This window comes from Paraburkholderia sp. (genome assembly GCF_036488505.1).
In the GTDB taxonomy this organism is placed as follows: Bacteria; Pseudomonadota; Gammaproteobacteria; order Burkholderiales; family Burkholderiaceae; genus Paraburkholderia.
In genome coordinates, this window is sequence record NZ_DASXHN010000012.1 from 1 (window position 1) to 46,997 (window position 46,997).

Annotated in this window: 45 protein-coding genes and 1 pseudogene; 26 read left to right on the forward strand and 20 right to left on the reverse strand. The window is 64.4% G+C overall.

From position 1 onward, the window contains the following. Positions 1 to 744, forward strand: a 744-nt coding sequence (locus tag VGH68_RS00830; protein ID WP_331601609.1) for a J domain-containing protein, incomplete at its 5' end; no start/stop codon positions are given. Between the two features lie 283 nt (positions 745 to 1,027). Next, a complete protein-coding gene (locus tag VGH68_RS00835; protein WP_331601610.1) occupies positions 1,028 to 1,567 on the forward strand; it encodes a low molecular weight phosphatase family protein in 540 nt (179 codons plus the stop codon). Here the strand turns inward: VGH68_RS00835 and VGH68_RS00840 are convergent. After that, positions 1,557 to 1,883 (reverse strand): H-NS family nucleoid-associated regulatory protein, encoded by a 327-nt coding sequence (locus tag VGH68_RS00840; RefSeq protein ID WP_331601611.1) that lies wholly within the window; start codon positions 1,881 to 1,883, stop codon positions 1,557 to 1,559. The two genes, VGH68_RS00835 and VGH68_RS00840, sit on opposite strands and share 11 nt — an antisense overlap. Before the next feature lie 794 nt (positions 1,884 to 2,677). Between VGH68_RS00840 and VGH68_RS00845 the strand changes: the two genes are divergently transcribed. Further along, the gene (locus tag VGH68_RS00845; protein ID WP_331601612.1) at positions 2,678 to 2,983 is read left to right on the forward strand and encodes a hypothetical protein; all 306 of its coding nucleotides are present in this window, start codon (positions 2,678 to 2,680) and stop codon (positions 2,981 to 2,983) included. A gap of 131 nt (positions 2,984 to 3,114) precedes the next feature. On the opposite strand, the gene VGH68_RS00850 is transcribed toward VGH68_RS00845, so the two are convergent. Further along, a complete protein-coding gene (locus tag VGH68_RS00850) occupies positions 3,115 to 3,396 on the reverse strand; it encodes a hypothetical protein (protein ID WP_331601613.1) in 282 nt (93 codons plus the stop codon). Between the two features lie 337 nt (positions 3,397 to 3,733). Between VGH68_RS00850 and VGH68_RS00855 the strand changes: the two genes are divergently transcribed. The 6 genes from VGH68_RS00855 (at position 3,734) to VGH68_RS00880 (ending at position 8,877) form a co-directional block, all read left to right on the forward strand. Beyond that, the gene (locus VGH68_RS00855; RefSeq protein ID WP_331601614.1) at positions 3,734 to 4,258 is read left to right on the forward strand and encodes a low affinity iron permease family protein; all 525 of its coding nucleotides are present in this window, start codon (positions 3,734 to 3,736) and stop codon (positions 4,256 to 4,258) included. A gap of 601 nt (positions 4,259 to 4,859) precedes the next feature. Continuing rightward, the gene (locus VGH68_RS00860) at positions 4,860 to 5,474 is read left to right on the forward strand and encodes a hypothetical protein (RefSeq protein ID WP_331601615.1); all 615 of its coding nucleotides are present in this window, start codon (positions 4,860 to 4,862) and stop codon (positions 5,472 to 5,474) included. Between the two features lie 144 nt (positions 5,475 to 5,618). Then, a complete protein-coding gene (locus tag VGH68_RS00865; protein WP_331601616.1) occupies positions 5,619 to 5,852 on the forward strand; it encodes a DUF2964 family protein in 234 nt (77 codons plus the stop codon). Between the two features lie 164 nt (positions 5,853 to 6,016). Continuing rightward, a complete protein-coding gene (locus tag VGH68_RS00870; RefSeq protein ID WP_331601617.1) occupies positions 6,017 to 6,769 on the forward strand; it encodes an SDR family NAD(P)-dependent oxidoreductase in 753 nt (250 codons plus the stop codon). A gap of 80 nt (positions 6,770 to 6,849) precedes the next feature. Next, a complete protein-coding gene (gene rhmD, locus VGH68_RS00875) occupies positions 6,850 to 8,028 on the forward strand; it encodes an L-rhamnonate dehydratase (protein ID WP_331601618.1) in 1,179 nt (392 codons plus the stop codon). Positions 8,029 to 8,094: 66 nt separating this feature from the next. Continuing rightward, entirely contained in the window at positions 8,095 to 8,877 is a 783-nt protein-coding gene (locus VGH68_RS00880) for an SDR family NAD(P)-dependent oxidoreductase (protein WP_331601619.1), read from the forward strand. 19 nt (positions 8,878 to 8,896) lie between these two features. Here the strand turns inward: VGH68_RS00880 and VGH68_RS00885 are convergent, their stop codons facing one another. Next, positions 8,897 to 9,898, reverse strand: a complete 1,002-nt coding sequence (locus VGH68_RS00885; RefSeq protein WP_331601620.1) for a LysR family transcriptional regulator — start codon at positions 9,896 to 9,898, stop codon at positions 8,897 to 8,899. 140 nt (positions 9,899 to 10,038) lie between these two features. Between VGH68_RS00885 and rhaM the strand changes: the two genes are divergently transcribed. From rhaM to VGH68_RS00920, 7 genes are all read left to right on the forward strand, one after another. Next, on the forward strand, positions 10,039 to 10,365 hold the full coding sequence (rhaM, locus tag VGH68_RS00890) for an L-rhamnose mutarotase (RefSeq protein WP_331601621.1): 327 nt from the start codon (positions 10,039 to 10,041) through the stop codon (positions 10,363 to 10,365). A gap of 92 nt (positions 10,366 to 10,457) precedes the next feature. Further along, on the forward strand, positions 10,458 to 11,351 hold the full coding sequence (locus VGH68_RS00895; protein ID WP_331601622.1) for an amidohydrolase family protein: 894 nt from the start codon (positions 10,458 to 10,460) through the stop codon (positions 11,349 to 11,351). Positions 11,352 to 11,477: 126 nt separating this feature from the next. Further along, positions 11,478 to 13,007, forward strand: a complete 1,530-nt coding sequence (locus VGH68_RS00900) for a sugar ABC transporter ATP-binding protein (RefSeq protein WP_331601623.1) — start codon at positions 11,478 to 11,480, stop codon at positions 13,005 to 13,007. Continuing rightward, the gene (locus VGH68_RS00905) at positions 13,004 to 14,074 is read left to right on the forward strand and encodes an ABC transporter permease (protein ID WP_331601624.1); all 1,071 of its coding nucleotides are present in this window, start codon (positions 13,004 to 13,006) and stop codon (positions 14,072 to 14,074) included. The genes VGH68_RS00900 and VGH68_RS00905 overlap by 4 nt, the downstream gene beginning before the upstream one ends. Further along, the gene (locus tag VGH68_RS00910; RefSeq protein WP_331601625.1) at positions 14,067 to 15,092 is read left to right on the forward strand and encodes an ABC transporter permease; all 1,026 of its coding nucleotides are present in this window, start codon (positions 14,067 to 14,069) and stop codon (positions 15,090 to 15,092) included. The genes VGH68_RS00905 and VGH68_RS00910 overlap by 8 nt, the downstream gene beginning before the upstream one ends. A gap of 74 nt (positions 15,093 to 15,166) precedes the next feature. Next, on the forward strand, positions 15,167 to 16,177 hold the full coding sequence (rhaS, locus tag VGH68_RS00915) for a rhamnose ABC transporter substrate-binding protein (RefSeq protein ID WP_331601626.1): 1,011 nt from the start codon (positions 15,167 to 15,169) through the stop codon (positions 16,175 to 16,177). Between the two features lie 292 nt (positions 16,178 to 16,469). Beyond that, positions 16,470 to 18,359, forward strand: a complete 1,890-nt coding sequence (locus VGH68_RS00920) for a thiamine pyrophosphate-binding protein (protein ID WP_331601627.1) — start codon at positions 16,470 to 16,472, stop codon at positions 18,357 to 18,359. 66 nt (positions 18,360 to 18,425) lie between these two features. On the opposite strand, the gene VGH68_RS00925 is transcribed toward VGH68_RS00920, so the two are convergent. From VGH68_RS00925 to VGH68_RS00935, 3 genes are all read right to left on the reverse strand, one after another. After that, entirely contained in the window at positions 18,426 to 19,235 is an 810-nt protein-coding gene (locus tag VGH68_RS00925; RefSeq protein ID WP_331601628.1) for a DeoR/GlpR family DNA-binding transcription regulator, read from the reverse strand. A gap of 57 nt (positions 19,236 to 19,292) precedes the next feature. Further along, positions 19,293 to 20,642, reverse strand: a complete 1,350-nt coding sequence (locus VGH68_RS00930) for a gluconate:H+ symporter (protein WP_331601629.1) — start codon at positions 20,640 to 20,642, stop codon at positions 19,293 to 19,295. Positions 20,643 to 20,728: 86 nt separating this feature from the next. Beyond that, the gene (locus VGH68_RS00935; protein ID WP_331601630.1) at positions 20,729 to 22,111 is read right to left on the reverse strand and encodes a homoserine dehydrogenase; all 1,383 of its coding nucleotides are present in this window, start codon (positions 22,109 to 22,111) and stop codon (positions 20,729 to 20,731) included. A gap of 192 nt (positions 22,112 to 22,303) precedes the next feature. Here VGH68_RS00935 and otnK point away from each other — a divergent pair, with 192 nt between their 5' ends. Next, positions 22,304 to 23,620 carry a 3-oxo-tetronate kinase gene (otnK, locus tag VGH68_RS00940; protein WP_331601631.1) on the forward strand — a complete coding sequence of 439 codons (1,317 nt, stop codon included), beginning with the start codon at positions 22,304 to 22,306 and terminating at the stop codon, positions 23,618 to 23,620. Further along, positions 23,620 to 24,276: an aldolase gene (locus tag VGH68_RS00945; protein WP_331601632.1), complete on the forward strand. Its 657-nt coding sequence runs from the start codon at positions 23,620 to 23,622 to the stop codon at positions 24,274 to 24,276. Before otnK ends, VGH68_RS00945 begins: the two co-directional genes overlap by 1 nt. A 34-nt stretch (positions 24,277 to 24,310) precedes the next feature. Here VGH68_RS00945 and VGH68_RS00950 read toward each other — a convergent pair whose 3' ends face one another. From VGH68_RS00950 to VGH68_RS00965, 4 genes are all read right to left on the reverse strand, one after another. Beyond that, positions 24,311 to 25,486, reverse strand: coding sequence for a CmpA/NrtA family ABC transporter substrate-binding protein (locus tag VGH68_RS00950; RefSeq protein WP_331601633.1), 1,176 nt, complete (start codon positions 25,484 to 25,486; stop codon positions 24,311 to 24,313). Between the two features lie 7 nt (positions 25,487 to 25,493). Continuing rightward, positions 25,494 to 26,069: an ANTAR domain-containing response regulator gene (locus VGH68_RS00955; RefSeq protein ID WP_331601634.1), complete on the reverse strand. Its 576-nt coding sequence runs from the start codon at positions 26,067 to 26,069 to the stop codon at positions 25,494 to 25,496. Between the two features lie 1,253 nt (positions 26,070 to 27,322). After that, positions 27,323 to 27,601: a translation initiation factor IF-1 gene (infA, locus tag VGH68_RS00960; protein ID WP_331601635.1), complete on the reverse strand. Its 279-nt coding sequence runs from the start codon at positions 27,599 to 27,601 to the stop codon at positions 27,323 to 27,325. Positions 27,602 to 27,748: 147 nt separating this feature from the next. Further along, complete coding sequence (locus VGH68_RS00965) at positions 27,749 to 28,030, reverse strand: hypothetical protein (RefSeq protein WP_331601636.1); 282 nt, start codon at positions 28,028 to 28,030, stop codon at positions 27,749 to 27,751. 738 nt (positions 28,031 to 28,768) lie between these two features. Here VGH68_RS00965 and VGH68_RS00970 point away from each other — a divergent pair. The 3 genes from VGH68_RS00970 to VGH68_RS00980 all read left to right on the forward strand — a co-directional run bounded on the left by VGH68_RS00970 (position 28,769) and on the right by VGH68_RS00980 (position 29,957). Beyond that, entirely contained in the window at positions 28,769 to 29,413 is a 645-nt protein-coding gene (locus tag VGH68_RS00970) for a helix-turn-helix transcriptional regulator (protein ID WP_331601637.1), read from the forward strand. A 72-nt stretch (positions 29,414 to 29,485) separates the two neighbouring features. Continuing rightward, complete coding sequence (locus VGH68_RS00975; protein ID WP_331601638.1) at positions 29,486 to 29,680, forward strand: DUF1653 domain-containing protein; 195 nt, start codon at positions 29,486 to 29,488, stop codon at positions 29,678 to 29,680. An 82-nt stretch (positions 29,681 to 29,762) separates the two neighbouring features. Next, positions 29,763 to 29,957, forward strand: coding sequence for a YqaE/Pmp3 family membrane protein (locus tag VGH68_RS00980; protein ID WP_331601639.1), 195 nt, complete (start codon positions 29,763 to 29,765; stop codon positions 29,955 to 29,957). 146 nt (positions 29,958 to 30,103) lie between these two features. Here VGH68_RS00980 and VGH68_RS00985 read toward each other — a convergent pair whose 3' ends face one another. Beyond that, on the reverse strand, positions 30,104 to 30,412 hold the full coding sequence (locus VGH68_RS00985) for a 2Fe-2S iron-sulfur cluster-binding protein (RefSeq protein ID WP_331601640.1): 309 nt from the start codon (positions 30,410 to 30,412) through the stop codon (positions 30,104 to 30,106). Between the two features lie 307 nt (positions 30,413 to 30,719). On the opposite strand from VGH68_RS00985, the gene VGH68_RS00990 reads away from it, so the two are divergent. Further along, positions 30,720 to 31,010: a DUF1488 domain-containing protein gene (locus tag VGH68_RS00990; protein ID WP_331601641.1), complete on the forward strand. Its 291-nt coding sequence runs from the start codon at positions 30,720 to 30,722 to the stop codon at positions 31,008 to 31,010. Positions 31,011 to 31,103: 93 nt separating this feature from the next. Here VGH68_RS00990 and VGH68_RS00995 read toward each other — a convergent pair whose 3' ends face one another. From VGH68_RS00995 to VGH68_RS01020, 6 genes and pseudogenes are all read right to left on the reverse strand, one after another. After that, positions 31,104 to 32,405, reverse strand: a complete 1,302-nt coding sequence (locus tag VGH68_RS00995) for an NCS2 family permease (RefSeq protein WP_331601642.1) — start codon at positions 32,403 to 32,405, stop codon at positions 31,104 to 31,106. A 177-nt stretch (positions 32,406 to 32,582) separates the two neighbouring features. Next, positions 32,583 to 33,077: a YaiI/YqxD family protein gene (locus VGH68_RS01000; RefSeq protein ID WP_331601643.1), complete on the reverse strand. Its 495-nt coding sequence runs from the start codon at positions 33,075 to 33,077 to the stop codon at positions 32,583 to 32,585. 142 nt (positions 33,078 to 33,219) lie between these two features. Continuing rightward, positions 33,220 to 33,468 carry a DUF4148 domain-containing protein gene (locus VGH68_RS01005; protein WP_331601644.1) on the reverse strand — a complete coding sequence of 83 codons (249 nt, stop codon included), beginning with the start codon at positions 33,466 to 33,468 and terminating at the stop codon, positions 33,220 to 33,222. Positions 33,469 to 33,610: 142 nt separating this feature from the next. Beyond that, entirely contained in the window at positions 33,611 to 34,384 is a 774-nt protein-coding gene (locus tag VGH68_RS01010; protein ID WP_331601645.1) for a slipin family protein, read from the reverse strand. Continuing rightward, on the reverse strand, positions 34,381 to 36,051 hold the full coding sequence (locus tag VGH68_RS01015) for a nodulation protein NfeD (protein ID WP_331601646.1): 1,671 nt from the start codon (positions 36,049 to 36,051) through the stop codon (positions 34,381 to 34,383). Before VGH68_RS01015 ends, VGH68_RS01010 begins: the two co-directional genes overlap by 4 nt. 85 nt (positions 36,052 to 36,136) lie before the next feature. After that, positions 36,137 to 36,301: pseudogene (locus VGH68_RS01020) on the reverse strand (helix-turn-helix domain-containing protein); the annotation flags it as partial. A gap of 136 nt (positions 36,302 to 36,437) precedes the next feature. Here VGH68_RS01020 and VGH68_RS01025 point away from each other — a divergent pair. The 4 genes from VGH68_RS01025 (at position 36,438) to VGH68_RS01040 (ending at position 41,405) form a co-directional block, all read left to right on the forward strand. Then, entirely contained in the window at positions 36,438 to 38,129 is a 1,692-nt protein-coding gene (locus tag VGH68_RS01025) for an AMP-binding protein (protein WP_331601647.1), read from the forward strand. A 346-nt stretch (positions 38,130 to 38,475) separates the two neighbouring features. Then, positions 38,476 to 38,658 carry a CsbD family protein gene (locus VGH68_RS01030; RefSeq protein WP_331601648.1) on the forward strand — a complete coding sequence of 61 codons (183 nt, stop codon included), beginning with the start codon at positions 38,476 to 38,478 and terminating at the stop codon, positions 38,656 to 38,658. A 254-nt stretch (positions 38,659 to 38,912) separates the two neighbouring features. Continuing rightward, positions 38,913 to 40,007, forward strand: a complete 1,095-nt coding sequence (locus VGH68_RS01035) for an AI-2E family transporter (protein WP_331601649.1) — start codon at positions 38,913 to 38,915, stop codon at positions 40,005 to 40,007. Positions 40,008 to 40,286: 279 nt separating this feature from the next. Beyond that, positions 40,287 to 41,405, forward strand: a complete 1,119-nt coding sequence (locus VGH68_RS01040) for a hybrid sensor histidine kinase/response regulator (protein WP_331601650.1) — start codon at positions 40,287 to 40,289, stop codon at positions 41,403 to 41,405. 108 nt (positions 41,406 to 41,513) lie between these two features. On the opposite strand, the gene VGH68_RS01045 is transcribed toward VGH68_RS01040, so the two are convergent. From VGH68_RS01045 to VGH68_RS01055, 3 genes are all read right to left on the reverse strand, one after another. Beyond that, positions 41,514 to 44,105 (reverse strand): response regulator, encoded by a 2,592-nt coding sequence (locus tag VGH68_RS01045; RefSeq protein ID WP_331601651.1) that lies wholly within the window; start codon positions 44,103 to 44,105, stop codon positions 41,514 to 41,516. 16 nt (positions 44,106 to 44,121) lie between these two features. Further along, positions 44,122 to 45,360 carry a hypothetical protein gene (locus tag VGH68_RS01050; protein ID WP_331601652.1) on the reverse strand — a complete coding sequence of 413 codons (1,239 nt, stop codon included), beginning with the start codon at positions 45,358 to 45,360 and terminating at the stop codon, positions 44,122 to 44,124. Between the two features lie 324 nt (positions 45,361 to 45,684). Beyond that, on the reverse strand, positions 45,685 to 46,997 hold a 1,313-nt coding region (locus VGH68_RS01055; protein WP_331601653.1), incomplete at its 5' end, for a phospholipase A.

Here is a 46,997-nt window from a genome sequence, read left to right on the forward strand (position 1 = left end):
ACCGACGAAGAAATCAAGCGGGCCTATCGGAAAGCCGCGATGAAATGGCACCCGGACCGCAATCACGGCGCTGAAGACATCGCGCGCGCAAGGTTTCAGGACATCAAGGACGCGTACGCAATCCTGTCCGACGCCGCACAGCGCAAGGTTTACGACAACGTGTACGCGGAGCAGATGCGCGAGTGGGAAGCGCAGCACGCGCGCCGGCAGCGGACCCAGGCGAAGCGCGAAGCGGCCGCGCGCGCGGCCGACGAGGCAGCGTACGCGGAGATGGTGTCGATCGCGATCCGCTTCGCCGACGAAGGCCACAATCGCGACGTGTTGTTCGGCGTGCTGCTAGGGCGCCAATGCGAACCGCGCCGCGCGGCGCAGATTGCGGATAGCGTCGCGGCGTTGCAAGCGGCGCGTCGCGAGGAAGCCGAAGTCGCGCGAAACGCACAGGACGCGAATGCGGCGACGAGGAACGCGCGGAAAAGCGGCGGGAAGAGCACGAACGGCGCGAAGGCCGAGCCGGCCGCGAACGCAAATGCGACGACCGGCTTCGGCGCCAGTCCTGCCGGTTCAGCAGATGCGGCCGCGAAAACGGGCTCCGCTTCCGCCGACGCGCAGCAAGCCGCCAATCACGACGCGCCGCAGTCCAGACCAGGGAACCGCGCTGAACGTGATGAAACCGCGAGCGATGGACATCCGGCGAGTACGCTAGGTAATCTCTGGTTTCAGTTTTTGAACGGTCTGAAGTTCTGACGGACCCGTTGCTCAGCGGCGTGCTCACGTACGCCGTACGCGCGTACGTGGACAGCGCCCCGCGCTATGCCGTCGCGAATAGTGACAGGAGAATGTAAGGCGTCTTTTCCACTGGCAGGCTGCGCATCGTTTTTGTCGTGCGTTATGCTCTGTGCCCGGGAACCGAACTTCCTGTTGCGAACGCCGTGGCGCAAAAAGTGGTGACGCACTGTGTGATGGGGGCGCGAGACTGGACCGTCAAGATGCGGTTCAGAAACCAATAAAAAGAAGGAACGGGGAAAGCGTGACCAGAAAATATAAGGTGCTGTTTCTTTGCCGGGACAATGCGATCCGCAGCATCATGGCTGAAGCGTTGCTGCGCGAACTGGCGGGACACCGGTTCGACGCGTTCAGCGCAGGGCCGGAACCCTCTGCACGGATTCATCCGCTCGCCGCCGCGCAGTTGCAGCCCGGCATTTCGGATCGCGCGATGCTGAGCCCGAAAAGCTGGCTCGAATTCACCGGAGAATGGGCGCCGCGCATGGACGTCGTCATCGCGCTCGATCAGTCGGTGGGCGGACGCCACGCGCCGGTATTTCCCGGCGGACCGTTGTTTCTCGATTGGATGATTGCCGATCCGCTCGCGGGTAACGCGCGCGACGACGAGCAGGCGCGTCTATTCGACAAGACTTTCTGGCAGATCGTGCGGCAGGTCAGTGCGTTTATCGAGTTGCCGCAATATGCGGCGAACGGCGCAAGCGGCGCAAAGCCCGTGCGCGGCAGCGCGACTCATTTTGGCGTCAGCGTCGTATCGCCCGCAAGCGGGCTTGAGCTTAACGGCTAGTCTGGCGAGCGAGCGGCGTTCCGGCAAACGGGTCGTTTGACCAATCGATGCGCTTTTTCGGTTGGGGGGCGGGCGCGGGCTTTTCCGACAACTCGAAGTGCTCGATTGTCTGCCCCGCGCTGATGGCCTGCTTCAGCCATTGAGGCATTTCGCCTTTGCCGTCCCAACTGTCGCCGGTCGCACTGCGGTAGCGCTCAGCCTTTTTCGCCGTCGACTCGGACGCGAGCGCGGCGGCAAGGTCTTCTGGTTTGATACCAAACTCGTCCATACGATGGCGGAGATAGGCAATCATGCTATCTCGCTTCCTTTCGTCCATAAGATATTCGTCCTTCTAAAACGTCCGACGTTCTGTCAATTACAAGTTGCAAGGAGTGGCTGCGGAGCGTCGAGCCCAAACAGAATGGGGCCGGCCCGCGAGGGGGTGTCGATTGAAGGAAACGCCATGAGCCGCGTTAAAAACGTTGCTGCCAGAATTGCAATACGCTCAATGCCAAAGGGGCCTGCACCAAAGGCGGCCGCGTGAAAAATCGACCGTCGACTGCATGTCTCAATCAGCAAATATTTCAGCATGTCGCGGCACGGTCAACCAAGCCGGTCAGCCTGATGTCCGCGCGGAAATGTCCTTGTGTCAATGCATTGATTGCGAATAGCTGGAGTTACTCCCACGCCTTCCGTCTTTCATCGGACTTCGCCGAGGCGCGGCCGCCGATTTTCTGCTTTATAGCCACATCATAACGCAATGCGCGCACGAAGCGCGCTTTGTCTACACTGATTTCGTCGGCGAATGCGGTTTATCGAACGGTGTGGACATTTGGCCACACCCGCGGAACCCCCGGATTGAATTCCCAGCTTCGCGAACTATAAAAGAACTACCAAAAACTGCGCAACGCAGAGCGCCGGCTTGCAACGCCGTTTCGACGACGCGCGACAGCGCCTCGGTGACCGGCTGCAGGCGACGCAATTCTTCATCCTTTTTAGTTCGATGATCCGTCGCGGCAGTGGCGCCTTGGCATCGACCCGTCCTTCGCCCCGCTTGGGGCAGATTAGCTGTTCGTGGATCAATTCTTCTGGAGGACGAAAACTGCTGCGCCGGACTGCAGGAGTTCGGAAATGAAAGCACGTTTATTGATGATTGTAGCGAGCGCCGTTCTATTTCTTGCGCCGCGAACGGCTAGCGCCACGGAGCGGGTCGGTCAGACGGACGCCGGCATGCCGGGCCGCGCCGAAATGCAGCAGAACGCCAACGAATCGGCGCAGGCTACCACCGACATGTCTCTCGGGCATGGCTGGCAACCGCGCCAAGGCGTGAGCGAGGCGTCGTATGGCGGCATGGCCGCCGGGCAGTCGGAGGCCGGCGGCAAGCGGGCGCAGTCGTGTGCGGGGGGCTCGCATTGCAGCGTTTATTTTGGTCAATGAGCGCGCGATGACTGTTCGATGAGCACGCATGACCGGCTCGCGGGCGCAGGGCGCCGGCTGTGAAAAAGGGCACCGCAAGAACTGGCATGCCAAAAGCGACACGCCAGAACCTGCTGCGTCCCTCCCGGCTCTCATACAAGCGCCATATCCCACGTCGCCGCGGCGGGGCGTTCGACGAGGCGCGCGACGATGTCGTCGACGCCTCGCGCGGTGTCGCTCGTCGCCGCTGTTTCTTCGTGAAAACCGCGAAATTCGTCGAGCAATGCGCGCCACGATGCATGCCAGCGCGTTTCCTTGATGCAAGTGCCCGACGAATCGGCGATACGCAATACGCCGTTGTCCGGGTAGAAGGTGAGCGTGACGAGGCGGCCGTCGATCACACAGGCGGCAGTGCAGGGGCGGGTGGTGACCATAGTTGGTGTCCTTGAATAATGTCTGAGTTGTTCAGATGGCGACGCGTGCATCAGCAATCGCTATACCTGCGTCCGCGCGCGCTGAACCGGAGTGGCCTCCGTGGGCTTCCTTCATCTGCTTTACGTCATCGCGCCGGGGAATAAGCGGTAGTCGAAGTATTGCAGCGGTTAACTAGAGTTTTTTGTATCGGCCGTGCGCGGCGTTGCATTGCTCACTATCGTGTCGACCATTTACGGGTTTTTACTCACTGTTGCTCGCCGCCCGTCGCGCCCGCCCGCGCACGTCGGCACGCAATATGCTGGCAGCCGTGCAAAGCAAAGCCCAATGGAGGCAGCCATGCGCAACGACGCAGCCCCCGGATCATCTTCTGACAGCCTGGATACCGTGCCGGACACCTCGAGTCCAGCCTATGCGGTCAAGCATCCCGTCTCACGGGCATTCGATGCCTTCGCGAGCACCGTTACGCGGTTGGCCGGTTCGCCGGTCGCATTCGGCATAGCGGCGATTACGATAGTCGTTTGGGCGGTCACGGGGCCGCTCTTTCATTTCTCCGACGGCTGGCAACTGGTCATCAATACGGGAACGACGATCATCACGTTCCTGATGGTTTTTTTGATCCAGCAAAGTCAGAACAAGGATAGTGTCGCTATGCACCTGAAGCTCAATGAACTGCTCGCTTCGCATCGTCACGCGAACAATCAGTTGATCGGTATCGAGGACGCGTCCGAAGACGATCTGCGCCGGCTCGCAGCCGCCTATTTGCAACTCGCGACCAAAGCCTCGAGCTCGGGCAACGAGGAAGCGAGCGTCGATGTGGAGGCGTCAGTGGACAAAACGCCAAAGCCCGACAAGACCCACTGACGCATAGCGGCGGCTTTTGCTTCGTCGGTTTTCGATAGGAAGCGAGTGGCGAAGCCGTCTCAATGATCTGCGGCACGCGTTCAATAATTCGCGAATTACACTTCATTGTGGGCTGCCTTGCCATTCCTTTACGCGTTTGCTAGCATCCGTCACACAGTCCGAAATAGTCATAACGTCGTCAATCGGGGCCTGCATCAAGCGGGCCGTGCGGAAATCCGTATCGTTGCGAGGAAAATGTTATGGCTAGTCATCCACCAGTCCGCTGACGCGCGGGCGTAGGCGCTCAGAGCGGCGTGGGCGTTGCGCGTCATTACTCCCATAAGCCAGAAACCTGGCAAGTCCGTTCAGCCATCGCTGCGAACGGAACAGCATGCGCTTTCCACGATTTGTTTTATTGGCTATCCAATAGGTCGGGCAGGTATCCACTTCCTGGTCAAAAAGCGCGGCGGTTCGATAAAAACAATTAAGTGTCCGTTGCTTCGTTAATGGCGGCGCTTGCCATTTTTCGCATTACTGTTTTCGCCAGCGGGTTTTCCGGCGTCGGTGCGCGCACGCCCATGTACTCATTGCCCGTCCAAAGCGCAATCAAAGGGAGCATGTGATGGCTTGCGATACATCGGATTGGGGCCGCGCGGGAGTGATGGCCGTCACCACTGCGCTGGCGGTTCTGCTCGCGCCGGCGGGTCCTGCGCTCGCGCAGCAGAGTGCGGCGCCCGCCTCGGTACCGCAGGCGGTCGGCGCGGTGGCTTTACTGCACGTGCAGGCGCGCGTCGTCGCGATCGATCCGGCGACCAACAGCGTGACGCTGCGCGGTCCCCAGGGCGGCGAGGAAAGCTTCGACGTGAATCCGCAGGCCGCGGACGTGAGCAAGCTGCATATCGGCGATGTCGTGACGATCGCATACAAGAAGGCGATGCTGGTCGGCGTCGATAAGGTGGCGCCGAATGGCATCCGCCAACGCATCGACACTCAGGTCACGCAGCCGGCGGCCAACGGCGTCGTTGCGTCGGCGCGGCGCGTCGAGGTGGTGGCGACGGTGCGCAAGATCGACCGGAAAAATCGCACGATCACGCTGCGCGGTGTGTCGCGCACGGAAACGCTCGACGTGTCGCCGGACATCCCGTTGGAAAAGCTCAAGGTAGGCGATTCGGTGCGCGCCGTGTTTGTTGCCGCCGCGGCGGCATCCGTCGAGCGGGGTGGGGCCGAGCTCAAGTGAAGCGTATCGTGGAACCCGGTGCCATCCGGTCGCGCGGCGTTTGCTCGACCGACGGGCGAGCCGAAGTCTCTTGACCGCGTGCGCTGGCAGATCGTCTGTACAGTTTCCAGCGCGCTGAGCGCGTCGCGCGCGAAGGAGCAGCAAATGCAACCCAACGAATCGGAAGCCACTGCCCGATCGGCGCGCAGGAAACTCATTCGAAGCAAGATCCACGTCGGTCTGGCCGCGTTCGGCACGTTGTCCGCGGTGGCTGGGATCGGCGTCGTGATAAAGGGCGGACTGTACTTCGACCGCACCAAGGTGATGATCGGTGTCGGCATCATCGTCGTGTCGACCATTCTCTATATTTCAATGCTGTTCGTCGCGGCCGACGATTGACGCGGCGCGGCTCGACCGCCCGATCCACTTTTGCTATCGCCCCCTCCAATAGTCGAATTGTTGGCGCATCGCCGCGCCCGTATATTGACCGCACAGCCAGCACGGACAGCAGCGATACAACAACTCGACGGCGTGCCGCAGCGGCCGCCCACAGGAGCACGGCAATGAATCAGATCGATCTGGAGGGGCGCGCGGTCGTTATCACCGGCGGCGCGCGCGGCATCGGCTACGCGGTCGCGCAGCGGGCCTTGCGCTCGGGCGCGTCGGTGGCGCTGTGGGATCTCGATAGCGAACGCCTCGCGCGCAGCGAGCGCGAGCTGAGCGAACTCGGCAAGGTCAGCGCGATCACGGTCGAGCTGACCGACGAAGCCGCCGTTGCGGATGCAACCGCGCAAACCGTCGCCGCGCACGGCTCGATCGACGTGCTGATCAACTGCGCGGGCATTACCGGCGGCAATGGCACGACGTGGGAACTCGAGCCCGACGTGTGGCGCCGCGTGATCGACGTGAACCTGATCGGCCCTTATCTGACCTGCCGCGCGATCGTGCCGCAGATGCTGAAGCAGGGCTATGGCCGCATCGTCAATATCTCGTCGGTCGCGGGCAAGGAAGGCAATCCGAATGCGTCGCACTACAGCGCGTCGAAAGCCGGCTTGATCGGCCTGACCAAATCGCTCGGCAAGGAACTCGCGACGAAGAACATTCTCGTCAACGCGGTCACGCCGGCGGCGGCCAAAACCGAGATCTTCGATTCGATGTCGCAGCAGCATATCGACTACATGCTGGCAAAGATTCCGATGAATCGTTTCCTGCTGCCGGAAGAAGCGGCGTCGCTGATTCTGTGGCTGTCGTCGGAAGACTGCGCGTTCAGCACCGCCTCGGTGTTCGACCTGTCCGGCGGCCGCGCCACTTATTGAGCGTGGTTACAAGCGTGCCGCACGCGCGGCGATCGCACCTCGTCGAACTGCCTCGACGCATCCCTCACGGAGCCCCTTTCATGGCCATGCCTACCATCCGGCACGTGCGTGCCTTCATCGTCCGCGGCGGCGGCGCGGATTATCACGACCAGGCCGGCGGGCACTGGATCGACGATCACATCGCGACGCCGATGGCGCGTTATCCCGAGTATCGCCAGAGCCGTCAGTCGTTCGGTATCAACGTACTCGGCACGCTGGTCGTCGAAATCGAGGCGAGCGACGGCACCGTCGGCTTCGCAGTGACGACCGGCGGCGAGATCGGTGCGTTTATCGTCGAGAAGCATCTCGCGCGCTTTCTCGAAGGGCAACTCGTGACCGACATCGAGAAGATGTGGGATCAGATGTACTTCGCGACGATTTATTACGGGCGTAAGGGCGTCGTGCTCAATACGATTTCCGGTGTCGACCTCGCGCTATGGGATCTGCTCGCGAAAGTGCGCAAGGAACCCGTGTACCAGCTATTGGGCGGACCGGTACGCGACGAGCTGGAGTTCTATGCGACCGGCGCCCGGCCCGATCTCGCGAAGAAAATGGGCTTCATCGGCGGCAAGCTGCCGTTGCAACATGGTCCCGCCGAGGGCGACGCCGGTCTGCGGCAGAACCTCGACAGGCTCGCCGAGATGCGCAGCCGCGTCGGCGACGACTTCTGGCTGATGTACGACTGCTGGATGAGCCTCGACGTGCGCTACGCGACGCGGCTCGCGCAAGGCGCGCACGAGTACGGCCTCAAATGGCTCGAAGAGTGTTTGCCGCCTGACGATTACTGGGGTTACGCCGAACTGCGCCGCAACGTGCCACGCGGCATGATGGTGTCCACTGGCGAACACGAGGCGACGCGCTGGGGTTTCAGAATGCTGCTCGAGATGCAGTGCTGCGATCTGATTCAACCCGACGTCGGCTGGTGCGGCGGCATCACCGAATTGATCAAGATTTCCGCGCTCGCCGATGCGCACAATGTGATGGTGGTGCCGCATGGATCGTCGGTATACAGCTATCACTTCGTCGTCACGCGTCACAACTCGCCGTTCTCCGAGTTTCTGATGATGGCGCCGAATGCCGATCAGGTCGTGCCAATGTTCAATCCGTTGCTGCTGGACGAACCGGTCCCGGTGAACGGCCGGATGAAAGTACCGGATACGCCGGGCTTCGGTGTGCGGCTCAATCCGGAATGCACGCTGGCGCGGCCGTATCAGCATTGACCGCATTGAACACATTCGGCGCATTCGATCCGCGCCGCACCGCGAATCCCCGCACAGGAGAATGACGTGCTGCTCAAGGACAAGGTCGTGATCGTCACCGGCGGCTCGCGCGGCATCGGCCGCGCGATCGCGGTGGCTTGTGCGCGCGAAGGCGCGGACGTGGCGATCAACTACTGGGGCGATAACGACGCATCGTACGGACGCCGCTCGGCTGTCGCGGAAGTGGTCGGCGAAATCGAGGCGTTGGGGCGGCGCGTGATCGCGGTGGAGGGCAATGTCGCCGCGCGCGACACCGGTCAGGAGCTGGTGCGCCGCACGGTGGATGCTTTCGGCAAGCTCGACGTGCTGGCGAGCAACGCGGGCATCTGTCCGTTTCACGCGTTTCTCGACGTGCCGCCGGACGTGCTGGAAGCGACGGTCGCGGTGAATCTGAACGGCGCGTTCTACGTGACGCAGGCCGCCGCGCGGCAAATGAAGGAACAGGGCACCGGTGGTGCGATCGTCGCGACGAGTTCGATCAGTGCGCTGGTTGGCGGCGCGATGCAGACGCATTACACGCCGACGAAGGCTGGCGTGCACTCGCTGATGCAGTCATGCGCAATCGCGTTGGGGCCGTTCGGAATCCGCTGCAATTCGGTGATGCCGGGCACGATCGCGACAGATCTCAATGCCGACGATCTCGCCGACGAAACCAAGAAAGCCTACTTCGAAAAGCGTATCCCACTCGGCCGCCTGGGCCGGCCGGATGACGTGGCCGATTGCGTGGTATTTCTCGCGTCCGACCGCGCCCGGTATGTGACCGGCGCCGCGCTGCTGGTGGACGGCGGGCTGTTCGTGAACCTGCAATAGGCGCCGCGCGATGACGCCGTCAACTGACCGTCGCTGGCGAGGCAGGCGTATTCGGCGCACGCGCATCGATGAGAGCGTCGCGCGTGAGCGTGCGCGAGAAGCCGCGCAACAGTTCGATGAAACGCAGCGCCGGGTCGGCGAGCGGTTCTTCCTTGCGCGTCAGAATGCCGAAGCCGGCGAGGCTCTTGCCGATTTCCAGCGGCAACGCGACGAGCAGCCGACCACGCACATGATCGCGCACCACCGACTCCGGCAGCATCGCAATCGCGTCGTAATTCTCGAGCAGTTGCAGCGTCGCGAAGATCGACGCACATTCGGTGAGATTGACCGGCGTGGCGAGCCCCGCGCGGGCGAGTTCTTCTTCGAACAGCACGCGCGCCGGACTTGTCACGGGTTGCGCAACCCATGGCCAGTCGATCAGTTCCCGCAGCGTGACGCGCGTGTGCAGCGCCAGCGGATGCACCGAGCGAACCACGAGCAGCAGCGTTTCGCGCGCGAGCGGTTCGAAACTGAAATCGTTGTGCTGCAGAGGACTGGTCAGTCGCCCGAGCGCCAGATCCACCTCGCGGCGATGCAGCAATTGCACGACCTGATCGCTGGTCTCGCCGAGGATGCGCACGTTCAGCAGCGGGCTTTCGGTCTTCAGCGCGGCGACGGACATCGCCAGCAGATCGGGCGCGGCGCCCATGATCGCGCCGACGGTCAACTGACCATGGCCGCCGCGTCGTTTGACTTCGAGGTCGTCGGCAAAGCGCGTCAACTCGGCGAGCGCACGCCGCGCGTAGGCGAGCGTCACGACGCCAAGCGGCGTCGGCGTCATCCCGCGAGCATTGCGCTCGAACAGCAGGAAGCCAAACGCTTCCTCGATATCGCCGAGCATTCGGCTCGCGCTCGGCTGCGCGACGTTGACGGCCTCGGCGGCGTGGTGGAGATTGCGGGTGTCGTCGAGGGCGACGAGCAACGCGAGGTGCTTGAACTTGAGCCGGTTCACGAGTGCGACGGCGGCTGAATGTTGGCTCATGGTTCTCGTGCGATTCGGTTTGTGGATCGCCCAATCCCAACAACGGATTGAGTGGCTATCGATGCACGAATTATAGTCATCCCGGACGCTTCTCCGAGAAGGCGACGAATATCAGACTAATCAGCTGGAGACAGGCCGTAATGGAGACAATTGCTTTCCGGATGGCGCTCAACCCCGGTATGCGCGACGAGTACGAACGGCGCCATGCGCAGATCTGGCCCGAGCTCGTCGACGCGTTGCACAACGCCGGTGTGCGCGACTACCGAATTTTCTTCGATCCCGACACGAACCATCTTTTCGCGGTGCTCGCGCGCAGCAGCGATCACACGATGGAGCGGCTGCCGCAGCTCGATGTAATGCGCAAATGGTGGGATTACATGGCCGATATCATGCGCACCGCACCGGACCATACGCCGCTTCAGCAAGCGCTCGAACCGGTCTTTCATTTGAGTTCAGTTGACGGCTGACTGCCGGCTTGCAAAAGCTGCTCGACAGCGACCCTTTGAAACGCCGCAACGACGAATAGACCTTGAACGCTTTTCACCGACGAAGGTGCCGCATGCAGGTTGTCGATTCGCATATCCATCTGTGGGATCTGAAAACGCATCGCTACCCGTGGCTGGAAAACCCGGGCGTGTCGTTCGTCGGCGATGCGCGCGATCTGAAGCATGACTACCTGCTCGACGATCTGCTGCGCGACACAGGCGAGATCGACGTGCAAAAGCTCGTGCATGTCGAAGCGAACCACGACCCCGCCGACCCGGTCGAGGAAACCCGCTGGCTGCAAGCGATCGCGGATCGCGCCGGCTCGCGTGGGATGCCGAATGCGATCGTTGCCGCGGTCGACCTGTCCGCGCCGAACGCACCCGGGTTACTGGAAGCGCACGCGTCGTTTGCGAATACGCGCGGGATCCGGCAGATCCTCAATGTGCACGAGAACAAGCTGTTCGATTATGTCGGCCGTCATTTCATGCGTGAATCCGCCTGGCGCGAAAATTTTGCGTTGCTGCGCCGGCATGACCTTTCGTTCGACCTGCAACTGTATCCGTCGCAGATGGAAGAGGCCGCCGCGCTCGCGCGCGTGCATGCGGACACGCTTTTCATCGTCAACCATGCGGGCATGTTCGTGGACCGCAATAGCGTGGCCGGTTATCGCGCGTGGCGCGAGGGGATGCGTCTGCTTGCGGCCTGTCCGAACGTTGCGGTGAAGATCAGCGGTTTGGCGATGTTCGATCATCGCTGGAGCGTCGAAAGCTTGCGGCCCTATGTACTGGAGACGATCGATACGTTTGGCGTCGAGCGCGCGATGTTCGCATCGAACTTCCCGGTCGACCGGTTGTTCGGTTCATATACGGATCTGTGGCGCGCGTATGCGGCGATCGTCGACGATGCCAGTGATGCTGAGAAGGAAGCGTTGTTTCGCCGTAACGCGGAACGTTGTTACCGCATTTGAGGCAGCCGCGAAAGCGCAGGCAGTGATAACAGACACAGCAAGAACCTTGCATGCAACAGCAGCAGGCGCTTTGCATGGGACCAGTAGGCGACAAAGCGCCAACTCGGGATCGACAGGAGACACGCAGTGCAGCAATCCTCAACCGCGACGCCGCGGCTCCAGTTACGGCACGCGAGCAAATCATTCGGCCGCGTGCGCGCGCTGTCCGACGGCGACCTCGTGCTGTGGCCGGGCGAAGTGCATGCGCTGCTCGGCGAGAACGGCGCGGGCAAATCGACCGTCGTCAAAATTCTCGCTGGTGTGCATCAACCCGATACCGGCGAGCTGTTCGTCGACGGCACGCCGCGCCGCTTCGCGACGCCGGCCGAGGCGCGCGATGCCGGACTCGCGGTGATCTATCAGGAACCGACACTGTTCTTCGACCTGTCGATCGCGGAAAACATTTTTATGGGCAGGCAGCCGGTCGATCGTTTCGGCCGCATCCAGTACGACGCGATGCATCGCGAAGTGGACGGGCTGCTCGCGTCGCTCGGCGTTGAGTTAAGCGCGGATCAACTGGTGCGCGGCCTCTCGATTGCCGATCAACAGGTGATCGAGATCGCGAAGGCGCTGTCGCTGAATGCGAGTGTACTGATCATGGATGAGCCGACCGCCGCGCTATCGCTGCCTGAAGTCGAGCGGCTGTTCGCGATCGTGCGCAAGCTGCGCGAGCGCGACGTCGCGATCCTCTTTATCACCCACCGGCTCGACGAAGTGTTCGCGCTCACGCAACGCGTGACGATCATGCGCGACGGCGCCAAAGTATTCGACGCATTGACCGCCGATCTCACCACCGACGCGATCGTCGCAAAGATGGTCGGCCGCGATCTGCAGACGTTCTATCCGAAGGCCGACTGCGTACCGGGCGAGGTGCGCCTGTCGGTACGGGGCCTCACCCGCGTCGGCGTGTTCAAGGACGTGTCGTTCGAGGTGCGCGCGGGCGAGATCGTCGCGCTCGCGGGCCTCGTTGGCGCGGGGCGCAGCGAGGTCGCGCGGGCTATCTTCGGTATCGATCCGCTCGATGCCGGGCAAGTGTGGCTGGCCGGCCAGCGTCTCGCGACCGGCAAGCCCGCCGCGGCGGTGCGCGCGGGGCTCGCGCTGGTGCCGGAAGATCGCCGTCAGCAGGGGCTGGCGCTCGAGCTGAGCATCGCGCGCAATGCATCGATGACGGTGCTCGGCCGGCTGGTCAGGCACGGCCTGATTTCGACGCGCAGCGAAACGCAGCTTGCGAATCAATGGGGCACGCGCTTGCGTCTGAAAGCGGGCGACCCGAACGCGCCGGTCGGCACGCTGTCGGGTGGCAACCAGCAGAAAGTGGTGCTCGGCAAGTGGCTCGCGACCGGCCCGAAAGTGCTGATCATCGACGAGCCGACACGCGGAATCGACGTCGGCGCGAAAGCGGAGGTCTACAGCGCGCTCGCCGAACTCGTGCGCGACGGTATGGCGGTGCTGATGATCTCCAGCGAGTTGCCCGAGGTGCTCGGGATGGCCGACCGCGTGCTCGTGATGCATGAAGGCCGCATCAGCGCGGAGATCGCGCGTGCCGACGCGAACGAGGAGCGCATCATGGGCGCCGCGCTCGGTCAGCCGCTGCCATCATTGGGACGGGCAGCATGATGCGCGATTCTTCGACCCACCCGCCGACCCATCCCGCCGCGGTGCGAGAGTCGCTCGCGAAGCGCTCCGGCGGCACCTCGGGTGGCTTTATCTGGAGCATCGCGAAGAGCCGCGAAATCACGTTGTTCGTCGTCTTGATCCTGTTGATCGTCGGCACGGGTCTCGCAAGACCGCAGTTCCTGAATCTGCAGAATCTGCGCGATGTGCTGCTGAACGTATCGATCGTCAGCTTGCTGACGGCCGGCATGACGGTCGTAATCCTGATGCGGCATATCGATCTGTCGGTCGGCTCGACAGTCGGCATCAGCGCGTATGCGGTCGGCAGTCTGTACGTCGCGTTTCCGCATCTGCCGGTGCTGGTCGCGCTGGCGGCGGGGCTTGCGATCGGACTCGTCGCGGGCGGAATCAATGCGCTGCTGGTGGCGGTGGGGCGCGTGCCTTCGCTGGTCGCGACGCTCGCCACGCTGTATATCTTTCGCGGCGCCGATTACGCATGGGTGCATGGCGGCCAGATCAACGCGACCAGTCTGCCCGACGCGTATTCGCGGCTCGCCACCGGCACGCTGCTCGGTATTCCGACGCTCGCGCTGATTGCGCTCGTCGTACTGGCGGGGCTGTCGGTGTATCTGAAGCAGTTTCGCGCCGGCCGCGAACACTATGCGATCGGCTCGAACCCGGAGGCCGCGCGGCTGGCCGGCGTGAACGTCGAGCGGCGCGTGATGTCGGGCTTTTTGCTGTCCGGTGCAATTGCCGGTTTCGCGGGCGCATTGTGGCTCGCGCGCTTCGGCACCGTCGACGCGAGCACCGCGAAGGGCATCGAACTGCAGGTGGTCGCGGCGGCCGTGGTCGGCAGCGTCGCGATCACCGGTGGCGTCGGCACGATTCTCGGCGCGACGCTCGGCGCGCTCGTGCTCGGTGTGATCAGCATCGCGCTGGTCGTGCTGCACGTATCGCCGTTCTGGGAGCAGGCGATCCAGGGCGCGCTGATCGTCGCCGCGATCGCCGCCGACACGTTGCTTGCCCGCTCCGTCGCCAAACGCATGATGAGGAAACGCGATCATGGCTAAACCCGATTCCGCGTTGCTCACGCGCAAAAGAGAAACGCCGCTGCAATGGGAAGCGTTGCTCGTGCTCGTGCTGATCGCGTCGCTCGGGTTGGGGCGCTGGCTGTCGCCGGTGTTTCTGACCGGCGCGAACCTGACCAACGTACTCGCCGATCTGACCGAGATCGCGCTGATGGCGTTGCCGATGACACTGATCATCGTGGCCGCCGAGATCGATCTGTCGGTGGCGTCGGTGCTCGGCGCATCGAGCGCGTTGATGGGCGTGCTGTGGCACATGGGCCTGCCGATGCCGGTCGTGATCGTGCTGGTGCTGATCGCCGGGGCAGTGGCCGGCTTGCTGAACGGGCTCGTGATCGTGAAGCTCAACCTGCCTTCGCTTGCCGTGACGATCGGTACGCTCGCGCTGTTTCGCGGCCTCGCGTATGTGTTGCTCGGCGACCAGGCGGTCGCGGATTTTCCGGCTGGCTATACGGCGTTCGGCATGAATACGCTCGGCGCGAGCTTTATTCCGTTGCCGTTCGTGATCGTGATCGTCGCCGCGGTGCTGTTCACGGTGCTGCTGCAAGCCACCGCGTTCGGCCGCAGCCTCTACGCGATCGGCGCCAATCCGACCGCGGCCGCGTTCTCCGGTATCGAGGTCGCGAAGATCCGGCTGCGCCTGTTCGTGATGTCAGGCCTCGTCAGCGCGCTCGCGGGCATCGTTTATACGCTGCGCTTCACCAGCGCGCGCGGCGATAACGGCGAGGGCTTCGAGCTGTCGGTGATCGCGGCGGTGCTGTTCGGCGGGGTGAGTATTTTCGGCGGGCGCGGTTCGATGATCGGCGTGCTGCTGTCGCTGCTGATTATCGGCGTGCTGAAAAACGCGTTGACGCTCGACGACGTATCGAGCGAAACGCTGACCATCGTGACCGGCGTGCTGCTGCTCGCGTCGGTGCTGATACCGAACCTCGTCGCACGCTGGCGCGCGGCGCGTGACCGGCGCTTCATCGCGAAGTCCACCGCGGCTTCGTCGTCTTCATAACTTCTACTGTCTGACCCTTTCAACGACCGATAACCCGGCCACTCTCTGTCCAACAACAACGCAGGAGACACTCCATGTTCAAACCTCTACGTCACACCGGGACCGCCGCGCTATGCGCCGCGTTGCTTGCGATCAGCTGCGGCGGCGCGTTCGCCGCGGACCTCAAGAGCGGGCTGAAGATCGCGTTCGTGCCGAAGCAGATCAACAACCCGTACGAAGTGATCGCCGACGATGGCGGACTGGCCGCGATCAAGGAGTTCGGTGGCGTGGGCAAGGCGGTCGGACCGTCGGATGCCGGCGCATCGTCGCAGGTGTCGTACATCAACACGCTGATTACCCAGCACCAGGACGCGATCGTGATTGCGGCGAACGACGCGAATGCCGTCGTGCCGTATCTGAAGAAGGCGATGGGCCAGGGCATCAAGGTCGTGACGTTCGACTCGGATACCGCGCCGGATGGCCGCCAACTGTTCGTCAATCAGGCGAACGCCGAAGGCATCGGCCGTGGTCAGGTGCAGCTGGTGTCGAAGCTGATGGGCGGGGAGGGCGAGTTCGCGATCCTGTCGGCGACGCCGAATGCGACCAACCAGAACACCTGGATCAAGTGGATGCAGGAGGAACTGAAGAAGCCCGAGTACTCGAAGATCAAGCTCGTGAAGATCGCCTATGGCAACGACGATGACCAGAAGTCGTTCGTTGAAACGCAAGGTTTGTTGCAGGCGTATCCGAATCTGAAGGCGATCGTGGCGCCCACCACGGTCGGGATCGCGGCCGCCGCGCGCTACATCTCGTCGTCGTCGAGCAAGGGCAAGGTCGCGGTGACGGGGCTCGGCACGCCGAACCAGATGCGCGCGTTCGTGAAGAACGGCACCGTGCAGGCGTTCCAGTTGTGGGATCCGAACCAGCTCGGCTATCTGGCCGCCTATGCGGCGGCCGCGCTGGCGTCGGGGCAGATCACCGGTAAAGAAGGCGAAACGTTCAGCGCCGGCAAGCTCGGCAAGCGCACGATCGGCGCGCAAGGCGAAATCATTCTCGGACCGCCGACCACGTTCGACGCGAGCAATATCGACAAATTCAACTTCTGACCGGTTGATGAAAAGCCTGCATGCCCGCGCCGTTGTGATGAGGAACGTCGCGCCGGGTCAGCTCGCCGCTTTGAAGCATTTGTCGATATCGCGCCGCGCCCAGCTTGGCGCGCTGCGATCGACGAGCACGTCGCGGTAGCTGCTTTCCGGAGGTTGCCGCCTCCTTGTTGACGCGCTGCTTGCAGGTGCGGCATTTGCTCGTCGACACGGCCGACCCGTTTCCATGGTGCGCCGCGTGGCTTGTGCCGCGCGGCTCGTCGCACCGGGACGCCGCGGCGCAAAGGAGCACGCCATGTCCTCGATCCCACCAGCAGGTAACCGCACCAACGCCGCTCCAGCGCCGGACGCCCAGGCTTCGGACCCCGGCCCCGACGCGCCGCGCTCGGATCGCCGCCGCTCGTTGCTCAAAGCGGCCGCGGCCGGCGGCGCGGGACTCTTCTCCGCGCAGCTCGTATCCGCGCAGACCGGCGCGCCCGCCGCGCATGGCCAACCCGTGAACCGCGACACGCAGCCGCCGTTCGACGTTGCGCAAGATGCGACGACCGCCGACGTGATCGTCGATACGCTGCTCGCATGGGACGTCGATCATGTGTTCGGGATGGTGGGCGACGGCATCAATCCGCTGATCGAAGCCCTGCGCAAACGCCAGGACAAGATCCGCTTCATCGGCGTGCGTCATGAAGAAGCCGCCGCGTTCATGGCGAGCGGCTGGGCCAAAGCCACCGGGCGCCTCGGCGTGTGTCTGGCAACCACCGGTCCCGGCGCGGTCCATCTGACCAACGGCCTGTACGACGCGCATTTCGACGGCGCGCCGGTGCTCGCGATCACCGGGCTGACCTTCCACGACCTGCACGGCACCCGTTTTCAGCAAAGCGTGAACACGCCCGCGCTGATGCAGGACGTGGCGCTCTACAACCTCGCCGTCACCGGCCCGCGGCATGCGCTCGTGGTGACGGACCTTGCGTGCCGCAACGCGCTGGGGCAGCGCGGCGTCGCGCATCTGGCCGTGTCGAAGGACGTGCAGGCGCAACGGCTCGCGAACGACAAGGCATCGATGGAAAACCACGGCTTGCGGACCTCGACCGCGTGGAGCCGTCCCGCATCGACGCCATCGAACGCGGACTTGCAGGCCGCCGCCGCGCTGATCAACGCGGGCAACCGCGTCGCGATCCTCGCGGGGCAAGGGGCGCTCGGCGCGCGCGACGAACTGGAGCGCGTGGCCGCGCGGCTCAATGCGCCGGTTGCCAAGGCGTTGCTCGGCCGCACGGTATTGCCCGACGATTCGCCATTTTCGACGGGCGGCATCGGTCACCTCGGCACCGTGCCGTCAGAGGACGCGATGCATCGTTGCGATACCGTTCTGATCGTCGGCTCGACGATGCCCTGGGTCGATTCCTATCCAAAGCCGGGCGCGGCGCGCGGCGTCCAGATCGATGTGCGGCCGGAACGGATCGGCTTACGCTTTCCGGTTGAAGTCGGGCTCGTCGGCGATACGAAGGAAACGCTGCGCGCGCTGCTGCCGTTGCTGCGGCAGAAGGACGATGTATTTCTGCGCGACATCCAGACACGCGTCGCGCAATGGAACGCACTGCTAGACCGGGTCGCCGCGGACGAGCGCAGCCCGCTGCGGCCGCAAAGCGCGATCCGCGCGATCAGCGACGCGCTGGCGCCGGATGCGATCGTGTGTCTCGATTGCGGTGCGAACACCCATTTCGCGGCGCGCTTTCTGACGCTGCGCCGCCAGCAGCAACTGGTTGCAACTGGAATGCTGGCGACGATGGGACCGGGCCTGCCGTTCGCGATCGCGGCGCAGCTAGCCAACCCGGGCCGCCAGGTTGTCGCAATCGTCGGGGACGGCGGTTTCGCGATGCTGATGGCGGAGCTGTCGACGGCGGTCAAGAACCAGTTGCCGGTGAAAGTGGTCGTGATGCGCAACGATATGCTGGCTGAAGTGGTGTTCGAGCAGAAGGAACTCGGCAATCCACCGTATGGCTGTGAACTCGGCGCGATCGATTTCGCGCAGGTTGCGATGGCGTGCGGCGCTGACGGTTTCCGATGCAACGACGCGGCAACGTTGCGTACCGCGCTTGCCGCAACGCTTGCTTCGCCGCGCGCTGCGCTGCTCGAAGTGCGCGTTGATCCGGCCGAGCCGGTTACCACGCCAGAGCAACTGAAAGCCTGAGGTCACGGGTTCGCGCGGCGCGACGCTCACGGCGGTTGCCGCAGGCCCGACGGCGGTCGCCGGCCGCTAGCCAGCCGTTGCCACAGCCAGCTCGATGCCAGCCTGCCGGATCGCGGTGGCGGCGCCCGCCGCGAGTCCGTTGTCGGTGACGACGAGATCGAACGATTCGAGCGTCGCAACCTTGTACAGCCCGACCGTGCCGTATTTCGAGCTGCCCGACACGAGCACGTTGCGTGATGCCGCTTCCATGGCCGCGCGCTTCACGTCGACCTTCGGCGCCGAAGGCGTGGTGACGCCGCGCCGCAGATCCCAGGAGCTCGCCGAAATGAACGCGACATCGAGCACGACGTGCGACAGCGTGGCGGCCGCGAGAGCGCCGACGCTCGACAGATTCGCGTGATCGAGCTGGCCACCCGCATGCACGACGTTCACGTGGGTAGCGCCCGCCAGTTCGCGCACGATCTCGAAGTCGTTGGTGACCACCGTCATGCCACTCAACGCGACCACGTGCGGGACGATCGACAGCGTGGTCGTACCGGCATCGAGATAAATCGACATGCCCGCGTTCAGCTCCTGCGCCGCGCGCTGCGCAATGGCCTGCTTCTGCGGCTGCTCGACCTCGGCTTTGAACAGGTGACTCGGCTCACTGTTCTGATGGCTCGCGATCCGCACGCCACCCGGCACCGTATACACGAGCCCTGCCTCTTCGAGGACAGCGATGTCGCGCCGTACCGTCATGTGCGAGCAGCCGAACGACTCCATCAACTGATGCAATGAAAGCACCTTGTGGCGACGCAGTTGCCGCAACATGGCTTCGCGCCGCTGGTCGGGGATCAGCGGCGCACTCGATTGGGCAGGTTGGGTCTTGCTGGACATGGCGGTTCTCTGCGGCGTGGGATTTCGCGCGTCCCGTGGGACGGCGACGCCGCCATCTTAGCGGATCAACGTGGCCAGCAGCATCACGCCCGCGAGTCCGATCAGCGACTGCAGCGAGAGCATGAGCGTCCACGTGCGCAGCGTCTGCGCGACGCTCAGCTGGAAATACTCCTTGAACAGCCAGAAGCCGGAGTCGTTCACATGCGAAAGCATCACCGCGCCAGATGCGGTGGCCAGCGCCATCAATTCAGGTGATGCGGCCGGATGTGCGATCAGCAATGGCGCGACAATGCCGCTCGCCGCGACCGTGGCGACCGTCGCCGAACCCACGCAGATGCGCAGCAGTGCAGCGAGCGCCCAGGCCAGCAGCAGCGGGCTCACCGACCAGTGCGCTGCGTGTTCGACGATGATCGTATCGAGGTGAATCGACTTGAGCATTTCGCTGAAGCCGCCGCCCGCGCCGAGAATCAGCAGGATCACGCTGAGCGGCGCGATACCCTTGCTGACCATTTTCTGCAGATCCGCGAGCGGGTAGCCGCCGCGCACGCCGAGCGTGAAGTAAGCGAACACCACGGCGGCGAGCAGCGACAGGATCGGATCGTTCAGTGCCTGGTAGAACACGAACATCGCGCTGTCTTTTGCCGTGTGGCTCATGCCGACGGTGCCGGTCAGCATCAGACCTGGCGGGATCAGCAGCGATAGCACGGAAAGCGGCAGTGAAGCGGTCGATTCGCGCGCGTCGTCGATGCGCGTGCCACCGGGGCCTGCCGACAGATCAGGCGCGGGACCGAAGAAGCGTTTCGCCACATGCGTAAACAGCGGGCCGCAGATGATCGCGCTCGGAATCGCGATCATCAGGCCGTACAGCAGCGTGAGACCGGTATTCGCGTGATAGGCGGAGACCGCCTGCGTGGGCGCCGGGTGCGGCGGCAGCAGGCCGTGCGACACATACAGGCCTGCCGCGACCGGCAAGCCAATGTAGAGCAGGTGGCTGCCGGTGCGCCGCGCGATCGTGTACACGAGCGGCGCCAGCATGATGAAGCTCACGTCGAAAAGATGCGGCATGCCGACCAGCAGCGCCGCCGCGCAGATCGTCCAAGGCGCGAGCCACAGCGGTCGCTTGCCGACGAACGCGTTGGCGATGCGGTCCGCGCCGCCGGTGCCGATCAGGATGCCGCCGAGTACCGCACCGAGGCCCACGACCGGGCCGGTTCGAGCGAGCGCGCCGCCAAAGCCCTTTGTGAAACTCGCGATGCTGTGTTCCGGCGTGACGCCGGCGACCAGCCCCAGCCCGAGAGCGCACAACGTCAGCGCGACGAATGGGCTCAATCGCGCCCGCGTGATCAGGATGACGAGCACGACGATGGCCCCCACGGCCATCGCGATGGTCGCTATTTCTCCCCGCATGGTGTCTCCAATTTGTAGTTTGCAGCGTGTGTGATCGATCGTTTTTCAGTCCCGCGCCGCGCGTCGCCGCATCGTGATCGCGCGGTTCATGCTGCGCCCGCGCGCCACGCGCCGAGCAGCACTTCGTCCATGCCCTGCAGGTCGTCGAGCGTCAGCAGCTCACCGGCCGCGACGTCGCGTGCAAGCTTGGCGTGCGCGGCCAGGTAGAGCGGTGCGACATCCGCGGGCGCGCTGCCGCGTTCGAGCAGCACGGCCTGGACGCCGGTTACATCGTGGTGATGACCGCCCATCTGCAGCACCGTGCCGGCCTTCAGGTCGGCGCTCGCGCGGCCGCCCAGCACCACGCATTGCGTCGGCTGCGCCGCGCCGGTCGGGCGGCCGTGCAGCACCGCTTCGAACAGCGTTACCGGCGTCTCGACGCCCATGAAGTGATACGGCAGGTAGAGGCACGCATAGCGGCCGTTACGGCTCACCACGTGGCCTTTCTGCGCAAGCATGGCCCACGTGGGCGCGTCGTGCGTGCGCACGACCACGAACACGCCGCCGGCGAAGCTCGCTTCGTCCGGGCGGCGCAGCATGTTGAAGACGTCGATCACGCCGGCGCGCGACAGCACGCCACCGTCCTCGCGCAGCGCGTAGATATCGGCGAGTTCGGTGGTGCGCGCGACAGGGTAGTGAAGCAGCTCCACGTCGGAAACGAGGCCCGTATTGGTCGCGACGACGCTCATTTCGCAGTAGTCGGCGGTGGCCGAGGTCTTGCGGCCGCGCAACGCGTGGCGGCGCGCCGCGAGGGTGGCGGCCACGTCCTCGCCGAGCGTCATCAGGTTCGCGAGCTCCGGCGCGGCAAAGGTTTCGTCGAGTTGCGTGACCTGGCCCGTGGCTTCGTCGAAAACCAGGTCGTACTCGCTCGACTTGCCCGCTGCGACGATCTCGAGGCCCAGCGTGCGTGCCCACGTGACCCAGCCGATCAGATTGGACGGCTGATCGCCATCGGCCGTGGTGTACACGACGCCCTGGCGCGCGGCAAAGCGCGCGAGCGCGACGCCCGCGACCGCGTCGACCTCCTTGCTGACCATCGCCACGTGGCGCTTTGCCTGGAGCGCGGCTCGCGCGGCCCGATAGCCGACCGACGGGTTGCCGGTCGCTTCGACGAGAATGTCGAAGCGGTCCGGATCGAGGAGGCTGACGTCCGGCACCAGCGCGATCTGGCCGGGGGAGACTGCGCGAACGTCCGCGGCATCGGTGCAATCGACGAGTTGCGCGGCGTCGTAGCCGAGTTCGAGACACAGCGCGCGCAGGCCCCCGAGATTGAGGTCGCACAGTACCGCCGGCTGCAGACGCGCGATAACGCGAGTCTGTGCGAGCAGCGTGCGCGCAAAGCCGCCGTGCGCGCCGGTCAGCGCATAGCGGACGTTCTGCAGGCCTGCCGCCGAGAATGAGGAGGGAGAAAACAGCAGTTCGAAGTTCATCGTGGCATCCACGCGGGTTGACGAAGCAGGTGCGCGTCACACCCGCATGCGGCTATAGATTCGCAGGCAACGCAGGGGTGACAATGTGTTTGACCGCGACCTTAACGGCATTTATCACATGAGTCAAATTATTTACCATATCTTCACATAGCGTAACATCGGCCGCTACAATGGCGGCACAGGAGGTGTTTCATGGACAAGCAATCCCGACGCCCGCTTCTGGGCTGCATCGCCGACGACTTCACCGGCGCAACCGATCTCGCGAGCATGCTGGTGCGCGCCGGCATGCGCACGGTGCAAACCATCGGTGTGCCGGACGCTTGCGCGACGCTCGAAGCCGACGCAATCGTGGTCGCATTGAAGTCGCGCACCATCGAGGCCGGCGCCGCGATCGCGCAATCGCGCGCAGCGCTCGACTGGCTACGCGCGCAAGGCTGCCGCCAATTTTTCTTCAAGTACTGTTCGACGTTCGATTCGACCGACGCCGGCAATATCGGCCCCGTAGCCGACGCGCTGCTCGACGCGCTCGGCGCGGACTCGCCGCACGGCGCGGATTTCACGATCGCCTGCCCGGCGCTGCCGGAGAACCGGCGCACTGTCTATCACGGTTACCTGTTCGTGGGCGACGGACTGCTCAACGAGTCCGGCATGGAAACGCATCCCCTCACGCCGATGCGTGACCCGAACCTGGTGCGCGTGCTGCAGCGTCAAACGAAGTCCAAGGTCGGGCTGATTCCATACGAGGCGGTTGCCGGTGGCGAGCAAGCCGTGCGCGAGACGATCGCACGCTTGCGCAAGGACGGAGCGCGGCTCGCAATCGCGGACGCGCTTTCCGACGACGACCTGCGCGCGCTCGGCGCGGCGTGTGCCGATCTGCGTCTCGTGACTGGCGGTTCGGGCGTCGCCATCGGCCTGCCGGATAATTTCCGCCGCGCGGGCTTGCTGGCCACGACCACCGAACCGGCGTTGCTGCCCGAAGTGGACGGCCCGGCCGTCGTGTTGGCCGGGAGTGCGTCGAAGGCGACGAATGCCCAGGTGGCGCAGTGGCTCTCCAGCCGTCCCGGTATGCGCATCGATCCACGCGCGCTCGCCCGTGGCGAAGCGGTCGTCGAACAGGCGCTTGCATTCGTCGACGAACATCTAGCAGGCCGGCAGCCGCAGCCTGTGCTGATATATGCAACGGCCACGCCCGACGAAGTGAAGGCAGCGCAGAGCGAGCTTGGGGCCGCTGTCGGAGAACTGGTCGAACAGGCGCTGGCGTCGATCGCCCAGCAACTGAAGGCGCGCGGCGTACGCAAGTTCATCGTCGCGGGCGGCGAGACCTCCGGCGCCGTCGTGCAGGCGCTGGGCGTGCAGATGCTGCAAATCGGACCGGCGATCGATCCTGGCGTGCCGATCACGGTGAGCGTCGGCGAAAAGCCGCTCGTGCTCGCGCTGAAGTCCGGCAATTTCGGCTCGGTCGACTTCTTCGCAAAGGCGCTTCGCTACGCGAATGGGGAGCGTCCGTGATGCAAGCGGCGAATATTTCCAGTGAAGATGCAAAGCTCCGCGAGGAGATCTGCACGACGGGCGCGAGCCTCTATGCGCGCGGCTATACGGTCGGCACCGCGGGCAACATCAGCGCGCGCTGCAGCGACGGCTGGCTCATCACGCCGACCGACGCATGTCTCGGCAACCTCGATCCGGCGGACATCGCCAAGGTGGATGCGACCGGGCGGCACGTTTCCGGCGCGCGGCCTTCGAAGACGCTGGAGCTGCATCGCGCGATCTACGAGCGCAACGCGGACGCACGCGGCATCGTTCACACGCACTCGACATCGCTCGTAGCGTTGACGCTCGCGGGCGTGTGGAGCGAAGGCGACGTGTTGCCTCCGATCACGCCTTATTACGTGATGAAGGTCGGGCACGTTCCGCTCATCCGTTATCGCCGGCCTGGCGATCCGCAGGCAGCCGCGCAGATTGCCGCGCTCGCGGCCGACGTGCGGGCCGTCCTGCTCGAACGTCTGGGTCCGGTGGTATGGGAACGCAGCGTCAGGCACGCGTCGTATGCGCTGGAGGAACTGGAGGAAACAGCGCGTCTTTGGCTGATGAGCACGCCGCGCCCGGAGCCGCTCGATGATGCCGCTATCGAAGAACTGCGCGCGGTGTTCAACGCGCGCTGGTGAGGAGCCGAGTCGGGCAAAAGTGCGCGGAAAAGGACTATGTCCTGATCGAAAAGCGCCGCCCGTAGGCGGCGGATTGCGAGCCGCTGCCCCACACTTCACCGTCGATCAACTTCTGTTCGATGTCTTCGCGAGGCACCGCGACGTTCACGCGCGCGGCGGCCTCGCGATACAACTGCGTCTGATTGATGCGCGCGGCAATTTCGCCGTAGTCACCGCGTGCATCGATCATCCCCCATCGCTCGAACTGCGTGAGAAACCACGCGCCTTCGTGCGGATGCGGATAGTTGACCGCACCACCGTCGAAGAAACGCATTGGCAGGCGGCGCGGATTTGCCGCGTCGAGCTCGCCGCCAAGCCGCGCTGAAATCAGCTTTTCGTCGATACCGATATAGTCCGGCCGCGCGAGCCAGCGCGCGATCTCGCCGCGATGGCCCGCGTCATCCAGCCAGCGGCACGCTTCGAGCATGGTCTGCACGAGCGCGCGTGTCGCGCGCGGATGCGCGTCGACGAAATCGCGCCGGCACGCGAGCACCTTCTCGGGATGCTCGGGCCACACCTCGCTCGTATAAGCGACTGTTCTGCCGACGCGCTGGGCTTCGGCTGTCGTGTTCCACGGTTCGCCGACACACAAGCCGTCGAGCCGGTCCTCGGCGAGCGCGGCGACCATCTGCGGCGGCGGAATCGCGACGCTCTCGACGTCGCGCAACGGATCGACGCCGTGCGCGGCGAGCCAGTAGTACAACCACATTGCGTGTGTGCCGGTCGGGAAGGTCTGCGCGAACACGGGTTTGCGGCCCAGCGTCGCAAGGGCGGCGCGCAGTGCGTGACCCGCCGTGGCCTCCGATCTGCCGGCTTCGGCGAGCGCGTCGGCGAGACGGTTCGACAACGTGATCGCCTGACCGTTGCGGTTGAGCACCATCAGTACGGCCATATCGGTGCGCGGACCGCCGAGGCCGAGTTGCACACCATAGACGAGGCCATACAGCGTGTGCGCCGCGTCCAGATCGCCGGACAGCAGCTTGTCGCGCACGGCCGCCCACGACGGCTGACGGCACAGTTCGAGCGTGAGCCCGTGGGCGTGGCCGAATTCGAGCAATTTCGCGGCGACGAGCGGCGCCGCATCGGATAGCGCGACGAAGCCGAGCCGCAGATGAGTTTTTTCAGGCGGTTCGACGAAGGCGGGCGCGGCGACGGAAGTGGCTGGATTCATGAGCGCTTCATTTGAGCGAGCCGGTCGACGCGACGACCGCGCGCGCGACCTCGGCGAGTTTCAGGCCCTGGTTCATCGCGCGCTTGCGCAAGCTGGCATAGGCGGCGGATTCGGTGAGTTGCTGTTGATCCATCAGCAGACGTTTGGCGCGATCGATCAGCTTGCGTTCGGCGAGTTCGTTTTCGGCTTGAGCCAGGCGCTCGCGCAATTGCGACTCCTGCGCAAAGCGCGCAAGCGCGACTTCGAGAATCGGCGCGAGCCGTTCGCTTGCGAGGCCTTCGACCAGGTAGGCGGTAACGCCCGCGCTGACGGCGTCGCGGATCAACTGCTGGTTCGCGTCGTGGCTGAACATCAGCACGGGACGGGGCGAGCTCGCGTGCATCACCGCTAGTTGCTCGAGCGTGTCGCGCGACGGCGATTCTGTATCGATGATGATCACGTCGGGCCGTTCGTCCCGCACCGCGCGATGCAGCGCCTGCGGCGTGGCGGTGCCGGGGAGCATGTCGCAGCCTAGCCGGGCGAGCGCGTCGCGCAGATCGCCGATGGGTTTGTCGGTGTCGGTAACGAGGAGAACACGGAGCATGGGGGAACGGGGAGCGGCAACCGGCACCATTTAAGCAATGGCTATGCCAGCGGACGTACTACGTGATTCGGCCGTCACGCTTCGATGGTGTGGCGCCATGCCGGCGCGTACGGCGGTTGTCGGACAGGAGCGTGGGGGATGGTCGTGCAACCGCGTGGGCGACTCGCCGCCCGGTGTCTCGTAGCGCTGCACCGGTACGGGGCATGGCGGTATACCCATGCTCGATGCACCGAAGCGGCGCATCGAGCGGCAAGAGCGTGAAGCGCGCGACGACTGACTCGGGCCAAGCCGCGAAAAACCAGCGATAGGCGTTCATCGCAAGCTCGGGCAGACGACTGCATAACAGCCTCGCTCGTGATGAGCGGCATGCGCCGTTCGCGCGCGCTGCCGGCACATCATTGACCGCCTTTCATGGTCAGTCCGCGCGCTCGTGAAGGTGTGATAGAGTCCCGGCCGAAAGTGGCCGGCCCGCGCGGGTCGTATCAAAAACAGAATTGAGGTTAGGAACCATGTTTAAGCGTGTTACAGCGGTGCTGTTGCTGGTCGGGGGCCTTGTCATGTTGGCGGGCTGCAATACGGTTGCCGGTGCTGGTAAGGACATCTCCGACTCGGCGCACGCGGTCCAGCGCGCGTTGTAGTAGGGTGCGCCACGGTCGCGGTGGCGTAACCGTCGAAAAGCGAGAACATCGCACCGGCTCGGGTTACGTCGATGTCGTCACCTTGGGCGAGGGTCGGGTGGACGATGCGATGCGTGCCTTTTCAGCGTGGCCGACGAAGTGGCTAACCCGGGCCTTTGCCGATCGCCGATGCGCTTGCGAACGGCCCCGTCTCAGCCTGCTGCCAACGCGGGTGCCTCAGCCGTCAGGAAAGACACGGGCTCAACTGATGGTCGAGCGCGGCGTCGAAGATGTGTGACGGCAAATACGCCAGTGCAGCGGTTTCGGTCAGCCGAGCGCGACCGCGGAATGGAGCATGAGATGGCGATTTGCATCGACGCTACGGCAGTACGCGGACCGGCGCCTGAACATTTCAGGCGCTGCGATCGGTAGGCCATTGCATTGCGGTGGGGCAGTTGTAGCGGAGCAGTTGTAGCGGAGCGGTTGTAGAGAAGCAGTTGCAGCGGGCAGTGAGCGCGGACAGAGTGCATCGGCGAACAAAGCGCGAGCCCGAGAAAGAGGGCTTCGCGCCTCGCGCATCATCCGGCCGCCCCATTGTTGCAACGCACGCCCGGTTTCGCCGCAACGAGCGTTGCGTTAGCGGCGTCGCGCGCCCTGCGGCGCGGAACGGTGGCCACCGCCACCGCTGGGGCGCTCGTCCTTATGGCGGAAATTGATCCGGCCTTTGGTCAGGTCATAGACCGACATTTCGAGCGTCACGCGATCGCCCGCGAGAATACGGATATGGTTCTTGCGCATGCGTCCGGACGCATAAGCGCCGACCACGACGCCGTTATCGAGCGTCACGCGGTAACGGCTATCCGGAAGTACTTCGTCGACGATACCGTCAAGTTCAAGCAGTTCTTCTTTCGCCATGCATAACTCCTGGTCGATGGGATAAATGGATGCTGGCCGCCAGCGAACCGGGCGGCGCGACAGCGGATTCAGTGGACGAGCGGCGGCAATGAACCGCGGCACTTGCGAGCGCGCCGCGCGGCGCCGGTGAAGTGCCGATGACGCCGCTCAAAGGTCGGCGACCGACTGGCCGTTCACCTGACCGTCGATCAGGCGTTCGGCATGCGCCATGCACGCAATGCGCGCCTTGCCCGTGCCGTCGAACGGAAACAGATACTGCAGGCGGAACACCCGGCCTTCGGCCGCCGGATTCGCGCCGACGCGGCAGATGCGTACCGATGCGTCGTAGCCCGCGCCGGGATCGCGGTTCGTCTGCGCGGTCGTCGGCCGGCGCGGATAAACCAGCGGGTGAATTTCGTAGCCCTTGTAGGTCTTGACTGCTGAATTCATGAAAAACGTGTCCTGTATGACGTGGCCCGCGTTGCGCGGATGGCGTTGTTCGTGTCGTGCACGTTGACGCGGGACCGGGCGGCGCAGCACCTAGGGGCGCGCCGCGATGAAAATGGTTGGCTCGGGTCTGGCAGACCGGCGGCCTCAATGACTATGGCTCGAGTGGCCGCGCTAAAGCGCGGATTCGACCGAAAACGCTGAAGCGGCGCGGAACTCGCGCGTCGGACGAATGAAGCTGAACCGCTCTGTTGTACAACTCGCGACGGCGAATGCATGCGGCGCATTGCCGGAATGACGGGATCGCCGGCGCGCGGCGCTCGAACAGTCGGGGGTGGTGCGGAGAAGCCGGTTTGAGACTGCCTGGTGCTGCCAGTGCTATATGAGTGCGGGATGCAGCAATTGCAATATTTTGCCTCAAACACACCCGATTGGATAGTGCCAGCTTGTGCGCGCGGCCGAAACCCCCGCGTGGCGGGGTTCCGAGCACGTCGACGGACGCGGGCACGACGCACGGCATCTGTGCGGGGTCGCCAGCCACAGTCTCCAATCGGCGGGTGAGGCCGTCCGGCGATAATCTGGCCCCCAGTCGCGACGCCTCTGCCGTATCGCTACAATGCTGAGTTGTTGCGCGGCCCCGCGCGCGTCGTCGCCGCGTCGGCCGCCGTGCTGCTCGATCCTTGTCACCGCGCCTTTGCACCGCGCGCCAACCGCCGCCCCTTCGAACTTCGCGTTTTTCCCATGCGCAACCCGAACGTGTCTCCTGTCAAAGACCTCCTGCTCAAACGTTACGCGCCGATCGCCGACGGCATAGCTGCACTGCTGTATCCGTGCGCCGAAGTGGTGATCCACGACCTGCGCGATCAGACCGTCGCATATCTGGTGAACAATCTGTCGAGGCTCGAGCTCGGCGCGCCATCGGTGCTCGACGATGCGCACTTCGCGGCGCGCGGCCAGACCATCGGCCCGTATGAGAAGCTGAACCGGGACGGCCGCCGGATGCGCTGTGTGAGCAACATCCTGTTCGACGACGACGGCAAGCCAGCCGGCATGCTGTGCGTGAACTTCAATATCGCGGTATTCGAGGACGTACGCTCGACGCTCGATCTGTTCATCAAAGGCGGCTCGATGACGGACGCGCCCGCCGACGATCTGTTCCGCGACGACTGGCAAGACCGCATCAACACGTATCTGCACAGCTGGCTGCGCGAGCGGCAGATCGGCATCAATGCGCTCACCCGCGAACATAAGCGTGAAATAGTCGAGGCGCTGCATGCGCAGGGCGCGTTTCGCGGCCGCAGTTCGGCGAACTACGTGGCCGCCGTGCTGACGATGGGCCGCGCGACCGTCTACAAGATCCTGAAGCAGATGAAAGAGGGCGGCTAGGCGCCGGGGTCGCCAGCGCTTCCATAACGTTTCGATCGAGCTTCGATCGAATCCACCCAAAGGACAGACACCGTGCTCTACCGGCACTACAAAGGCGGCATTTACGAATTGATCTGCGAGGCCACGCTCGAATCCGATCCGACGATCACGATGATCGTCTACAAGGCGGCCAATGGTACGATCTGGACCCGGCCGGCTACGGTGTTTTTCGAGCTGGTCGACCAGGAAGGCGGCAAGGTGCCGCGCTTCGCACCGATCGCCGATTAAGCACGCGAACGCCGATTAATGAGGCCACTGCGTCCCACGCGGATCAACGCAGATTGCCGTAGCGACAAAACAGGAAAACCGAATGCGTCTATTGCTTGCCATCCTTCTGCCGTGGTTTCAGTTCTTCACGATCGGCCGTCCGTTCGCCGGCATCATCTGCCTGATTCTGCAGGTGACGGTGATCGGCTGGATCCCGGCCGCGATCTGGTCGGTGTATGCGCTGAGCCAGTACAACACCGATAGGAAGATCGCTCGCGCGATGGGCAACCCGCGTTAATGCGCAGGTGCTCGAAGCTCATGCATCCAAAACCGCATCGGGCATCGCGAGCGGGGTGACGCGCATATCGCGCGTCGCCAAATAACGTCGACGCGGCACCCGCCACTACGCCTGCCGCAGCGCGACACGGCGAACCGTCGTCGCACTCATCGCCCTGGCATCTCCGTCACCCCCGGCACTTCGATCACCACATCCGTCTCCGCGATCGCGACGCACGGCAGGATGTAGCCTTCCGCTTTTTCCTCCCGGCTCACGCCCGGCCAATCGATCGTGTAGCGCACGCGGCCGGCCGTCATCCGGCACAGACAGGTCCGGCAGGTGCCATTGCGGCATGAACGCGGCAAGCGCAGATGCGCGAAGCCGGCGGCTTCGAGGATCGTCAGCGAATCGGGGGCTTCGAACGACACGCCGAGCGGTTCGACGCGGACCAGCGGCGGGCGGGTGGAATCGGACATCGCAGGCATCAGGGGCTGGGTGCGCGTCACTTTACACGGGATTGCCCGGCGCTTTTATATCGCACTGCAACATGCGCGCAAGCGGGGAGTTAGTCCGGGACTGCCCAGCGAAGACTTGCGCCTTGTGCGAACTCGTCTAAAGTGAATCAAATCACCTCCGCGCGGCGCGAACTCGCGATGCCGCGGTCGGTGACGGCCCGCGTCGACTGCCCGGGACAAGGAGGAAACGGCGGCGGACGCGACAGATGCAACCAGCGCGCGCATTACCCCAGTCGCACCATGCGCGGCACTCTTCCAGGTGATCCCCATGCAGATCCATTTTCCGAACGAAACCCCTCGATATTCAGGTCGCGAACTGACTCTGATGTTTCCGGCAATGATCGACGGCGAGAGGGTGGAGTGCGTGATCACCGCGGAAGCACTCGAAGATCATTTCGGCGCCGCGTCGACGCGTCTCGAAGATATGGTCGTCGCGTTCGACGCGCACCGGCCCCGCATCGAGGCGGCGACGCGCCGCCTGCTGTCTGAGACGCGCGCGCAGTGCCTCGTGCTCAGAAGCGGATACGTACGCTTTTACGAGGCGAACTGGCGCAACTGATTCAACCGGTGTTCGATGCTTCGATACCGGCGGGGCATCGCACCGGACGATAAGCGATGCCAGGTGGCACCACACCTTCCGCCCCACGCCGCTTTACTCGCTACCGAGATAGAAATAGCGGAACAGGAAAATCGCCGCGATGATCCACACCACGAGCTTGACCTGACGCGCCTGGCCGGTGAGCAGCTTCAGCGCCGCGTATGAAATAAAGCCAAATGCAACGCCGTTCGCGATCGAATACGTGAACGGCATCAGCAGCGCGGTCAGCGCGGCCGGCACGACTTCGGTCGCGTCGTCCCACGGCAGGTCGACCAGTTCGCGCAGCATCAGGCACGACACGTAGAGCAGCGCGGGCGCGGTCGCGTACGGCGGCACCACCTCGGCGAGCGGCGCAAAAAAGAGCGCCGCGATAAACAGCACGGCGACAGTGATCGCGGTGACGCCTGTGCGTCCACCGGCCTGCACACCCGACGCGCTTTCGATATACGCGGTCGTCGACGAGGTGCCGAGCAGCGAGCCAGCGAGGATCGCGGTGCTGTCGGCGAGCAGCGCGCGGTTCAGCCGGTGCATCTTGCCTTCGACGAGCAAGCCGGCGCGGTTCGCGACGCCCATTAGCGTGCCGGTCGCGTCGAACAGTTCGACGAGGAAGAACACCAGCACGACGTTCAGCACCCCGGTCGACAGCGCGCTGCGGATGTCCAGATGGAACAGCGTCGGCGCGATCGACGGCGGCGCGGACACGACGCCGTGAAACACGTTGCCGCCAAACAAGAAGCTCAGGATGGTCACGCCGACGATGCCGATCAGGATCGCACCGCGCACGCGCAGATGATCGAGCGTGACGATGGCGAAGAAGCCGATCGCCGCGAGCACCACATGCGGATCGTGCAGATTGCCGAGCGTGACGAGCGTGGCCGGGTTGCCGACCACGACGCCGGCCGACTTCAGAGAAATGATCGCGAGAAAGAGGCCAATACCGCCGGTGATCGCAATCCGGATCGAATGCGGAATGCCCTTGACGATCACCTCGCGCACGCGAAACAGCGTGACGATCAGAAACAGGCAGCCGGAGATGAACACCGCGCCGAGCGCCGCTTCCCACGTGTAACCCATGCCTTTGACGACCGTGTACGCGAAGTACGCGTTCAGGCCCATGCCGGGCGCGAGCGCGATCGGGTAGTTCGCGTACAGACCCATGATCAGCGACGCGAGCGCGGCCACGAGGCAGGTCGCGACGAACACCGCACCCTTCGGCATGCCGGCGTCGCCGAGAATCGCCGGGTTCACGAAGATGATGTAGGCCATGGTCAGGAAGGTCGTGACGCCGGCGAGCACTTCGGTGCGCAGGTTGGTGGCGACGGCGTCGAAGCCGAAGTAGCGTTTTATCGAGTCCATGGAGCGGGTCTTTTCCCTGTTGTCGGTCAGCGAATGTTTTCTTGTGTCGGTGGGCGCCACAGGCGTGGCATCCCGGCAACGCGCGCGCGGTGGCGGCGAGCGCCGTTACGGCGGAATTGTAAACACGATGACGCTGGCCCGGCGCGCGTGGCCGCTCCGAGCGCGGGCCAACGCCTGTCAGACGGGCGGTTTGTCAGGAGAGTGTGGCGCCGGCGCATCACTGCTCGGCGCGTGACGCGCGAGCCAGCGGTCCAGTTCGCCCGCGAAGGTCTTGCCGTCGCGCGGGCTGAAGGCGGCCGGGCCGCCGGTATCGACGCCGCTTGCGCGCAACTGGTCGAGCATCGAGCGCATGCGCAGCCGTTCCTCGATCGTGCCGGGCGTGTACCGGTTGCCGCGCGGGTCGAGCGCGTGCGCGTTTTTGGCCAGCACGGCGGCGGCGAGCGGAATGTCGGCGGTAATCACGAGGTCGCCGGCCGCGACCCGTTCGACGATCAACTGATCGGCGGCATCGAAGCCGGCGGGCACCTGGATCGCGCGGATCAGCGGCGACGGCGGCACGCGCAGAAACGTGTTGGCGACCAGCGTCAGCGGCACGCCGGTGCGGCGCGCGGCGCGATAGAGCATGTCCTTGACGACGGCCGGGCAGGCGTCGGCATCGACCCAGATCTGCATGGTGCGAAGTTCCGCTGAGGTGCGGTGTGCGGGTGTCGAAGCGGCGGATGATACCGTGCAGCCGCGCGACGGCAAACGGAGCCCACGCCGCCCCTTGCTGACCGACAGGGGCCGGTAATCGGGCCACGGCTATGCCGACCGCTTACTGCACGATCGCTTGCCCAGCCTGCTGCGCGCGGCGCTGTGCGACGATGCGCCCGGCGATTTGCGCGTTGATCGGATAGTCGATCGTGTCGAGCGGATCGTAGCCGGCGGCGAGCCACTCGACGAGTTCGGCACGGACCTGGGCCCGCGTTTTCTGCGCGTAAGGGTCGATGTTTTGCGCGAACGCGGTGCTGAGAGTCAGGGCGGCCAGCAGCGCGCCAAGTCCAATTCGGCAGGAGATCTTCATCACAGGCTCCTATGGAGCGGTAAGAAAAGCCGGGCATTTTATTTTTCGGATTCATGCTCTGTCTCTGTCAGACGGCGGTAAGCAATGAATTATTTCGTCCGGCTGCGTTAAATCTTTCGGCACCGGTCGTCGGGTCGCGACGTCACGGCGCCGAAGGCTTGCTGAAACGCTCCAGCACAGCGCTGACCAGATCGATCGGCAGCGGAAATACGATCGTCGAATTCTTGTCCGCGGCGATCGTGGTGAGCGTCTGCAGATAGCGCAGTTGCATCGCCTGCGGCTGCTGCGCAAGCGTCTGCGCCGCTTCGAGCAACTGCCGCGACGCCTGCAATTCGCCTTCCGCGTGAATCACCTTCGCGCGCCGTTCACGCTCCGCTTCGGCCTGGCGGGCGATCGCGCGAATCATCGTTTCGTTGATGTCGACGTGCTTGATCTCGACGATCGATACCTTGATGCCCCACGCGTCGGTCTGCGCATCGAGCACTTTCTGGATGTCGGCGTTCAGTTGCTCGCGCTCGGACAGCAACTGGTCGAGATCATGCTTGCCGAGCACCGCGCGCAGCGTGGTCTGTGACAGCTGACTGGTCGCCTCGAAGTACTTGGCCACCTGAATCACCGCCTTTTCCGGATCGACGACGCGGAAGTACACGACCGCGTTGACCTTCACCGACACGTTGTCGCGCGTGATCACGTCCTGCGGCGGCACGTCGAACACGATGGTGCGCAGATCCATGCGCACCGCCTGCTGTACGACCGGGATGATCAGCACGAGCCCCGGCCCCTTGACCTTCCAGAAGCGCCCGAGCATGAAGACGACGCCACGTTCGTACTCGCGGAAAATCCGCACCGACGATGCAATGAGCGCGGCCACCAGCACGATAAGGACGCTGCTGAAGCCGAATGTGAAGCCGATCATGAACGTTCTCCTTGTAGGGCGTCGGGTGCGCGGAGCGTCGCGACCGGCACGACGGTCAGCGTCAGGCCGTGCCGTGCGGTGACCCGCACGCTCTCGCCCGCCGCGGCCGGTGTCGCGCTGGCTACCCGCCAGCGCTCGCCATGCACGCGCGCCCAGCCGGCCAGCGTGCCGTCCGCCGCGTTCTCCGGCAGCAGGCCACTGTCCAGCACCACGCCGACGCAGCCGATCAGCGCCTCCGAGCCAGTCACGACTGGCCGGCGCCGCGCGTGCAGCGCGAGTCGCGACACGCCGAGCACGAACGCGACGCTGAACACCACCACCGCCGCGATCAACGGCAGCGGGACGCCGTAGCCGGGCACCTCGGTATCCATCAGCATCGTCGCGCCGATCACGAACGCGACCACGCCGCCGAAGCCGAGCGAGCCGAAGGTCGGCAGGAACGCTTCGCCGATCAGGAACGCGATGCCGAGAAAGATCAGCCCGAGGCCGACGTAGTTGACGGGCAGCATCTGCATCGCGAACAGACCGAGCAGCAGGCTGATTGCGCCGACCACGCCGGGCAGCACGAAACCGGGATTGGCGAATTCGAAGAAGAGGCCGTACATGCCGAGCATCAGCAGGATCAGCGCGACGCTCGGATCGGTGATCACCGCGAGGAAGCGGCTGCGCCAGTCGGGTTCCAGCGTGATCAGTGGCGCGTGCGCAGTGTGCAGCGTGACGCTGCCGGTGCTCGTCGTCACCGTGCGCCCGTCCACCTGGCGCAGCAGATCGGGCACGTCGCGCGCGACCAGGTCGACCACGTGCTGCTTGAGCGCTTCGTCGTCGGACAGGCTCACCGCCTCGCGGACCGCGCGCTCGGCCCACCCGGCATTGCGCCCGCGCATCTGCGCGAGGCCGCGGATATAGGCGGCCGCGTCGTGAACCTGCTTGCGCAGTTCGGTCGATTGGGTGTCGAGTGGCAGTGCGCTTGCGGCGCCAGGGGCGGCAGCCGAGGACGCCGTCGTGTCGGAGTCAACGGCCGGAGCGGACGAAGCGCTCGATGCGTTGCCTGGCAACGTGCGCATATCCGGCAGGCCCGGCGTCGCGCCACTGTTGCCGCCACCACTACCTCCGGGCGGCTCGGCGCCGCCAATTCCCATCTGGATCGGCGTCGCGGCGCCCAGGTTCGTGCCCGGCGCCATCGCCGCGATATGGCTTGCATAGACGATGTAGGTGCCGGCGCTAGCGGCGCGCGCGCCGCTCGGCGCAATGAAGGTCGCGACCGGCACGGGCGAGCCGAGGATCGCCTTGATGATCTGCCGCATCGACGTGTCGAGCCCGCCAGGGGTGTCGAGTTGCAGCACCGCGAGTTGCGCGTGCTGGTTAGCCGCGCGTTGCAGGCTGCGCACGATGAAATCGGCGCTGCCCGGTCCGATCGCGCCGTTCACCGGAATCACGACCACGCTGTTCGCGGCCGCCGCCGCGCCGGCCGTGGCGCTCGCAGCGCTTATGGCGCTTGCAGCGCTCGCTGCCCGGGATGGCGTGACCGGTTCGCGCGCCGCGAAGCCGGATGCCAACAGCACGCCGAGCACGGCGATGCCGCGCATCAAAGGGCCCACGATCCCGCTGCGGATAAGCGGGCTGCGCGGACCGAACTGCCGGAGCGGAAGACGCGGAGTCGGGTTCATCGCTGACGGCCGCCGCGCGTGCCGGGTCAGGCCGGTACACGCGGGCCGATACCTCGATCAAGGCTGGCCGGTTGCCGCTTAAAGCTTAGTCCGATTCAGCGCGGTGCGTGAGGTCGAGCGCGGTGGTCCGCACGCGCCGCCTGGCCCCGGCAGGGCGATAGTCGGCCGGGCGCATGCCGGTCCATTTGCGGAACGCGCGATGCAACGCGCTCGGCTCTGCAAAGCCGACCATGTTCGCGATATCGGCGACGTGCGGTTCGCGCGCGGCCATTCGGCGACCAGAACTTTGAGCGCACAATAGCCAGGCCGTTGGTGCTTCATACAGCCCACTTTGGCGGCAACCTGGCCAAAATAACCGAGCGCGCCCGCGCCGATTGGAGACGATGATGAATGCAGCGAAAGCCTTTCTCGAAGCGCGCGATCTGCTGATGCGCCATCGCACCGATTATGACCGCGCCTATCGCGAGTTCGCGTGGCCGACGCTCGACGAGTTCAACTGGGCGCTCGACTACTTCGATGCGATCGCGCGCGACAACCACAACCTGGCGCTGTGGATCGTCGACGACCCGGCGAGCGACGGCCTGCGGCTGTCATACGCGCAGATGTCCGAGCGCTCGTCGCGGATGGCCAACTTCCTGCGCGGCGCGGGCGTCGGCCGCGGCGACCGGGTGCTGCTGATGCTGCCGAACCGCGTCGAACTATGGGACGTGATGCTCGCGGCGATGAAGCTCGGCGCGATCGTGCTGCCCGCCACCACACAGTTGTCCGCCGACGACGTGCGCGAACGGGTGCAGATCGGCGGCGCGAAGTTCGCGGTGGTCGATAGCGCGGAACTCGACAAATTCGATGCGCTCGACCTGCCGCTTACGCGCTTCTGCGCGGGCGCGCCGCGCGACGGCTGGATCGATCTCGCCGCCGCCCGCCATGCATCGCCGCAATTCACGCCCGACGGCGTCACTCGCGCAACCGATCCGCTACTGCTGTACTTCACGTCCGGCACGACGTCGAAGCCCAAGCTCGTCGAGCATACGCATCAAAGCTATCCGGTCGGGCATCTGTCGACGATGTACTGGATCGGGCTGCAACCGGGCGACATCCATTGGAACATCAGCTCGCCGGGCTGGGCCAAGCACGCGTGGAGCTGCTTCTACGCGCCGTGGAACGCGCAGGCCTGCGTGTTCGTGTATAACTTCGCGCGCTTCGCGCCGAAGGACACGCTGGCCGCGCTGGTGCGCTTCAACGTGACCACGCTGTGCGCGCCGCCGACGGTCTGGCGCATGCTCGTGCAGGAGCGTTTGACCGACTATCCGGTGAAGCTGCGGGAGATCGTCGGCGCGGGCGAGCCGCTGAATCCCGAGGTCATCGAACGGGTCAAGCATGCATGGGGCATCGTGATTCGCGACGGCTTCGGCCAGACCGAAACGACCTGCCAGATCGGCAATTCGCCGGGCCAGCCGGTCGTGCCCGGGTCGATGGGCCGCCCGCTGCCGGGCTACAAAGTCGAACTGCTCGATGCCGACGATCGTCTGGCCAGCGAAGGTGAAGTCGTGCTGCCGCTGGCCGAACGGCCGCTCGGTCTGATGACCGGCTATGCGAACAACCCGAATGCGACCGCACAGGCGATGCGCAACGGCTTCTATCGCACGTCGGACGTCGCGCTGCGGCGCGACGATGGTTACTACGTGTACGTCGGCCGCTCGGACGACGTGTTCAAATCGTCCGATTACCGGCTCAGTCCATTCGAACTCGAAAGCGTGCTGATCGAACACGAGGCGATCGGCGAAGCGGCGGTCGTGCCGAGCGCCGACCCGGTGCGGCTGTCGGTGCCCAAGGCATTCGTCACCGTGCGTCAGGGCTACCAGGCCGGGCCCGAGCTGGCGCGCGCGGTGTTTGCGTTCTCACGCGCAAAACTCGCGCCCTACAAGCGGATTCGCCGGTTGCAATTCAGCGAATTGCCGAAGACGATTTCCGGCAAGATCCGCCGCGTCGAATTGCGGCGCCGCGAAATGGAGCGCGCGGCCGAGCCCGCGCGTCTGCCCGATGAGTACTGGGAAGAAGATTTTCCAGACCTGCGGTGAGCGTCTTCATTGTTGGCGCCCATGCTCGTGATGCTGAGCGTCGACACGCTCGATCACGCGGTCGCGCTCGTCAACCGGTTTGGTGCGCGTTCCCATCGCGTGCTCACTGTCACGGCGATGGCCGAACACGCGAGCAGCAGAGCGGGCAGCAGGCGTCGCATGTGCCCCTGTCGATGGCGCGGCACGGCGCCGGGAACGGTCCGTGCTATGACTGTGAGGTTGCATAGGCGCGGATGGCCTCACGCGAGGCATTCCGCCCGATGACGCGGCGCGTCGCGTCGTTCATTTGCTGTCTCGTTGCAACGCCAGCAGGCAACTCCACAGCCAAGTTCACCAGGAAAGCGCCATGGACAGGAATCGGATAGAAGGCACCGCGAAGGAGCTGAAAGGCACCGTCAAGGAAGCGATCGGCAAGGTCACTCACAACCGCGCTAAACAGGCGGAAGGGGCGGCCGAAAAACTCGCCGGCAGGTTGCAGACCAGAGTCGGGGAGGCAGCCGATGCGATGCGCGACCGTGTGAAACGGTAAGTTTTTTGCGGCTGCCTGGCGCGCGCCACTTCGGGCGCGTCGCTTCTGACTCATCTCATTTCGGGCGCACGGTCCGATGCGTTGACACAGCACTGGTGTGACGCGGCGCGTGCCGGGCGTTGCGGGCCATTGCGGCGCCCCGCGGCCACGCCGTAAGCCCCCGTGTATCGTCCATCGCGTGCGGCGCTCTATACAGCCTGATGTCCGTAGCGCGTTCGGGTCATCGGCTCGCGTCGTTCATTCGAGGAAGAGGCATGCTGGGATTCGAAGTCGGCACGGCCAGGAAAGTCTGGACCGCATTCCTGCTCGCGCTGTTGTTCTTCATCATCTATGTCGCGTCGACCACGGTGCTCGTCGTCGTGTTCGCGGTGTTCTTCAGCTATCTGATCTACCCGATGGTGGAACTGGTCGAGCGTGTGCGGCCGCGCCGCGTGCCGCGCGTCGCATCGATCGGGCTGGTGTTCGTCGTCGTGGTCGCGGTGATCGCGGTGGTCGGCTCGCTATTCGGCGTGCAGTTGCAGGACCAGGCGACTCATCTGGTCAAGCAACTGCCCGCGCTGATGCGCACGGATGTGCCGAACCGTTTGCCGTTGCCGCATTTTCTGGAACCGCTGCGCGAACGGATCGCCGACTTCGTGAACAGCCAGATCGAGACCGGCTCCGACAACGCGATGCCGATGGCGCGCAGCGTCGGGCTCGGTGTCGTGCATGCGGCGAGCAACCTGATCTACCTGGTGCTGATTCCGATCCTGAGCTTTTTGCTGATCAAGGACGGCGAGCGCATGCGCGACGCATTTCTCGCGCTGCTGTCGAAGCGGCATCGCAGACTATGGAGCAATATCGTCGACGATGTGAACGTGCTGCTGTCGAAGTACGTGCGCGCGCTGCTGTTTCTGTCGCTCGCAACGCTGTTCAGCTACGGCATCGCGTTTTCGCTGCTCGGCGTGCCATACGCGTTTCTGCTCGCGGTCAGCGCGGGCCTGCTCGAATTCGTGCCATTCGCGGGGCCGCTTGCCGCGGTGGCGATCACGCTCCTGGTCGCGGCGTTCAGCGGTTTCCCGCACTGGGTGTGGCTGCTGGTCTTTATCGGCCTGTACCGGCTGTTCCAGGACTACGTGCTCAATCCGTATCTGATGAGCGAGGGCGTCGAGGTCAGTCCGTTTCTGGTGATCGTCGGTTTGCTCGCGGGCGATCAGCTGGGCGGCGTCGCGGGGATTTTTCTCGCGGTGCCGGCGATCGCGACGCTAAAGATCGTGATCGGACGGGCGCGCGTGTTTTATGCGTCGTCGCACACCGCGGGCGAAGCGGCGCGGCAGGCGCAGACCGGAGAGACGGACGAACGCGAATGACGGCGGAGCGAGGCGAGCGGATGCCGATGCTCGCGGTGACTCCCGCCGGATCGGACGCCTGACGTTACATACTTCGCGGCGGCGCCCACGATCACAACGACAGCTACTCCACGTCGAACTCTGGATTCGCTCGCGCGGCGATAACAGCAACGGTCCGGCGGTTCGATCCGCGCCCGCAAAACGTGAAACGCGACCTCCCGCCGCGCCGCCGCTTTGTATATGATCTTCGCGAACGGCCGTTTCTAAGCGCCGGCAAAACAGCTATCCGTCTGGAATCCCATGAGCGACACGACACAGCCACCGTTTTCCATTCTGTTCGTCGACGACGAGGAGATGTCGCGCAACCATTTCGCCCGCGCGATTCATGCGGATTACTGCGTGCACGTCGCGCAAAGCGCGGATGAGGCGATCGAGGTACTCGGCCGGCACGGCGCCGAGATCGCCGTGCTCGTCACCGACTACCGGATGCCGGGGCGGGACGGCGACGATCTGCTGCGCCAGGTCGCGCAAGAGTATCCGCAGATCGTGCGCATCCTCGTCACCGCGTATGCCGACAAGGATATGCTGCTGCAGACGGTCAATACCGGCGATGTGTTCCGCATACTCGAGAAGCCGTTGCGCACGGACAAGGTGCGCGAGGTGCTGCAACTCGCGATCGCGCGCTATGCCGAGCGCGAAACGCGTCAGCAGCGGCTTCTCGCGATGGACGAGACGCTGGCCTTCCTCGCGCACGAACTGAATACGCCGCTCGCGGCGATTTCGCTATTCGCGCGCTCGGTCGAGAACGACGTCGCCGAACAGTACGATCCGGGACGGCAAAAGGAAATCGGCGACGCGGCGCGTTCGATGCTCAACAATGCGCAGTACTGTCTGACGCTGATCTCGTCGTTCTGGGCGACCGTGCACAAGAGCGGTGGTCAGCAATCGGTTGCGGAGGCGGGCGCCCGCGAGGTCAAGGCGACGCGGCTGGTTGCGTCGCTGCTCGATACCTATCCGTTCGTCGGCGCGCAGCGAGACTGGATCCGGCTCGACGTGCGTGGCGATTTCGTCGTGCGCGCGATGCCCAATTGCGTCGCGCTCGTGCTGTCGTCGCTGTTATCCAATGCGTTGCGTGCACTCGGCGGGATGTCCGCGCCGTCGCTGTGGCTCGAGGTCACGGAGAGCCCCGAGCCGGAAATCCGGATTCGCGACAACGGCCCGGGCATCGCGCCGGAAGTCAAGGCGCGGCTACTGCAGGATCCGGTGACGACGCACGGGGGAGCGGGTGGTCACGGTATGGGCATGATCTTCTGCAACCGCATCATGCAGTCGTTCGGCGGCAGCCTCGGCATCGAATCGACGGTCGGCGAGGGGACGACGGTCACGATGGGCTTTCCCAATCTGAAAGGGCGGCTGTAGCGCGGCGGCTGCGGGCGGGCGCCGCCGAGGTGGCGGAAGCTGCCGAAGCGGCGCAAGCGGCCCAAGTGGCGGAACCGGCGCAAGCGGCGCGAGCGCTGCCTGCCGCTCTCAATCGCTCAGCGCGTCGCGATGATCGGGCCGTGCTTTGGGCGACGCGTAGTAGCGCTGTAGCGCTTCGGCCGAGCGGCTACTCAGCGTGCGGATCTGCGCGAGCCAGTCGGTTTCCAGCGGCCATTCGCCGGCGATGACGCGCGGATAGATCTGCCGCGCAAAGCGGTGCAGCGCCTTCGCGCCGATGTTGCCGCTGACGCCGAGCAGTGCGTGCAACGCGACGTGCGTCGCCTTGATATCGACGGCCGCCGTGCTGTTTGCGAGCCGTATCACCAGCGAGCGAATCTGCTCGATACCGTTGACGAACGATTCGTCGAGCAGATCGAGCGCGGCCAGTTCCTCGAGATGGTCCTCGTCGAGCAGGCTTTCATCAGCGATGGCCGCGAGTGGGCTGGCGGTTGGACTCCACGCCGCTGGCGTCGCGGCGATATCCGTTGGCGCGGCGCCCCTGGCCGCTTGCCGTACTGCTCTCGCGCCGTCCGCAACCGGCGTACCGCGCGTTCCGAACTGCCGCGCGAGGCACGCGTACAGCGAGCCCGCCTGCACTGGCTTGATCATCACCTCGTTCATTCCGGCGGCGACGCAGCGCTGTACCGATTCGGCGTCCGAGTGACTGGTGAGCGCGATCACCGGCACTGTTGCATACGCATCGGTGCGCGCGCGGATCAAGCGGGTCGTGTCGATACCGCTCATGCCGGGCATATTCATGTCCATCAGGATCGCATCGATAAAGCCGTGTTCCTGCAACCTGCTCAGCACGCGCTGGCCGTGCTCGGCTTCGATCACGGTGGCCCCGTAGCGCTCCAGATACGTTTTAGCGACGAGCCGGCTATAGGTGTCGTCGTCGGCGACGACGATCGTCTTGCCGGCAAAGCCATCCGGCCGTTCGCCCGAATGATGCCGCGCGCCGTTTTCGAACAGCGCCTGCAGCGCGGTGATGAGTTCCTGCGCGCTCGACGATTTGCTAATGATCTCGTCCATCCCGGCACGGCGCGCGCGCAGCCGCACCGCATTGCCGGGCTCGGCGGTGTACGCGGCGATCAGCACGTTGCGGTTCGGCGATTCGCGCTCGGAGCGGATGCGCTCGGCGGCCGCGTAGCCGTCCATCACCGGCATGCTGATGTCCATCAGCACGAGGTCATACGGGGACGCGAGTCCCAGGGTCTCGACCGCGACTTCGCCGCTTTCCGCCTCGCTGACGTAGGCGCCGGCCTTGGTCAGCACGCTGCGGGTGCGCGCGCGCAGCGTGTTGTCGTCGTCGACCACCAGAACCCGTTTGCCTTTGAATGCGGGCATCGCGCGCTCGAACAGTTGGCGTTCGTGGTCCACGACTTCGCTGCTCGACACCGGCGGAAAGCGCAGTGTGAACTCCGTGTACTTGCCGACTTCCGACTGGCACTCGATGCTGCCGCCGAACGCGCGCATCGCGCGCTGACAGTACGCGAGTCCGAGCCCTGTGCCGCTCGAATTGCCGGCGGTGCGAAATGGCTCGAACAGATGGGGGACGATGTCTGGCGCGATGCCCGCGCCGGTATCGCGCACGATCACCGTGCCGCGGTCGATCGTCAATGTGAGGGTCGCCTGCGAATGCCCGGCGATGTGGTACAGCGCATTCTTGATCAGGTTGAACAGCGTGAACAGATAGACCGTTTCGTCGATCTTGAAGATGAAGTCTTCCTTCACGACGAGGCTCACCTTCGCGCGTTCCTTGTCGTTGTCGAAGCCGTATTCCTCGAGGGCCTTGCGGGTGGTCGCCGCCGCATGCAGGTAGCCGAGGCTGTCGGAGCGGATCGACTTCGCGCTCACTTCGTCGAGCGTCATCGCGATGATGCGCAGGCCGCGCTCGATCGACAATTGGCCTTGGGCGAGATGGTTGTACAGCACGGACGCGGTGCCATCGGTCAAGGTCGGCGCTTCGCCGGGTTCGGTCACCGCGGGCAGCGCTTCTTCGACGCGGTCCAGCACGTGGCGCAACTGGCTCAACGGATTGCGCATTTCATGCGCGATGGATCCCGCGAGCGCCTGCAACGCACGATTCTTTTCAACGAAGATGCGCCCTTTGCTGATTGCATGACTGAACGCCATGCTGCACAGCACGACCACCGGCAGCAGCGCAATATTCGATTTGTCGTCAGCGCTGAGAATCACCGGCAGCGGCGAACTGACGACGCCCGCGAATCCGCCGGTAAGAACACCGATGCCGATACAGGCCATCAGCAGCAGCGGGTTGTCGATACACAGCGCCAGAATGAAGATCATCATCACCTCGGTCATCATCCACATCGTGGAGAAGCCGTTTCTGACGGTGAGAAACGTGCACACGAACGGCAGCACGTAGATCAGGCAGCAATGCCAGTAGATCAGCAGAAAAGGGTTGTAGCGCTTCGGCCAGCGCGCCTGGAACAGCAACGGTACGCACACGGCCGCCGCGCTCAACCGCAGTAGCAGGTTGTCGTAAGGCTGCGGAAGGATGTAGGTCCAGACGACGTAATAGACAGGGTGACACAGCAGGCCAAGTGCGCCTCCCCACCGGATCGCAAACCTGCTTCTTTCCAGCATGTCCCGCATACTTTCGCGCGGTCTCGCCATCTGGCCTCCGTTGTTATTACGATCCCATCAATTCATGCGTATTGAATTTCTGAGCGTCCAGTCCTTCGAGGCCGATCGATTCGCCGTTCTTGCCGTGGAACGGACCGACCGAAAAACCGTATTTCTTCAGGAGACCGTGAGTATAAGAGACCGACCACACCGGCGGGCTGCCGATGATGAAATCGGATGCGATACCCTCCTGCCAGGCCGAATAGCCTTCGGCGAAGCAGGTGTAGCAGTCGCGGGTGGACGGCAGCCGGAACGGGAAGGCCGTGTCGAGGCCGGCGGGGCCACGAGCGAAACATTCAATATATAGCGTATGGCCGCGCGATGCGAGTTCAGCCTCGACGCTTGCCGCACGCGGGTGGGAGTCGTCGATCCAGAACTGCGCGCGCTTCAGATCGGCCGCGGTGAGATAGGGCACGCTCGTGCTGCTCGCGAGAATCGCGCCGTCGAAATCGGGCAGCGGGGTGTCCGGACTGAACGTATGCACCGACACTTTCGACTTGCCGAGCAGGTCCGATGCGAGCAGTTCCTTCGCCTGTTCGATCAACAGGTTGATCTTGTCCGGCAGGTCGATCAGCACGAGTTCCTTCGGCGCATCCTTGTACAGCAGGTACTTGGATACGGTGGTGCCGAGCCGGCCGGCCGCGCCGAACAGCGCGAGCCTGGTGTTGCCGAATTCGAGGTCGAGCTGATCGCAGCAGTGCATCGCCCAGTCCTTGAGCATCGCCGCGGTGGCCGCGTGCCCGGTCGTGATGTGAGGCGGCTTGACCGGACGGGGCAGCGCGCCGTAGTTGCACGCATACGGCGTGGATGCGCCCATCGCGACCATGTTCAGCCCGGCCTTCCTCGCGAGTTGCAGCGCCGGAAAGAATTGCGTTTCGCGGAAACGCTTGATGCCGCGCGGGCTGCCGAGCCACATTTCGAGCGGCACCGGGCAGGCGATATTGGCGCCGATCACCTGGGATCCGGAATAGATCGGCGACGCGATGAATGGCTTGGTATTCCACAATTCTTCTTCAAACGATTCGCTCCGATGGCGAACGTTATGAAAAGAAAATGAAAGGGTTTCCCAGTCCGTCGCATGGAATAGAAAGCCGACTCCGCCCTGTCGGGCCGGCAAACTGTCGCGGATTTGTTCCGGGTGAATTTCGTGTTTGAGCGTCAGCGGGGCACTATTCCGATGCAGCCGAAGGCCCGTTTGCTCATTGGGGATCGTCGACACGTCTGCTTTAAGGAGAGCGGTTTTCATTGATTTTCCTTTTGGATTTGATTTGACGCTGGAAAGGTCAGCGCGCGGCATGGCCAGCCCGGATTGAGTGGCACCCTCCAACTCTAGAGAAATCCGCGGCGTTGTGCCCGTCTGTTCGTGCACAGAGAATTGACAAGCAAATTTAACGTTCTCGGTGCGCGGCAGTCGGGAATTAACTTTGAGCGAACTTCGGCGGCCAATCCGGAAGAAACCGGCGCTGCGTTCAGGCGCGCCGTGACGCGCGCATCGATGCGGGAAAGGCCGCCTGAGTGGATCGGTTGGCAGATCCAGCGGCCTTTCTTTTGCGCGCGTCGATAAGGCCTGCTATCGCGTGATGCTGTAGCCGATTCGGGCAATCCAGCGGTGCTGGTTGTAATCCAGAATGTCCTCGCCATAGCCGGTGAAGAACCCGAGCCACAAGAAGCCGCCCCAGCGGCTGTTGATCAGCTTCGCCAACGGATACGTGAACTGGGTATCGACACTGCCTTTGCCGCCTTTCATTCCTTTGCGCAGCGTTGTGGCCAACTGCCAGCTATCGGTGCTGCCGTAGATGAGCCGAAGATCCATATACCCGCGATAGTCGGCGATGTCGTGGTTCTCACCGGCAATGTGCGCATAGTAGTACACCTTCGGCTCGACGGTGAGATGGTTGCCGTTCAAGTCGCCGAAATCCCAGATCGGTTTGACGAAGAAGATGTCGATACCGCGCGATTCGGGACCGTCACGCCCATTCGATTCGTGTTCGTAGCCGGCCATCAAACCCATCTTGCTCCACCACTTGCTCTTCCAGCCGGTGTCCTGCAGGTAGTAGAACAGTGCCGGCATATAGCTCGTATCGCGAAATGGCGCCGAGTACTCGCCGAGATCCCATAGCGAGGTTTGCGTGTAGGCGAAATACATGTTGTCCGCGAAGCCCCGCGAGCGCGGGTCGTCCGGCGTGACAAGACGGAACTTGAAGCTCAGCTGGAATTTCGCGAGGTTTTCGCCATTCGAGCCATCGGCGAAGTACATCGGCTCGTAGGCGGAGAAGCGGCTCAGGAAGCTGTTGAGTTCCGGCACCCGCGCATTGGGGCGCGACGGCGGCGGCGACGATGCGATCAGGTTCGTCGACGACGGTTCCACCGCGCTGGTGGTTGCGCCAGGCAGGTCCGCCGGCTTGCCGCCGGTGGCGGCGACCGCCGTGTCCTTGCCCGAGTGCGGCGGGCGCGTCAGCAGCACGAACGACGGCGAAACGTCGAGTGCCGGCACGTCGATTTTCATCGCGCCGCGCGCCCATTCGGGCCACGTGCCGAAATAGCGGACCGCCTTCAGTTCGCCCGCGGCGAGCTTCAGATGATCCGGCGCGCCGCTTTCGCGCATCAGCGCCAACGGCTTCGGTATCACGTCCGCGTTGCTGATGGCGACGTTTAACTGCGGCGGAACGTTCACTTCGGTGCCGCCGGGTTCATCGCCGGAATAGACGATCGTCACTTCGAGCGGACTGCTCGCGACTGCTTCGCGCGGCGGACGCAATACCGAGACGCCGGCCACGCTACCGGTCGAATAGCTGGCGCCGAGGACTAGCAGGCTCATGCATAGCGAGAGCCTGGCAGGCAGCCTGGCGAACTGATTGGCAGATGAGTGAGCGAATGAGTCGG

What these genes read in the sequence shown, in the direction of transcription:
- VGH68_RS00840 (WP_331601611.1), bottom strand. Translation starts at nt 1,883, where the DNA reads ATGGACGAAAGGAAGCGAGATAGCATGATTGCCTATCTCCGCCATCGT.
- VGH68_RS00845 (WP_331601612.1), top strand. Translation starts at nt 2,678, where the DNA reads ATGAAAGCACGTTTATTGATGATTGTAGCGAGCGCCGTTCTATTTCTT.
- VGH68_RS00850 (WP_331601613.1), bottom strand. Translation starts at nt 3,396, where the DNA reads ATGGTCACCACCCGCCCCTGCACTGCCGCCTGTGTGATCGACGGCCGC.
- VGH68_RS00855 (WP_331601614.1), top strand. Translation starts at nt 3,734, where the DNA reads ATGCGCAACGACGCAGCCCCCGGATCATCTTCTGACAGCCTGGATACC.
- VGH68_RS00860 (WP_331601615.1), top strand. Translation starts at nt 4,860, where the DNA reads ATGGCTTGCGATACATCGGATTGGGGCCGCGCGGGAGTGATGGCCGTC.
- VGH68_RS00865 (WP_331601616.1), top strand. Translation starts at nt 5,619, where the DNA reads ATGCAACCCAACGAATCGGAAGCCACTGCCCGATCGGCGCGCAGGAAA.
- VGH68_RS00870 (WP_331601617.1), top strand. Translation starts at nt 6,017, where the DNA reads ATGAATCAGATCGATCTGGAGGGGCGCGCGGTCGTTATCACCGGCGGC.
- rhmD (WP_331601618.1), top strand. Translation starts at nt 6,850, where the DNA reads ATGGCCATGCCTACCATCCGGCACGTGCGTGCCTTCATCGTCCGCGGC.
- VGH68_RS00885 (WP_331601620.1), bottom strand. Translation starts at nt 9,898, where the DNA reads ATGAGCCAACATTCAGCCGCCGTCGCACTCGTGAACCGGCTCAAGTTC.
- rhaM (WP_331601621.1), top strand. Translation starts at nt 10,039, where the DNA reads ATGGAGACAATTGCTTTCCGGATGGCGCTCAACCCCGGTATGCGCGAC.
- VGH68_RS00895 (WP_331601622.1), top strand. Translation starts at nt 10,458, where the DNA reads ATGCAGGTTGTCGATTCGCATATCCATCTGTGGGATCTGAAAACGCAT.
- VGH68_RS00905 (WP_331601624.1), top strand. Translation starts at nt 13,004, where the DNA reads ATGATGCGCGATTCTTCGACCCACCCGCCGACCCATCCCGCCGCGGTG.
- VGH68_RS00910 (WP_331601625.1), top strand. Translation starts at nt 14,067, where the DNA reads ATGGCTAAACCCGATTCCGCGTTGCTCACGCGCAAAAGAGAAACGCCG.
- rhaS (WP_331601626.1), top strand. Translation starts at nt 15,167, where the DNA reads ATGTTCAAACCTCTACGTCACACCGGGACCGCCGCGCTATGCGCCGCG.
- VGH68_RS00920 (WP_331601627.1), top strand. Translation starts at nt 16,470, where the DNA reads ATGTCCTCGATCCCACCAGCAGGTAACCGCACCAACGCCGCTCCAGCG.
- VGH68_RS00925 (WP_331601628.1), bottom strand. Translation starts at nt 19,235, where the DNA reads ATGTCCAGCAAGACCCAACCTGCCCAATCGAGTGCGCCGCTGATCCCC.
- VGH68_RS00930 (WP_331601629.1), bottom strand. Translation starts at nt 20,642, where the DNA reads ATGCGGGGAGAAATAGCGACCATCGCGATGGCCGTGGGGGCCATCGTC.
- VGH68_RS00935 (WP_331601630.1), bottom strand. Translation starts at nt 22,111, where the DNA reads ATGAACTTCGAACTGCTGTTTTCTCCCTCCTCATTCTCGGCGGCAGGC.
- otnK (WP_331601631.1), top strand. Translation starts at nt 22,304, where the DNA reads ATGGACAAGCAATCCCGACGCCCGCTTCTGGGCTGCATCGCCGACGAC.
- VGH68_RS00945 (WP_331601632.1), top strand. Translation starts at nt 23,620, where the DNA reads ATGCAAGCGGCGAATATTTCCAGTGAAGATGCAAAGCTCCGCGAGGAG.
- VGH68_RS00950 (WP_331601633.1), bottom strand. Translation starts at nt 25,486, where the DNA reads ATGAATCCAGCCACTTCCGTCGCCGCGCCCGCCTTCGTCGAACCGCCT.
- VGH68_RS00955 (WP_331601634.1), bottom strand. Translation starts at nt 26,069, where the DNA reads ATGCTCCGTGTTCTCCTCGTTACCGACACCGACAAACCCATCGGCGAT.
- infA (WP_331601635.1), bottom strand. Translation starts at nt 27,601, where the DNA reads ATGGCGAAAGAAGAACTGCTTGAACTTGACGGTATCGTCGACGAAGTA.
- VGH68_RS00965 (WP_331601636.1), bottom strand. Translation starts at nt 28,030, where the DNA reads ATGAATTCAGCAGTCAAGACCTACAAGGGCTACGAAATTCACCCGCTG.
- VGH68_RS00970 (WP_331601637.1), top strand. Translation starts at nt 28,769, where the DNA reads ATGCGCAACCCGAACGTGTCTCCTGTCAAAGACCTCCTGCTCAAACGT.
- VGH68_RS00980 (WP_331601639.1), top strand. Translation starts at nt 29,763, where the DNA reads ATGCGTCTATTGCTTGCCATCCTTCTGCCGTGGTTTCAGTTCTTCACG.
- VGH68_RS00985 (WP_331601640.1), bottom strand. Translation starts at nt 30,412, where the DNA reads ATGTCCGATTCCACCCGCCCGCCGCTGGTCCGCGTCGAACCGCTCGGC.
- VGH68_RS00990 (WP_331601641.1), top strand. Translation starts at nt 30,720, where the DNA reads ATGCAGATCCATTTTCCGAACGAAACCCCTCGATATTCAGGTCGCGAA.
- VGH68_RS00995 (WP_331601642.1), bottom strand. Translation starts at nt 32,405, where the DNA reads ATGGACTCGATAAAACGCTACTTCGGCTTCGACGCCGTCGCCACCAAC.
- VGH68_RS01000 (WP_331601643.1), bottom strand. Translation starts at nt 33,077, where the DNA reads ATGCAGATCTGGGTCGATGCCGACGCCTGCCCGGCCGTCGTCAAGGAC.
- VGH68_RS01005 (WP_331601644.1), bottom strand. Translation starts at nt 33,468, where the DNA reads ATGAAGATCTCCTGCCGAATTGGACTTGGCGCGCTGCTGGCCGCCCTG.
- VGH68_RS01010 (WP_331601645.1), bottom strand. Translation starts at nt 34,384, where the DNA reads ATGATCGGCTTCACATTCGGCTTCAGCAGCGTCCTTATCGTGCTGGTG.
- VGH68_RS01015 (WP_331601646.1), bottom strand. Translation starts at nt 36,051, where the DNA reads ATGAACCCGACTCCGCGTCTTCCGCTCCGGCAGTTCGGTCCGCGCAGC.
- VGH68_RS01025 (WP_331601647.1), top strand. Translation starts at nt 36,438, where the DNA reads ATGAATGCAGCGAAAGCCTTTCTCGAAGCGCGCGATCTGCTGATGCGC.
- VGH68_RS01030 (WP_331601648.1), top strand. Translation starts at nt 38,476, where the DNA reads ATGGACAGGAATCGGATAGAAGGCACCGCGAAGGAGCTGAAAGGCACC.
- VGH68_RS01035 (WP_331601649.1), top strand. Translation starts at nt 38,913, where the DNA reads ATGCTGGGATTCGAAGTCGGCACGGCCAGGAAAGTCTGGACCGCATTC.
- VGH68_RS01040 (WP_331601650.1), top strand. Translation starts at nt 40,287, where the DNA reads ATGAGCGACACGACACAGCCACCGTTTTCCATTCTGTTCGTCGACGAC.
- VGH68_RS01045 (WP_331601651.1), bottom strand. Translation starts at nt 44,105, where the DNA reads ATGGCGAGACCGCGCGAAAGTATGCGGGACATGCTGGAAAGAAGCAGG.
- VGH68_RS01050 (WP_331601652.1), bottom strand. Translation starts at nt 45,360, where the DNA reads ATGAAAACCGCTCTCCTTAAAGCAGACGTGTCGACGATCCCCAATGAG.